General features: G+C 45.8%; 59 protein-coding genes, 1 pseudogene and 2 riboswitches (1 of these 62 cut by a window edge). Of the genes and pseudogenes, 27 read left to right on the forward strand and 33 right to left on the reverse strand.

Annotated elements, in window-relative coordinates; all coding sequences use genetic code 11:
• Positions 1-302 precede the first annotated feature (302 nt).
• Together BGM27_RS15385 and BGM27_RS15390 are read right to left on the reverse strand one after the other, a co-directional pair.
• Positions 303-1,721: a sugar porter family MFS transporter gene (locus BGM27_RS15385; protein ID WP_007409290.1), complete on the reverse strand. Its 1,419-nt coding sequence runs from the start codon at positions 1,719-1,721 to the stop codon at positions 303-305.
• A 428-nt stretch (positions 1,722-2,149) separates the two neighbouring features.
• Positions 2,150-3,151, reverse strand: a complete 1,002-nt coding sequence (locus BGM27_RS15390; protein ID WP_007409291.1) for an NADPH:quinone oxidoreductase family protein — start codon at positions 3,149-3,151, stop codon at positions 2,150-2,152.
• Between the two features lie 127 nt (positions 3,152-3,278).
• Here BGM27_RS15390 and BGM27_RS15395 point away from each other — a divergent pair, with 127 nt between their 5' ends.
• From BGM27_RS15395 to BGM27_RS15420, 6 genes are all read left to right on the forward strand, one after another.
• Positions 3,279-3,743 carry an SRPBCC family protein gene (locus BGM27_RS15395; protein WP_003156017.1) on the forward strand — a complete coding sequence of 155 codons (465 nt, stop codon included), beginning with the start codon at positions 3,279-3,281 and terminating at the stop codon, positions 3,741-3,743.
• A 111-nt stretch (positions 3,744-3,854) separates the two neighbouring features.
• Positions 3,855-4,709: a manganese catalase family protein gene (locus BGM27_RS15400; RefSeq protein WP_007409292.1), complete on the forward strand. Its 855-nt coding sequence runs from the start codon at positions 3,855-3,857 to the stop codon at positions 4,707-4,709.
• Positions 4,710-4,945: 236 nt separating this feature from the next.
• Positions 4,946-6,508, forward strand: coding sequence for an APC family permease (locus BGM27_RS15405; protein ID WP_007409293.1), 1,563 nt, complete (start codon positions 4,946-4,948; stop codon positions 6,506-6,508).
• A gap of 116 nt (positions 6,509-6,624) precedes the next feature.
• On the forward strand, positions 6,625-7,206 hold the full coding sequence (locus tag BGM27_RS15410; protein ID WP_007409294.1) for a TetR/AcrR family transcriptional regulator: 582 nt from the start codon (positions 6,625-6,627) through the stop codon (positions 7,204-7,206).
• Positions 7,207-7,278: 72 nt separating this feature from the next.
• Positions 7,279-7,608, forward strand: coding sequence for a DMT family transporter (locus BGM27_RS15415; protein WP_003156023.1), 330 nt, complete (start codon positions 7,279-7,281; stop codon positions 7,606-7,608).
• On the forward strand, positions 7,608-7,922 hold the full coding sequence (locus tag BGM27_RS15420; RefSeq protein ID WP_007409295.1) for a DMT family transporter: 315 nt from the start codon (positions 7,608-7,610) through the stop codon (positions 7,920-7,922). The genes BGM27_RS15415 and BGM27_RS15420 overlap by 1 nt, the downstream gene beginning before the upstream one ends.
• 59 nt (positions 7,923-7,981) lie before the next feature.
• On the opposite strand, the gene BGM27_RS15425 is transcribed toward BGM27_RS15420, so the two are convergent.
• The 3 genes from BGM27_RS15425 to BGM27_RS15435 form a co-directional block, all read right to left on the reverse strand.
• Positions 7,982-9,196 (reverse strand): CynX/NimT family MFS transporter, encoded by a 1,215-nt coding sequence (locus BGM27_RS15425; protein WP_007409296.1) that lies wholly within the window; start codon positions 9,194-9,196, stop codon positions 7,982-7,984.
• The gene (locus tag BGM27_RS15430; RefSeq protein WP_007609773.1) at positions 9,186-9,872 is read right to left on the reverse strand and encodes a FadR/GntR family transcriptional regulator; all 687 of its coding nucleotides are present in this window, start codon (positions 9,870-9,872) and stop codon (positions 9,186-9,188) included. The genes BGM27_RS15425 and BGM27_RS15430 overlap by 11 nt, the downstream gene beginning before the upstream one ends.
• A 121-nt stretch (positions 9,873-9,993) precedes the next feature.
• Positions 9,994-10,710, reverse strand: coding sequence for a GntR family transcriptional regulator (locus BGM27_RS15435; protein ID WP_007409298.1), 717 nt, complete (start codon positions 10,708-10,710; stop codon positions 9,994-9,996).
• Between the two features lie 177 nt (positions 10,711-10,887).
• A riboswitch (purine riboswitch) is annotated at positions 10,888-10,987 on the forward strand.
• Between the two features lie 54 nt (positions 10,988-11,041).
• Between BGM27_RS15435 and BGM27_RS15440 the strand changes: the two genes are divergently transcribed.
• The gene (locus BGM27_RS15440; protein ID WP_007409299.1) at positions 11,042-12,202 is read left to right on the forward strand and encodes an MFS transporter; all 1,161 of its coding nucleotides are present in this window, start codon (positions 11,042-11,044) and stop codon (positions 12,200-12,202) included.
• Positions 12,203-12,253: 51 nt separating this feature from the next.
• Here BGM27_RS15440 and BGM27_RS15445 read toward each other — a convergent pair whose 3' ends face one another.
• Entirely contained in the window at positions 12,254-12,820 is a 567-nt protein-coding gene (locus tag BGM27_RS15445; RefSeq protein ID WP_007409300.1) for a YdhK family protein, read from the reverse strand.
• A 196-nt stretch (positions 12,821-13,016) separates the two neighbouring features.
• Between BGM27_RS15445 and BGM27_RS15450 the strand changes: the two genes are divergently transcribed.
• Positions 13,017-13,190, forward strand: a complete 174-nt coding sequence (locus tag BGM27_RS15450; RefSeq protein WP_007409301.1) for a hypothetical protein — start codon at positions 13,017-13,019, stop codon at positions 13,188-13,190.
• Positions 13,191-13,242: 52 nt separating this feature from the next.
• On the opposite strand, the gene BGM27_RS15455 is transcribed toward BGM27_RS15450, so the two are convergent.
• Both BGM27_RS15455 and BGM27_RS15460 read right to left on the reverse strand, forming a co-directional pair.
• Entirely contained in the window at positions 13,243-14,601 is a 1,359-nt protein-coding gene (locus tag BGM27_RS15455; RefSeq protein ID WP_007409302.1) for a serine hydrolase, read from the reverse strand.
• Between the two features lie 135 nt (positions 14,602-14,736).
• Positions 14,737-15,006, reverse strand: a complete 270-nt coding sequence (locus BGM27_RS15460) for a hypothetical protein (RefSeq protein ID WP_007409303.1) — start codon at positions 15,004-15,006, stop codon at positions 14,737-14,739.
• A gap of 229 nt (positions 15,007-15,235) precedes the next feature.
• Here BGM27_RS15460 and BGM27_RS15465 point away from each other — a divergent pair, with 229 nt between their 5' ends.
• Positions 15,236-15,490 carry a hypothetical protein gene (locus BGM27_RS15465; protein ID WP_007409304.1) on the forward strand — a complete coding sequence of 85 codons (255 nt, stop codon included), beginning with the start codon at positions 15,236-15,238 and terminating at the stop codon, positions 15,488-15,490.
• A gap of 57 nt (positions 15,491-15,547) precedes the next feature.
• Here BGM27_RS15465 and BGM27_RS15470 read toward each other — a convergent pair whose 3' ends face one another.
• Both BGM27_RS15470 and BGM27_RS15475 read right to left on the reverse strand, forming a co-directional pair.
• The gene (locus BGM27_RS15470) at positions 15,548-16,741 is read right to left on the reverse strand and encodes a macrolide family glycosyltransferase (protein WP_007409305.1); all 1,194 of its coding nucleotides are present in this window, start codon (positions 16,739-16,741) and stop codon (positions 15,548-15,550) included.
• Positions 16,742-16,882: 141 nt separating this feature from the next.
• Complete coding sequence (locus BGM27_RS15475; RefSeq protein ID WP_007409306.1) at positions 16,883-17,569, reverse strand: GntR family transcriptional regulator; 687 nt, start codon at positions 17,567-17,569, stop codon at positions 16,883-16,885.
• Between the two features lie 182 nt (positions 17,570-17,751).
• Between BGM27_RS15475 and BGM27_RS15480 the strand changes: the two genes are divergently transcribed.
• Complete coding sequence (locus BGM27_RS15480; RefSeq protein ID WP_007409307.1) at positions 17,752-18,810, forward strand: tartrate dehydrogenase; 1,059 nt, start codon at positions 17,752-17,754, stop codon at positions 18,808-18,810.
• A 48-nt stretch (positions 18,811-18,858) separates the two neighbouring features.
• Here the strand turns inward: BGM27_RS15480 and BGM27_RS15485 are convergent, their stop codons facing one another.
• From BGM27_RS15485 to BGM27_RS15500, 4 genes are all read right to left on the reverse strand, one after another.
• Positions 18,859-19,641, reverse strand: coding sequence for a class I SAM-dependent methyltransferase (locus BGM27_RS15485; protein ID WP_007409308.1), 783 nt, complete (start codon positions 19,639-19,641; stop codon positions 18,859-18,861).
• A gap of 35 nt (positions 19,642-19,676) precedes the next feature.
• Positions 19,677-20,294, reverse strand: a complete 618-nt coding sequence (locus BGM27_RS15490; protein ID WP_007409309.1) for an NUDIX hydrolase — start codon at positions 20,292-20,294, stop codon at positions 19,677-19,679.
• A gap of 174 nt (positions 20,295-20,468) precedes the next feature.
• Entirely contained in the window at positions 20,469-21,341 is an 873-nt protein-coding gene (locus BGM27_RS15495) for a DMT family transporter (RefSeq protein WP_020953909.1), read from the reverse strand.
• Between the two features lie 215 nt (positions 21,342-21,556).
• Positions 21,557-22,378: a MerR family transcriptional regulator gene (locus tag BGM27_RS15500; RefSeq protein ID WP_015239273.1), complete on the reverse strand. Its 822-nt coding sequence runs from the start codon at positions 22,376-22,378 to the stop codon at positions 21,557-21,559.
• A gap of 131 nt (positions 22,379-22,509) precedes the next feature.
• Here BGM27_RS15500 and BGM27_RS15505 point away from each other — a divergent pair, with 131 nt between their 5' ends.
• Together BGM27_RS15505 and BGM27_RS15510 are read left to right on the forward strand one after the other, a co-directional pair.
• Complete coding sequence (locus BGM27_RS15505; protein ID WP_007409312.1) at positions 22,510-22,968, forward strand: spermine/spermidine acetyltransferase; 459 nt, start codon at positions 22,510-22,512, stop codon at positions 22,966-22,968.
• Positions 22,969-23,125: 157 nt separating this feature from the next.
• The gene (locus BGM27_RS15510; RefSeq protein WP_007409313.1) at positions 23,126-23,869 is read left to right on the forward strand and encodes a sulfite exporter TauE/SafE family protein; all 744 of its coding nucleotides are present in this window, start codon (positions 23,126-23,128) and stop codon (positions 23,867-23,869) included.
• A 41-nt stretch (positions 23,870-23,910) separates the two neighbouring features.
• On the opposite strand, the gene BGM27_RS15515 is transcribed toward BGM27_RS15510, so the two are convergent.
• Positions 23,911-24,750, reverse strand: a complete 840-nt coding sequence (locus BGM27_RS15515; RefSeq protein ID WP_007409314.1) for a helix-turn-helix transcriptional regulator — start codon at positions 24,748-24,750, stop codon at positions 23,911-23,913.
• A gap of 108 nt (positions 24,751-24,858) precedes the next feature.
• On the opposite strand from BGM27_RS15515, the gene fabF reads away from it, so the two are divergent.
• The gene (gene fabF, locus BGM27_RS15520) at positions 24,859-26,094 is read left to right on the forward strand and encodes a beta-ketoacyl-ACP synthase II (RefSeq protein ID WP_007409315.1); all 1,236 of its coding nucleotides are present in this window, start codon (positions 24,859-24,861) and stop codon (positions 26,092-26,094) included.
• A 28-nt stretch (positions 26,095-26,122) separates the two neighbouring features.
• On the opposite strand, the gene BGM27_RS15525 is transcribed toward fabF, so the two are convergent.
• Both BGM27_RS15525 and BGM27_RS15530 read right to left on the reverse strand, forming a co-directional pair.
• Positions 26,123-27,334 carry a Bcr/CflA family efflux MFS transporter gene (locus BGM27_RS15525; RefSeq protein WP_007409316.1) on the reverse strand — a complete coding sequence of 404 codons (1,212 nt, stop codon included), beginning with the start codon at positions 27,332-27,334 and terminating at the stop codon, positions 26,123-26,125.
• A gap of 145 nt (positions 27,335-27,479) precedes the next feature.
• Positions 27,480-28,613, reverse strand: coding sequence for a glycerol dehydrogenase (locus tag BGM27_RS15530; protein WP_003156056.1), 1,134 nt, complete (start codon positions 28,611-28,613; stop codon positions 27,480-27,482).
• Positions 28,614-28,895: 282 nt separating this feature from the next.
• Here BGM27_RS15530 and BGM27_RS15535 point away from each other — a divergent pair, with 282 nt between their 5' ends.
• The 4 genes from BGM27_RS15535 to BGM27_RS15550 all read left to right on the forward strand — a co-directional run bounded on the left by BGM27_RS15535 (position 28,896) and on the right by BGM27_RS15550 (position 33,150).
• The gene (locus tag BGM27_RS15535) at positions 28,896-29,753 is read left to right on the forward strand and encodes a YitT family protein (RefSeq protein WP_003156057.1); all 858 of its coding nucleotides are present in this window, start codon (positions 28,896-28,898) and stop codon (positions 29,751-29,753) included.
• Between the two features lie 115 nt (positions 29,754-29,868).
• Entirely contained in the window at positions 29,869-30,396 is a 528-nt protein-coding gene (locus BGM27_RS15540; protein WP_007409317.1) for a GNAT family N-acetyltransferase, read from the forward strand.
• 277 nt (positions 30,397-30,673) lie between these two features.
• Entirely contained in the window at positions 30,674-32,302 is a 1,629-nt protein-coding gene (abc-f, locus tag BGM27_RS15545) for a ribosomal protection-like ABC-F family protein (RefSeq protein WP_007409318.1), read from the forward strand.
• A gap of 125 nt (positions 32,303-32,427) precedes the next feature.
• On the forward strand, positions 32,428-33,150 hold the full coding sequence (locus tag BGM27_RS15550; protein ID WP_007409319.1) for a gamma-glutamyl-gamma-aminobutyrate hydrolase family protein: 723 nt from the start codon (positions 32,428-32,430) through the stop codon (positions 33,148-33,150).
• A 33-nt stretch (positions 33,151-33,183) separates the two neighbouring features.
• Here BGM27_RS15550 and BGM27_RS15555 read toward each other — a convergent pair whose 3' ends face one another.
• From BGM27_RS15555 to BGM27_RS15565, 3 genes are all read right to left on the reverse strand, one after another.
• Positions 33,184-35,337, reverse strand: coding sequence for an MMPL family transporter (locus BGM27_RS15555; protein WP_007409320.1), 2,154 nt, complete (start codon positions 35,335-35,337; stop codon positions 33,184-33,186).
• Positions 35,338-35,435: 98 nt separating this feature from the next.
• On the reverse strand, positions 35,436-36,068 hold the full coding sequence (gene ydfI / locus BGM27_RS15560; RefSeq protein WP_007409321.1) for a two-component system response regulator YdfI: 633 nt from the start codon (positions 36,066-36,068) through the stop codon (positions 35,436-35,438).
• A complete protein-coding gene (locus tag BGM27_RS15565; RefSeq protein WP_050551737.1) occupies positions 36,061-37,221 on the reverse strand; it encodes a sensor histidine kinase in 1,161 nt (386 codons plus the stop codon). Before BGM27_RS15565 ends, ydfI begins: the two co-directional genes overlap by 8 nt.
• 457 nt (positions 37,222-37,678) lie before the next feature.
• Here BGM27_RS15565 and BGM27_RS15570 point away from each other — a divergent pair, with 457 nt between their 5' ends.
• Genes BGM27_RS15570 through BGM27_RS15590 form a run of 5 tightly spaced genes read left to right on the forward strand, consistent with a single transcriptional unit; the run spans position 37,679 to position 39,996 of the window.
• Complete coding sequence (locus BGM27_RS15570) at positions 37,679-37,924, forward strand: hypothetical protein (RefSeq protein ID WP_007409324.1); 246 nt, start codon at positions 37,679-37,681, stop codon at positions 37,922-37,924.
• A 17-nt stretch (positions 37,925-37,941) separates the two neighbouring features.
• Positions 37,942-38,310: a spore coat protein gene (locus tag BGM27_RS15575; RefSeq protein WP_007409325.1), complete on the forward strand. Its 369-nt coding sequence runs from the start codon at positions 37,942-37,944 to the stop codon at positions 38,308-38,310.
• 18 nt (positions 38,311-38,328) lie between these two features.
• Positions 38,329-39,465, forward strand: coding sequence for a zinc-dependent alcohol dehydrogenase (locus BGM27_RS15580; protein ID WP_007409326.1), 1,137 nt, complete (start codon positions 38,329-38,331; stop codon positions 39,463-39,465).
• An 18-nt stretch (positions 39,466-39,483) separates the two neighbouring features.
• Complete coding sequence (locus tag BGM27_RS15585) at positions 39,484-39,681, forward strand: hypothetical protein (RefSeq protein ID WP_007409327.1); 198 nt, start codon at positions 39,484-39,486, stop codon at positions 39,679-39,681.
• 15 nt (positions 39,682-39,696) lie between these two features.
• Positions 39,697-39,996, forward strand: a complete 300-nt coding sequence (locus BGM27_RS15590; protein WP_007409328.1) for a spore coat protein — start codon at positions 39,697-39,699, stop codon at positions 39,994-39,996.
• 65 nt (positions 39,997-40,061) lie between these two features.
• Here BGM27_RS15590 and pdxR (BGM27_RS15595) read toward each other — a convergent pair whose 3' ends face one another.
• Positions 40,062-41,450 carry a MocR-like pyridoxine biosynthesis transcription factor PdxR gene (gene pdxR / locus BGM27_RS15595; RefSeq protein ID WP_020953906.1) on the reverse strand — a complete coding sequence of 463 codons (1,389 nt, stop codon included), beginning with the start codon at positions 41,448-41,450 and terminating at the stop codon, positions 40,062-40,064.
• Positions 41,451-41,576: 126 nt separating this feature from the next.
• Between pdxR (BGM27_RS15595) and BGM27_RS15600 the strand changes: the two genes are divergently transcribed.
• Entirely contained in the window at positions 41,577-42,461 is an 885-nt protein-coding gene (locus tag BGM27_RS15600; protein WP_007409330.1) for a DMT family transporter, read from the forward strand.
• Positions 42,462-42,538: 77 nt separating this feature from the next.
• Here BGM27_RS15600 and BGM27_RS15605 read toward each other — a convergent pair whose 3' ends face one another.
• Positions 42,539-43,117 (reverse strand): TetR/AcrR family transcriptional regulator, encoded by a 579-nt coding sequence (locus BGM27_RS15605; protein WP_007409331.1) that lies wholly within the window; start codon positions 43,115-43,117, stop codon positions 42,539-42,541.
• 259 nt (positions 43,118-43,376) lie between these two features.
• Between BGM27_RS15605 and BGM27_RS15610 the strand changes: the two genes are divergently transcribed.
• Both BGM27_RS15610 and BGM27_RS15615 read left to right on the forward strand, forming a co-directional pair.
• Positions 43,377-44,567, forward strand: coding sequence for an MFS transporter (locus BGM27_RS15610; RefSeq protein ID WP_007409332.1), 1,191 nt, complete (start codon positions 43,377-43,379; stop codon positions 44,565-44,567).
• A gap of 226 nt (positions 44,568-44,793) precedes the next feature.
• The gene (locus BGM27_RS15615) at positions 44,794-45,156 is read left to right on the forward strand and encodes a hypothetical protein (protein WP_007409333.1); all 363 of its coding nucleotides are present in this window, start codon (positions 44,794-44,796) and stop codon (positions 45,154-45,156) included.
• A 47-nt stretch (positions 45,157-45,203) separates the two neighbouring features.
• Here BGM27_RS15615 and BGM27_RS15620 read toward each other — a convergent pair whose 3' ends face one another.
• Positions 45,204-45,824: an FMN-binding negative transcriptional regulator gene (locus tag BGM27_RS15620; protein WP_007409334.1), complete on the reverse strand. Its 621-nt coding sequence runs from the start codon at positions 45,822-45,824 to the stop codon at positions 45,204-45,206.
• A gap of 117 nt (positions 45,825-45,941) precedes the next feature.
• Here BGM27_RS15620 and pdxR (BGM27_RS15625) point away from each other — a divergent pair, with 117 nt between their 5' ends.
• Positions 45,942-47,324, forward strand: coding sequence for a MocR-like pyridoxine biosynthesis transcription factor PdxR (gene pdxR, locus BGM27_RS15625; protein ID WP_007409335.1), 1,383 nt, complete (start codon positions 45,942-45,944; stop codon positions 47,322-47,324).
• A gap of 37 nt (positions 47,325-47,361) precedes the next feature.
• Here pdxR (BGM27_RS15625) and BGM27_RS15630 read toward each other — a convergent pair whose 3' ends face one another.
• Positions 47,362-48,651, reverse strand: coding sequence for a Na+/H+ antiporter NhaC family protein (locus BGM27_RS15630; protein WP_007409336.1), 1,290 nt, complete (start codon positions 48,649-48,651; stop codon positions 47,362-47,364).
• Positions 48,652-48,874: 223 nt separating this feature from the next.
• Positions 48,875-49,279, reverse strand: a complete 405-nt coding sequence (locus tag BGM27_RS15635; protein WP_007409338.1) for a MerR family transcriptional regulator — start codon at positions 49,277-49,279, stop codon at positions 48,875-48,877.
• Positions 49,280-49,438: 159 nt separating this feature from the next.
• Between BGM27_RS15635 and BGM27_RS15640 the strand changes: the two genes are divergently transcribed.
• On the forward strand, positions 49,439-50,488 hold the full coding sequence (locus tag BGM27_RS15640; protein ID WP_007409339.1) for an NAD(P)-dependent alcohol dehydrogenase: 1,050 nt from the start codon (positions 49,439-49,441) through the stop codon (positions 50,486-50,488).
• A 58-nt stretch (positions 50,489-50,546) separates the two neighbouring features.
• On the opposite strand, the gene BGM27_RS15645 is transcribed toward BGM27_RS15640, so the two are convergent.
• From BGM27_RS15645 to BGM27_RS15680, 8 genes and pseudogenes are all read right to left on the reverse strand, one after another.
• Positions 50,547-51,509: an arsenic resistance protein gene (locus BGM27_RS15645; RefSeq protein ID WP_007409340.1), complete on the reverse strand. Its 963-nt coding sequence runs from the start codon at positions 51,507-51,509 to the stop codon at positions 50,547-50,549.
• 188 nt (positions 51,510-51,697) lie between these two features.
• Positions 51,698-52,936, reverse strand: a complete 1,239-nt coding sequence (locus BGM27_RS15650; protein WP_020953905.1) for an HAD-IIA family hydrolase — start codon at positions 52,934-52,936, stop codon at positions 51,698-51,700.
• A gap of 8 nt (positions 52,937-52,944) precedes the next feature.
• The gene (thiD, locus tag BGM27_RS15655) at positions 52,945-53,763 is read right to left on the reverse strand and encodes a bifunctional hydroxymethylpyrimidine kinase/phosphomethylpyrimidine kinase (RefSeq protein ID WP_007409544.1); all 819 of its coding nucleotides are present in this window, start codon (positions 53,761-53,763) and stop codon (positions 52,945-52,947) included.
• Between the two features lie 14 nt (positions 53,764-53,777).
• Positions 53,778-54,536 carry a class I SAM-dependent methyltransferase gene (locus BGM27_RS15660; protein WP_007409545.1) on the reverse strand — a complete coding sequence of 253 codons (759 nt, stop codon included), beginning with the start codon at positions 54,534-54,536 and terminating at the stop codon, positions 53,778-53,780.
• Complete coding sequence (locus BGM27_RS15665) at positions 54,533-55,543, reverse strand: thymidylate synthase (RefSeq protein WP_007409546.1); 1,011 nt, start codon at positions 55,541-55,543, stop codon at positions 54,533-54,535. The genes BGM27_RS15660 and BGM27_RS15665 overlap by 4 nt, the downstream gene beginning before the upstream one ends.
• Positions 55,540-56,004: a TIR domain-containing protein gene (locus BGM27_RS15670; protein ID WP_007409547.1), complete on the reverse strand. Its 465-nt coding sequence runs from the start codon at positions 56,002-56,004 to the stop codon at positions 55,540-55,542. The genes BGM27_RS15665 and BGM27_RS15670 overlap by 4 nt, the downstream gene beginning before the upstream one ends.
• 77 nt (positions 56,005-56,081) lie before the next feature.
• Positions 56,082-56,185, reverse strand: a riboswitch (TPP riboswitch).
• Positions 56,186-56,272: 87 nt separating this feature from the next.
• Positions 56,273-56,654 (reverse strand): annotated as a pseudogene (locus BGM27_RS15675) (hypothetical protein).
• A 109-nt stretch (positions 56,655-56,763) separates the two neighbouring features.
• Positions 56,764-56,950 carry the final stretch of a Cfr family 23S rRNA (adenine(2503)-C(8))-methyltransferase gene (locus tag BGM27_RS15680; protein ID WP_007409549.1) on the reverse strand. 863 nt of this gene lie beyond the right edge of the window, so 187 of the gene's 1,050 nt are visible here — the last part of the coding sequence; the start codon falls outside the window, past its right edge — the gene reads right to left on this strand; its stop codon occupies positions 56,764-56,766.

A 56,950-nucleotide genomic window follows, 5' to 3' on the forward strand; every position in this document is an offset into this window, starting at 1 on the left:
TTATCAGGCGACTTAACTATCATACTACCAATCAGTTATGATGTCAAGTGTTTTTTTATTTCTTTTCGAAGTCTTTTTCTCGACCTCATTTATTATACACGCTTTCGAGAATTTGTAAAGTCTTTTTTCAAAAGATCATTTTCTCATTTGTCGTTATCGCTTTGTTCATCAGCGACGTTTAATAATATACCATGCACTTTAAATTAGGTCAACACTTTTACGAAACTTTTTTCTCACTTGTTATTCCCTTCTATATAATAAATAAAAAAGCAGGATTCCTAGGAACCCCGCGTCTATTCAGATTACCCGCTCACCTTGGCTTCCGCGCTATTACGATCTGTTTTTTCATAAGCACGGAAGTTTTGTTCAAGCTGTTCGAGCGACAGACCTTTCGTTTCCGGAAGGAACCTTTTCACAAATATAACGGACGCTATCCCTAACAAGACAAAAATGAAGAAGGTTGCAGACAATCCGATGTTTGCGAGCAGGACCGGAAAAGTGAAACCCACAAGGAAGTTCACGATCCAGAGGCAGAAGACAGTGACCCCCATACCAAGTCCCCGCAATCGAAGCGGGAATATCTCCGACAGCATCAGCCAGGTCACCGGAGAGACAGCCCCCTGCTGAAACGCAAGGAAAGTGACTGTTAATGAAAGAACCACATAAGGAAGAGCGGGCGATCCTTTCAGCACAACAGACAGAACTCCGATCAAAAGCAGCACCGCAGTCGTTCCGATCAGCCCCGTCATCAGCATCGGGCGGCGGCCGACTTTGCCGAGAAGCCATATTCCCACAAAAGTCGCGAGCACCGAAATTACACCGTTAGCGATATTGCCGATTAATGCGGCTTTTGTCTCGAAACCGGCATCTTTTAAAATTTGAGTTCCATAATACATAATTGAATTCACGCCGGTGAGCTGCTGCACTACCGCAATTCCGATCCCGACAAACACAATGCGGCGCACCCACGGAACGGCAAGATCCTTAAAGGCGGCCTGCTCCATCTCAGCTTCCTTATGAAAGGCAGATTCAATCTCAGCGAGCTCAGACTTCGCTTTCTCTTCATTCCTTATTCGCCGGAGAACGTGCAGAGCATCTTCTTTTCTTCCTTTAGAAACCAGCCAGCGCGGACTTTCAGGAACTTTCAGCATACCGAAAAACAAGAATACCGCAGGAAGAGCCGCGATAACGAGCATATAACGCCAGGCGTGAGAGGTATCACCAAGCACATTGCCGATAATAGCATTACACGTAAAGGCAAGCAGCTGGCCCGTTACAATCATCAATTCATTTTGGGTAACCATTCTCCCTCGGCTTTCCGCCGGCGACATTTCAGCCAAATACGCCGGAACGGTTACGGATGCTCCCCCGACGGCAAGCCCCAGAAGAAAACGGGAGATGATCATAACAGATACGTTAGGCGCCAGTGTACATCCAAGCGTCGCTGCAAAGAACAAAACGGCAAGGATAAGGATATTTTTACGTCTGCCGTTATAGTCCGACAATCTCCCTCCGAAAACTGCGCCGATCGCAGCCCCCAAGAGCAAGGAGCTCGCCACCACCCCTTCAGTCAAAGCGGTAAGATTAAGCTGGTCAGCTTCCGCCATAAACGGCAGCGCCCCATTAATTACACCGGTATCGTAGCCGAAAAGAAGTCCCCCGAATGTCGATACTAAAATGATGGTTCTCAAAAATGAATGCTGGCTGCTATTTTTATTCATCTTCAAATCCTCCTAGTTTTTACACAGAGATAATTACGGAATATTCAGTTATCAATATTTACACCTATAACGTCTGCATACAAGTTCTGACCGTCCAAAACAGTTATATAAGAAGAAAATAATCTGAAAGCGTTATCATTTATAGTGATTATCCGCTCTCCCCTCTCGTCAAATTGTTATTTTATAGTTACTTTATAGTGAAGTTATAATGATATTATTGGCACTTATGTTATTATCATAATTTTAAAAGCGCTTTCAGTCAATGAATATTTCAGAAAATTTTATAACTTACCTTTATATTACCTATATGTAATCAATTTATGTTTTTAATCAACTAATTTTCACTATATGATCAATAGTTAATCTCTTTTTGATAAATAATTGATTATATAGTGAAAACCCCCAATCAGCAGTTGGGGGTTTTTGATTTATTCTTCGTTTATTGTAACGATCGTTCTTCCTCTCGCTTCTCCTTTTAAAAGAGCAGGAAGCGTATCCGGCAGCTCTTCAAGTGTAATTTCCTTTTGAATAAAGGCCTCCAGATCTGCAGGCTTGAAGTCATCAGCTAAACGCTGCCATGTTTTCTTTCTTGTCTCCATCGGACAGAATACGGAATCGATTCCCAAGAGACTGACGCCGCGCAATATAAACGGAAAGACTGTAGCCGGGAGTTTCGTTCCCGCTGTCAGTCCGCTCACAGCAACTGATCCGCCGTACTGAATCTGGCTGAGAACTGAAGCAAGCGGCTCACCTCCGACCGGATCGACGGCCGCTGCCCATTTTTGTTTTTGCATTGGTTTTAACGTGCCGTTATACACTTCGTCACGGTGAATGACCGTCTTTGCTCCGAGGCTCTTCAAATAGCCGCTTTCGTCTTCTTTTCCCGTACTGGCCTCGACCTCGTAACCTAAAGTTGAAAGAATGGAGACGGCAAAGCTTCCGACGCCGCCTGTCGCTCCTGTCACCAGCACCTTCCCTTTTTCAGGAGCGGCATGGTTTTCTTCAAGACGCTGGACGGACAATGCGGCAGTGAAGCCGGCGGTTCCGATCGTCATGGCTTCTTTAAGTGTCAGACCTTCAGGCAGCGGCACGATCCAATCTGCCGGAATGCGGGCCATCCCGCTATAACCGCCAAAGCGGGAAACACCTATGCCGTAGCTTGTCGCAATGACTTTATCCCCCTCTTTGAAACGGGCGTCATCTGAGGAAACGACGATTCCTGCTAAATCAATTCCCGGCACGAAAGGGTACGACGTTACGATCTTGCCGTCAGGAATGGCAGCCAAGCTGTCTTTATAATTCACCCCTGAGTAGCAAACCTTAATCAGCACTTCACCCTCGGGAAGGTCCTGAACCGCCAGCTCCCGTACGCTGACTGAAAACCGGTCTTCACGTTGATCGACTACTAACGCTTTAAATTGATCTGTCATCACTACGTCTCCTTAAAATGAATTGAATGGCTTTGGAAAAGCATAAAATAAGTTTGATTTGTTTTCAAATGTCCTGCCCCGTGTAGTATGATCAAAAGTAAAAACAGCGAAAGAGTGGTTACGCATCATGTCTGATAAACAAAACAAAGATAACAAAAACAACAACAGCAATCAGCCATTACCGGACATTATTCATACCGCCGTTTTCAAGGCGCCGATACAAGTTGTCTGGGATACGGTCTCCACTGCGGACGGCCTGTCTCTCTGGTTTATGCCGAATGATTTCACACCTCAAGAAGACAGTGAGTTTCAGCTGGAATCTCCGTTCGGTCCGTCTCCGTGCAAGCTGCTGGATATTGAAGCGCCGTACCGCCTTTCTTTTTCGTGGGATACGGAAGGCTGGATCGTTTCTTTTGTCTTAAAGGAAACGGAAAGCGGAGATACGGAATTCACTCTCATTCACGGCGGATGGAAAGAGCCGGAAGCCGTCATCAATAAAGTCAATCGGAAAAGCTCCGAGATTCACAGTACGATGGATCAAGGATGGAACGGGCTTGTCAACACGAAACTTCGCGGGGCGGTTGAGGCTTAACACAAAAGGACGGACACGCTTCCCGTCCTTTTTTTGATGCCGATACATAAAAACTGACTTTGCAAAGACACTAACAGAAGAACCGAAAACTTCTTTCAGGGGGCGCTGTTTATGTATTATTACAAAGAAGAGCTGATCAATATCATTAAACCGGACAAGCCGGACCCGGCCGCGGCCAAGGTGCTTCAGGAAATTTTAGGCGGGCACTACGGAGAAATGCGGACGATGATGCAATACTTTTTCCAAAGCTCTAATTTCAGAGGAAAAGAAAAACAGTTCCGTGACCTGCTTCGCGGTGTATTTTTAGAAGAGATCGCACACGTTGAGCTTGTCCAGCATACGATTAATGCGCTGCTCGACGAAAGCGGCGCTGAGGGCCCCGGAAATCAGGCGGCAGATCAGGCGCCGCTTGACGAAGCAGTTAAACACGCCAATCCGCACCATTTTATCATCGGAGCGCAAAGTTCTCTTCCTGTAGACGCCGGCGGCAATCCATGGAACGGGTCTTGGGTATACAACCACGGGAATCTGATTTCCGATTTATTGGACAATGTCGTGCTGGAATCAACCGGCGTGCTGCAAAAGACACGCATTTATGAAATGAGTTCAAATCAGACGTTCAGAGAAACACTCGGTTTTCTGATCGTCCGTGACAACGCCCATCAAAATGCATTTACAAAAGCGTTGGAAACACTGGGTGTCGAATGGGGCAAATTATTTCCCGTGCCGAATTATGATATTGAAAAATACCCGGAATGCCGGAAATTCGTTGAGATGGGTTATCATAATACCCAATTTAATTTCAGACTGGATCCGACACGGATCGGAGAAATTCTGCAGGGAACGACGCCGAGCCGAAACGGCGGCGAATTAAGTGTGTCCGAGCCTCCTAAAGGTTTCCCCGTGCCGGAACTTCCTGAACTTCCGAATGAGCACAGCCCCGGACTGAAAGATATGAACTTGTAACAAAAAACGCCTGTTTCGGGCGTTTTTTGTTTTTCTGAATATGAGGTTTGAATGTGTTTAAAACGGGGAATATAAGCCGGGAGATCTTGCCATACGGCCGTTATTATAATGTGAGCACATTGCTGTACATACTTCGTTTCGAAAGTTGTCCTAATTTTCCAGCCGGCCGCTGGGTATGTTTGAATGATAATGGGAATTATGTAAAGAGAACAATGTCTTTTCTAAGGAGGCAGCGAATGTCTAAGCAAGGAAACTTCCAGAAAACTATGTCACTTTTTGATCTTATTTTAATCGGCATGGGAGCCATATTCGGTTCGGCATGGCTGTTTGCCGTCAGTAACGTCGCCTCTAAAGCGGGCCCATCAGGCGTTTTTTCCTGGCTGATCGGCGGGGGAATCATCTTATTGATCGGCTTGGTTTATGCGGAACTGGGCGCCGCGCTGCCGCGGACCGGGGGAATTATCCGGTATCCCGTATATTCACACGGACACCTCGTCGGATATTTAATTTCCTTTGTCACCATTGTGGCATACACGAGCCTTATTTCTATAGAAGTCACGGCAGTCCGCCAATACGTGGCGTATTGGTTTCCCGGTTTGACCGTAAAAGGCTCCGATTCTCCGACAATTGCCGGGTGGATATTGCAATTTGCGCTGCTCTGCCTGTTCTTCCTCCTCAATTACTGGAGTGTCAAAACCTTTGCGAAAGCAAACTTCATTATTTCGATTTTTAAATATGTCGTACCGATTACGGTAATTGTGGTACTGATTTTTCATTTTCACCCGGGCAATATGACCGTTCACGGATTCGCGCCTTTTGGCTTCACCGGAATTCAGGCCGCGATTTCCACAGGCGGCGTCATGTTTGCATATCTTGGGCTGCATCCGATTGTAGCTGTCGCGAGTGAAGTGCAGAACCCCAAGCGGAACATTCCGATCGCATTGATTGTCTGTATTATCGTGTCTACTATTATTTACACCGTGCTGCAGCTCACTTTTATAGGGGCGATCCCGGCGGATACCCTGAAGCACGGATGGCCGGCTATCGGGACTGAATTCTCCCTTCCGTTCAAAGATATCGCCGTTTTGCTAGGTTTGGGGTGGCTGGCGACATTGGTCATTTTAGATGCGATTTTATCACCGGGCGGTAACGGAAATATCTTTATGAATACGACTTCACGTCTCGTCTATGCCTGGGCCAGAAACGGAACATTATTCAGCATTTTTTCTAAAGTCAATAAAGAAACCGGGACACCGCGCGCCTCCCTTTGGCTTTCGTTCGGTCTGGCTGTTTTTTGGACGCTTCCGTTCCCTTCTTGGAACGCTCTTGTCAACGTATGCTCCGTCGCATTGATTCTGTCTTATGCGATTGCGCCGATTTCTTCTGCGGCGCTGAGAGTCAACGCGAAGAATATTAACAGACCGTTTTATTTAAAAGGGATGAGCATCATCGGGCCGCTGTCGTTTATTTTTACCTCTTATATTGTATATTGGTCCGGATGGCGCACCGTATCCTGGCTTCTCGGTTCTCAAATTGTCATGTTTCTGATCTATCTCTGTTTCAGTAAATATGCTCCCAAAGATGATGTCAGCATACGGCAGCAGCTGAAATCAGCATGGTGGATCGTCGGCTTTTATGTCATGATGCTGATTTTCTCCTATCTCGGCTCGTTCGGCCACGGATTGGGCATTATCAGCAATCCGCTTGACCTGATTCTGATCGCCATCGGTTCGCTCGGTATTTATTACTGGGCAAAATATACGGGTCTGCCGAAGGCTATGATCGACAGTGATAAATGACGAATACCGGAAAGAAGTATGGTCTTCTTTCCGGTATTTTTATTTTAAGGGATGACAAAAAAGCGAACATGCGATAAAATGAATGACAGTCATTCATAAAAGGAGGAACCCCTCTATTGGCAAAACAAAGCTCGGGAAAATACGAAAAGATCCTGCAAGCCGCGATTGAAGTCATTTCTGAAAAAGGATTAGACAAAGCATCCATTTCAGAAATCGTCAAAAAAGCCGGAACGGCCCAAGGGACGTTTTACTTATATTTTTCTTCTAAAAACGCACTGATATCCGCGATTGCAGAAAACCTGCTCGACACTACGCTGGACAGAATAAAAGGGAAAACGGACGGTTCTGAAGATTTTTGGACGTTGCTGGACATTTTGGTAGATGAGACATTTCACATCACCCGGCTTCATAAAGATATTATCGTTCTCTGTTATTCCGGTCTTGCCATCGATCATTCGATGGAGAAATGGGAAGCCATTTATCAGCCTTATTATTCCTGGCTGGAAGGCGTGATCAATACGGCCATTGAACAGGGTGAGGTCCACAGCGGCATTCATGTCAGATGGACGGCCAGAACGATTATCAACGTTGTCGAGAACGCGGCTGAACGGTTTTATATCGGCTGTGAACAGGATGTCGATCTCGAAGTATATAAAAAAGAAATATTCAGCTTTCTCAAAAGAAGCTTGCAGAAATGATTGGCGGAGACCGATCATTTTTGACCGCCGTAAAAATGACTGACATTCATTCATAACTGAGGTGACTGTATCATGTATTGGCTGCTTGTATTGATAGCCGGACTGTTAGAAGTAGTTTGGGCGTCCGCCCTGAAGCATGCGGATTCGCTCTTTGATTGGATTGGTATTTTCCTTCTGATTGCCGTCAGCTTTCTGATGCTGATCCGCTCTTATAAAAAAATTCCGATGGCTGCCGCATATACCGTTTTTGTCGGAATAGGCACCGTCGGCACATATGTAACGGGCGTCATTTTAGGCGAATCGTTTTCAATCGGGCAAATATTCTTTTTGGCTTTGCTGTTGTCCGGCATTTTAGGAATGAAGGTATTTACGAAAGAAACTGAAACAAGGGGTGAACATTAATGGCATGGCTGCTGTTATTTATTGCCGGAGCGGAGGAAGTTGTAGCAGCCGTTGCCATGAAACATATTGACGGTTTTAAAAAAAAGTGGCCGCTGATTGTCATGGTAACAGGCTTTATGCTTTCATTCTTTTGCCTTTCCGGAGCGATGCAGGTTCTTCCCACAGGTGTCGCGTATGCCGCTTGGACCGGCATGGGAAGCATCGGCGTTTCGGCCGTGGGCATACTTTGGTTTAAAGAAAAATTCAACCTGTCACAATTGGTGTCTCTGGGGCTTATCCTCATCGGTGTCATCGGCTTAAAACTGACAACGTAACGGCCTGAGACAGCTTTTTAAATAAAAAACAAAGGACCCTAAGCGGGCCCTTTGTTTTTTTATGCTGTTTTGATCTGTTCCGCTTTTCCCGCTCCGACTCCGAAAATGAAGATCAGAACGGAGACTGCGATCAGCATGAATAACGGAACCGTCCAGCCGTGCGTGATGTCATGCAGCAAACCGAATACGAGCGGCCCGAACGCGGCAAGCAGGTATCCGAATGACTGGGCCATGCCGGAAAGCGCCGCGGCTTCATGGACATGCCGGGTCCGCAGGCTGAAGAACATCATCGCCAAGCTGAACGCACAGCCTCCCGCAATTCCGATTAAAATGACCCATAGCGGAGTGAGAGCCGGGCTTCCGAAAAGAACGCCGGCAATGCCGATAAGGAAAAATAAAGCCGTCAGTCCGGCGAGTGCGCGCTGATTTTTCATTTTAGCGGCAGCGATCGGCACGATAAAAGTAATCGGCAGGACTGAGAATTGCATTAATGAAAGCATCCATCCCGCCTTACTTGAGCTGAGTCCATTCTGCTGAAGAATTTCCGGCAGCCAAGCGATGACGGTGTAAAAAATAAGGGATTGCAGCCCCATGAACATCGTCACCTTCCAAGCCAGCGGAGACCGCAGCAGACTGCTTTTCTTCTCTCCGTTTGTCCCAGTCGTGCGGACGGGCAGTTCGCGTCCTCGCATTTGCGGAATCCACATGACAAACGCAATGAAAGAAAGGATAGCCCAGCAGCCGAGCGCGCCTTTCCAGCCTAACCCCGCTGAAGAGGCGATCGGCACGCTGATGCCGGATGCAATCGCGCCGCACAGATTCATAGAAACCGAGTAGACGCCGGTCATGATGCCTAAATTTCCGGGAAACTTATGTTTAATGAGACTCGGCAGCAGGACGTTGCATACGGCGATCGACAATCCCAACAGAATCGTTCCGAAAAAGAGAGTGCCGATTCCGGCGATGGAGCGCAGCAGAGTTCCGGCTGTCAGGACAATTAATGATGACAGTAACACAATCTCGGTCCCGAAGCGCCGGGACAATAAAGGAACAAACGGCGACAGACATGCAAAGGCCAAAAGCGGCACTGTCGTAATGGTGCCGGCAGCCGCATTGGTCATGCCGAGGCTGTCCCGAATTGAGGAAACGAGCGGCCCGACCGATGTCAGAGGCGCTCTGAGGTTGGCTCCTATCAATATGACTCCGATGACCAGCAATATCAGTTTTTTACGCTGATTTGCTTGCAGAATTTGATGTTCGTCTTTAATTTTCATGTTCATCCTCCATGTGTATTGTATCTTTAAATACTGTGATGTATTGGTTGACGGCCTCCATGGCCTGATCCGGTTTCTGTCCGATAATCGCGGCGGCAAGCTGGGTGTGGATCCGTATAGCAGGGGTGATTTCCAACAGGTTATGGACTGACGCACAAAGCGCCTCCGTCATATGCTCGTAAAGATCAGAAAGCATGTTGTTATGGGCCGCCTGTACAATGGTTTTGTGCAGTTTAATGTCAGCCTCGGCATACCGTTTTCGATCTTCATTTTGCAAGGCCGCTTCACATTCATCCAAGCATGCCTTCAGTGCTTTCAGGTCTTCGTCATTACGCCTTTCCGCCGCCAATCGCGCAGCTTCTCTTTCGAGTGCGTATCTGACTTCTAATGTTTCAAGCAAATTTGATTTTTTAATATGGCGGTAAAATGCCGCGCCGAGAACACTGGATGAGCTGACATACGTACCGCTCCCCTGCCTTGTCTGAAGCAGGCCGGCATGTACGAGCGCCCGAATGGCCTCACGCAATGTGTTTCGGCTCACATCAAATTGCTTCATTAAATCCAGCTCAGGGGGAATGCGCGTCCCGACCGGCCATTTATCCGATTGAATTAACGATTCAATTTGCGTCACCACTTGTTCTACGAGCGACAGTCTGCTTGTTTTGGATATCTCCATCAAAACACCTCTGAAATTTGTAGGATGATTCTATCATTGGGTAATATAACATAAAAGAAGCGAAGATGTAAATCAGCGGCAACAAAAAAAGAGTGAGTTTTTCTCTCACTCTTCGGCGCTTTTATGAACGTTTTATATTGACTGAGGTCACGACAAACTTGTCATGACGGTGGCGGGAAAATGAATATTCAAAGGGAGTGCCGTTGTCCAAAAAGCCTACATGCTCGACTTCAAGTATCGGGTCATCCGGCCGGCAGCCGAGATATTGCTGATCCATATCATCCGACTTGCACGCTCTGATTTTTCTGTGTGAGCCTGCGATTTTGAGCTGGAGTTCCCGCGTAATATGATCGTAGATGGAATGGTTGAGCACCTCGTCATTAATGCCGGGTATAAGGCTCGCCGGCATGTACGTTTTTTCAAGAACGTACGGTTCGCCTTCAACAATTCTGAGCCTCACTACATAATAGACGGGAGTCTTTTCATCGATGGCCAAATGTGCGGCGACATCTTGAGACGGAAACTGCACTTCAAACCGGATGACCTTGCTCTTGATATTTTTTCCTTTTAACAAATTGCTCAGGCCGAGAATTTCGTTGCTGACTACGTGAACGTGCTCATCCTGCATGGCTGATTGAATGATAAACGTGCCGTGCCCTCTTTTTCTGAAAAGCATTCCTTCAGCCGCAAGTGTATCAAGCGCCCGCTTCATCGTCATCCGGCTGCACCCGAACTCCGCAGCGAGCGTCTTTTCATCCGGGATCGGCTGATCTATGTCATATACACTGCTTTTAATCCTCTTTCTCATTTCGTTGGCGATTTTTTCGTACTTATTCATCGGTTTCCTCCGGCTGTATAATGTTTGATCTGTATAGACTCCTTACGGTTATCATAAATTTTTTTCCCTGCTTCATCAATGACGTTACAGCCGCCGATATTGAAATTGAAAGGATTTCCTCAAATTTTCTATGGAATCTCGCTCACTATTATGGTAGAATTTTTTGCAGAAAAGGACACAACCGAATAATGCATACATTGTATAACCTCAATGATATGGTTTGAGGGTGTCTACCAGGAACCGTAAAATCCTGATTACAAAAATTGTCCCGTACACTTTTTGTAATCAGGATTTTTTATTTTCTAAAAAATAAAAAAAGGAGTATCTGTACATGAATTTCAAAGTATTTCTGCTTGCAGCATCTACCATCGCAGTCGGATTAGTTGAATTAATTGTGGGCGGTATTCTTCCGCAAATCGCTTCCGACTTAGATATATCCATCGTCAGCGCGGGGCAGCTGATCAGCGTGTTTGCGCTCGGTTACGCGGTATCCGGCCCGCTGCTTTTGGCAGTGACGGCAAAGGCTGAACGAAAGCGGCTTTATTTAATCGCACTGTTTATTTTCTTCCTAAGTAATCTGGTGGCTTATTTCAGTCCCAATTTCGCCGTACTTATGGTGTCACGGGTGCTCGCTTCCATGAGCACAGGGCTGATTGTCGTCCTTTCTTTAACGATTGCTCCTAAAATCGTGGCGCCTGAATACAGAGCGCGGGCGATCGGCATCATTTTCATGGGGTTCAGCTCCGCAATCGCTTTAGGCGTGCCTGTCGGCATTATCATCAGCAATGCCTTCGGATGGCGCGTTCTGTTCTTGGGAATCGGCGTATTATCTCTCGTTTCCATGCTGATTATCAGCGTCTTTTTCGAAAAAATACCTGCTGAAAAAATGATTCCGTTTCGTGAGCAGATCAAGACGATCGGGACCGCCAAAATTGCCAGCGCACATCTTGTCACCTTGTTTACACTGGCGGGGCATTACACACTCTATGCCTACTTTGCGCCTTTTTTGGAAAGAACGCTTCATTTGAGTTCCGTTTGGGTCAGTGTATGCTACTTTTTGTTCGGTCTGTCAGCGGTATGCGGCGGCCCGTTCGGAGGCTGGCTGTATGACCGTTTAGGAGCATTTAAAAGCATCATGCTTGTGACCGTTTCTTTCGCTCTGATTCTGTTTATTCTTCCGCTGACAACGGTTTCTTTAATCATTTTCCTGCCTGCGATGGTGATCTGGGGATTGCTCAGCTGGAGCCTTGCGCCGGCGCAGCAAAGCTATTTAATCAAAATTGCGCCTGAGTCTTCCGATATTCAGCAAAGCTTCAACACGTCCGCTTTGCAGATCGGCATCGCGCTCGGGTCAGCCATCGGCGGCGGCGTGATCGGACAAACCGGTTCTGTCACAGCAACAGCCTGGTGCGGCGGTTTGATTGTCATTATCGCTGTCGCGTTAGCTGTATTCTCTTTAACGAGACCTGCCTTGAAAAGAAAATCCGCATAAATGTGAGACCGCAAAAAAGCCAAAGGAATTCCTTCGGCTTTTGCGGTCTTTTTATTTTGCGGCAGCAAGCTCGTCTTCTGTCACCCATTTATGATTGGTTACTTTTTGGCCGCCGTCAGTCGGTGTATAGTCGACCATATAGACGGTTGTCTTTTTGGCTGAATCAATAACGGCTTCGGCGCCCTTCATGCCTTTCATATGGGATGCCTCGATCACGGCCTTATCACCCGGTTTTAACGTTTTATCACCGGCGCCCTTCAGCTCTTCCTGAATGACCCATTTATGATCTTCGACGCGCTTTCCTCCCGTTTCCGGAGTGTAAGATACACTGTAAACCGTTGTATCATAAGCACCTTTTACGGTTCCTTGCGCATTTTTCATGCCTTTCATATGAGAAGCTAAAATCATGACGTCACTGCCGACCTTATAAGTCGGATTTTCTGCCTTCTTTAAACCTTTCGGCACCTCGGATGAACCTGAGTGATTCATGTCTTCGTGAGAGTGCGTTTCTTTGTCTTTCGCTTTTTCGCTTCCTCCTGAAGATTGGCTGTTGCATCCGGCAAGCGCCAGAACGGGGATCAGGAGAAACATGCTGAATAAAAATAGTCTCGCTTTCATTTCAAGAACTCCTTTGCCTTTTTGATTTTTCACTTTCCCTTTCGTTTTTTCAGTAAAACAAAAAGATGGCCTGTCATTTCTCCTAATTCTTCAACTCTCTCTTTATTGCCTTTCATCAGGTGAAATTGTTCACAAAATGTACACATTAATGGAGATGCAGTATAATTCAATTATCAGATAATAGGGGGAACTCATCATGAAAACGAAGGTTTTTGCGGTGGTATTGGGCGCTGTTTTAATGATTGCGGGGTTGGTTTTGGCAGAGGTTTCGCTTTATATGGAATACATCACAATGCTCGGAGCTATGATTTTTTCTTCTATATTTATGTCAGAGCCGAAAAGAAAATTTCGCGTCATCAAAGGGGTTTGACTTTTCTATTACCGCCGTCTTCTCAGGACGGCGGTTTTGTTTTGCATGTCACTCAGTCTATCCGCACAGCCGTTTCTTCTGTGCCGTCCTGATATAAAACAAAATGTGGGGCTGTTTGTGCTTTATCACCTGCAAATTCAATTTCAAGCGGCAGCGCCCTGACAAAATAACGGGTTTCCGTCATTGGGAATAATTCGAATGGAGTCTGCCCGTCTATTGTAAGATACAATCGGTTTTCTTTTACCGCCACCGATGCATGTGTGTCATCCTGAAATGAGTAATTGCCGGTAAATCTGCTGTAAATCGCAGGATCGATATCTGCTTTTTTCTGATCTGCCGGACGTTTCGGAATCACGTATGGCTGATCAAATAAGATGTTTACAGCCGCGGCAATTACAGCTTGTTCAAATTGATACGATTGTTCCATATTGCTGAGATAAATCAATGTTTTATTCTGGTCAATATACCGGATCATCAGAGTTGAATAGCCCGGCCAGCCTCCGTCGTGACTGATAACCTTCCCTTTTTGGGGGCTGTTTTGAATCATCCAGCCAAATCCGTATCCGAATTGCTCTTCTTCATTCCAATAGCCCGGTGTAAACGCTTGATCTTTAGACTCTTTGCCGATGATTTCTTCCGTATAAAGAGCCTGATCAAACAGATATAAATCTCTAATAGCGGAGTTAACGGTTCCGTCACCTTGAATTCCGTCAAGAAAGACGACATAATCAGTTTCCTCAAGTTCATCCGGCAGCACATATTCTCCGGAATGAACATCATACACATAGCCATATGCATAGTTCGGAATGTTTTCTTTACTCAGCCTTCTGTTATAAATGCGCGTATCGTGCATACGAAGCGGATGAAATACGGCTTGTTTCATAAATTCAGCAAAACTCATGCCTGATACAATTTCTATAATAACCGCTAACACCACATACCCCGTATTACTGTAAAGCCACTCCTTGCCCGGCGGGAAATAAGCATCCGGCTTATGCTGCTTGAGCATATTGATCACATCTTGATTAACGGCAATTCTGTCCCGGTCCCAATGTGTTAAGAACAACTCCATATAGTCCGGCAATCCTGACGTATGATGGAGTAAATGCCGAATGGTAATGCCCGGATAAGGAAAATCAGGAAGCCACCGCTCTATCATATCGTCATAACGCAGCTTCCCTTGCTGCTCTAAAATGATAACGCCTAAAGCTGTAAACGGCTTCGATACTGAGGCCAATTCAAAGACCGATTGGTCATTCAGCATCCTCTTTGTTTTCAGTTCTGCAGCGCCGAATGAACCCTGGTATAAGATGCGGCCGTTTTCCGCTGCCAATACAGCGCCGTTTATTTCATGTCTTTCGTCTAAAGTGCTGAAAAGCTGTTCAAACGCTTGTTTTTTCTTTTCGTTCATTTCACGAACCTCCATATACAAGCTGATTTACTCTTTTATACGAACGGCCGCTTTAGAAGTTTCAATATTTTCCCTTCTCGAAACACAGTCAGTATACTGCCGTTCAGGCAGCCGCGGAGGTTTGATGAATGTCTTTTATTCACACAATACTGTGCAGGCTTCAAATTCAACATGCTTCTCGTCTTTATTTGCACCGGCAATTTCCATAGTCGAAAACATCGCGCAGACGACGGCTTTGTATTCGTTCATGACGGTTTGAATTTCAATCAGGAACCGTTCGGATGAAGCCGCGTATTCCGTTACGTACTCTTTCATTTTGCCGATAATATCATCTGCCTGACGGCTGAAGCCGGCCGCCTCCAAGTCACTCTCAAACTGGTTTTTGTTGATCATATGAATATGCATTTTTCAAGGCCCCTTCAGCAGCATTTTGTGGTTATATCTACTGTAAAGGACAGACTTGGATAAACTTTTAATAAAATATGAACAAAATATGAATTGGCTCATCGGCCTGACCGGCGGGCTTTCGGCTGTGCTCCGTTTCATTTGGACTACATGAAATAATGACTTCTTTACTCTGTTAAAAACAGCTCATATATGATCTAATACCAGTAAAATGTTTAGGAGGCGGCCTATGTCAGCAGCAGGAAATCGGCAAAAATTTTGGGTCATGGCGATGCTTATAGCGGTCTTCACCGTGTTCGTTTTCTCTTTTTCTGAGAATCATTCACAAAAGAACTGGCACACGGCGGTTGACCAGGCGTCAGTGAATGTCTTCGGCCAGCAGATCTTTGAAAAAGACCGTCTGGCAAAAACACTCGACGCACGTGAGGCAGAATCTCTTTTGACTCTTGTGAAACTTGCAAATGCAGAACATCACATCATCTAAAAGCCATTATAAAAAGCCTGTTTCCCTTTGACAGAGGAAACAGGCTTTTTCCATGTATTATTGAGCATGTTTTTGTTCAATAAACCGGTCGATCCGGGCGAGAACATCCTTCATGTCCGTACATTCTTTAAAGCTTTCATTAATGGCTTGAATGCCTTGTTTGTATTTTCCGTTATGCAGCACTTCTTCCGCGGCAAGCTTTACCTTTTCAGCGCTTACTTCATCTTTTTGCACTGTATAGCCTGCATCCAATTCAGTCAGGCGGCGCGCAACCATCGGCTGGTCTTTATCGTGCGGGATGACGACCAGCGGCACTTGATAATGAATGCCTTCATTTACACTGTTCATTCCGCCATGCGTGACAAACACGTCGGCCTGCTCCAGCACTTCAAGCTGCGGCACGTACGGGGCGATGATAAAGTTTTCCGGCGCCTGTTTGATTTTCGACAGATCGGCTTTTTCCCCGGCGGCAATGACTACTTTTCCTTCAAAATCTGAGAACGCGTCTATGCACAGATTGAAAAACGCTTCCGTGTCCCCGAGCACCGTTCCCATTGAGATATAAATGACTTTTTCATTCTTTAATGCGTCAATCGGGAAGTCGACGCGCCCTTTTCTCTTCGGAAAACTCGGACCGATAAATAAATACTCATCTCCGAATGTCTCACTTTCGGGCTGAAAATATCTGCTTGTATAGACGACGTTCAATTCACCTGTGTTGTTCATAAATTGAACCATGCTGTCAGGGGCGACACCGTATTTGTCTTTCATCTCGGCCAACAGCTCTTCACATTCCCTGTCCGGCTGAAACGGCACGCCCGATTCCGGGTGGAGCGGCAGTATTTTCAGACGGTCTTCATTGAACAGGAAGGATGCTGAAGAAGAGATGCCGGGAATGTTGAGATAGTCCCGCACCAGCTCTCCCGCACCGAATTTATCATAATAGACGGCGTCGAATTGAATGTCCTCTGCAAGCCGCTGCACAATATGTAAAATCTCCAGTGACGTTTTGATATGAACCTTTAAAAATGCAAGTATGCCGGACGGACTGCCGGGATCAATGGGTGTCATTCTGAGCAGATCGCTGTGAAGATGAACTTTCGCCCCTACTCCTTCCAGTCTGCTTTTGTATTTTTCCGTTGAGATATAATGAACGTGATCGCCCCGTTCGCTGAAGGCCTTTGTCATACCCAAAGTCGGGTTTACGTGTCCTTCTGCAGGAAAATTGATCATCAGAATATGTTTCGCCATTTTTCAATCTCCTTTGCCTTTTTTGCGTCTCTTCCATATCCATCATAAATGACGCGGAAAAAATCATGCAAGGAACATCCGTCAGGTCTTTATGACGGTTCGATGACATCGGCAAAAAAAAGACAAGGCATTTCGCCTTGTCTATCGTGATGATTCGTCTGTTTCTTCCGCTCTCAGCACGCCTTTCAGATGTTCTTCATCATGCTTGAGATGCTCCGTCATATATTGCACGGCTTTTGTTTTGTCGCCCTTTTTTATTTCTTCAAAGACTTTCCGGTGCTCATGCAGAATAACTTCCGCACGGTCATCTCCTTTAAAATTAAGAACTCTGCAAAAATGAATCAGCACATTGACATGCTCAAGCAGCATGGCCAGCCGGCTGTTGCGGCTGAAATCCACAAGGAGCCGATGAAACGACTCGTTTAAGGAAATAATCTCAGTCTCTTTGACGCCTTTATTGATGGCTTCTTCCGTCTCCCGCAGCTGTTTTTCAATGAGGTCAATTTCACTCTCAGCCGCTTCATCAATAACCAGTTCGACCGCCAGTGATTCAAGTGACATTCTGATTTTATAAATCTCTTCAACATCCTTAACGGACAACGAATAAATGACAAAGCCGTTTCGATCGTCTGCCGTCAGAAGCCCGTCCTTTTCAAGGAGCCGCATGGCTTCTCTGACCGGCGACCGGCTGACTCCGAAATCCTTGGCCAGCTGAGTCTCATTCAGCCGTTCACCCGGTTTAAAAATCCCGTCAAATATCATTTTTTTCAATTGGGAATAAAATTGCAGATAATACGGGATTGGCTTATCTAATTTAAAATTATCCATCTTTCCTACCTCTTCATACAATTTAGGCCTTATTGTTACCAAGATCATATAACAGTTTATCTATGGAAGCAACATTCCCGAGCTTGTCAGCATATCGGAGGTGGCGTAATATGGAATTATGATGAACGACGGTCGACGGTCTGCCGTAAACCGAAAACAATTCATTCAGAGGTGACGGAAACATGAAAACATACAAGATTGCCAGCATACCGGGGGACGGTGTGGGGAAAGAAACAGTCCCTCAAGCGGAGCGGGTGTTGAACGCGATCGCCGAATTACATGGAGGCATTGTCTTTGATTTCACTTCTTTTCCGTGGAGCTGCGAGTATTATTTGGAGCACGGGACTATGATGCCGGATGATGGATTAGAAAGGTTACAGCACTTTGATGCTTTGTTTTTGGGAGCGGTGGGGAATCAAAAACTCGTCCCCGATCATGTTTCGCTGTGGGGGCTGCTCATCAAGATACGCCGGGAATTTGAACAGGTGATTAATGTGCGGCCGGCGAAGCTCCTGCCGGGAATCACTTCCCCCCTCGTTAACCCGAAAGATTTTGATCTGATAGTCGTCCGCGAAAACAGTGAGGGCGAGTACAGCTCTGTCGGCGGCAGAATCTATCAGGGTGAGGACGAAATCGCCATACAAAACGCGGTCTTTTCCCGCCGGGGTACGGAAAGAGTGATGCGGTATGCTTTCGAACTGGCGGCAAGTCGGCGGAAACACGTCACAAGCGCGACGAAATCAAACGGTATTGTTCACTCGATGCCGTTCTGGGATGACATCTTTAAAGAGGTCAGCCGGGAGTACGCCGGGATTGAGACGGATTCCCAGCACATCGATGCACTGGCGGCCTTCTTCGTCACGCAGCCGGAACGCTTTGATGTCATTGTCGCTTCGAATCTGTTCGGAGATGTGCTGACAGATATCGGCGCGGCGATTATGGGAAGCATCGGAATCGCTCCCGCAGCCAACATCAATGTAAACGGCAAATATCCTTCCATGTTTGAGCCTGTTCACGGCTCCGCCCCGGATATTGTCGGGAAAGGAATTGCCAATCCTATAGGCCAAATATGGACGGCGAAATTAATGCTCGATTCATTCGGAGAAGAGGAACTTGGTCATCTCCTCTTACAATCTATTGAAACGGTCACAAACAGCGGCATTCTGACTCCTGATGTCGGCGGAAAACATTCAACGGAAGATGTCACTTCCGCTATTATTTCTCAAATCAAGAACAGATAATACGAAAAAAACCGCGGGCAGGAAAACTGCACAGCGGTTTTTTTCGTCTCAGACGGGACGGATCACGCAGAAACAGGCCGATTCACCTGTGAAGCCCGCAATACGGCCTGATTGATCCTTTTCTACAGAAAAAAACCGCTGTATATCACGAGGAGCATCCAGCATCTGTTTTTCCAGTAATGCGGCTTTCTCTTCAGTCAGGCCTGCCCGTTCACACCAGACGGTAAATTGAAATGGTTTCAAAAAGCAGACAGCGGATTCAATCCGGAAGCCGGCTGTCTCCAGAAAACGGAGCCATTCTGTTTTTTTCCACGCCCGAAAGTGGCTCTGATCCCGTTTCTTTTCAATGTCATTATAAAAATGGTCATATTCATCCTTTTCAGGTGCGGTATTGTCAATGAGAAGCAGTCTGCCGCCCGGTTTGACAACCCGAAACGCTTCATGAACAAAGGCTCTGACATCGGGAAAATGATGCGCTGCGATTCTGCATGTGACGATATCGAAAGCAGCATCGGAAAACGGCATCTTTTCAGCATCGCCTTTTTCGAATGACACGTTCGTCCATCCGTTTCCGGTTATAAATGCTTCAGCGGCTGCTAACATTTCTTCCGTGAGGTCATAGGCGATAACAGAGCGTACGAGAGGAGCGAGAGCGTTAGCCGTATGTCCGCCTCCCGTCGCGATATCCAGCACGTCCATATGCTTTTCGGCACCGGAGGCTGAAACGAGATACGCCAAATCCTCTCCTGCGGCGTGTCCTGGACTAGTCACATATTTCGCGGCGTTTTTGGCAAATTGCCGCTGCGCCTGCTGTTTAATTGAATCCTCCATTATACTCGGGCCCCCTTTTCTTTCTGATTGCTGCCTTAATCAAAATAAACGGGTTCGTCCGGATGTTTGAGATACGCAAACATCTTTTCAATCTGACTTTCTGTATTGCGGGCTTCAGATAGCGGCGGCAGTTCCGTTTCCGCAAAAAAACCGGCGGCGCTTGTTTCTGTTCCCTCCCTGATCCGGCCGCCGATGATCTCGCATTTGATAAACACTTTGTAAACGTGGGCGGCGGACGGCGGATGGGAATGGCATTTCTTATCCATTACAGCTAACAGTTTAACGGGCTTTACTTCGATTCCCGATTCCTCTTTTACTTCTTTGACAGCGGTCTCGCCCGGAGAAATCCCGATATCAGCCCATCCGCCCGGCAGCGCCCATCTGCCGTCGCTTTTCTCTCTTACCATTAATATGCTCTGATCTTTAAAAACTGCCGCTCTGATATCAACTTTCGGAGTGGGATAGCCCGTGTCACCGGCGAATACGTCTTTGATAATCCTTTTGTCGGTGCCGGTATGATGCGCCATGATATCCACGCTTATTTTTCTTATTTCTTCAAATCTCTCAATATCATATATGTCTTTGGAATAAGCCAGCCCCGCTTGCGCCGCGGATTGAAGCTGTTTTGCCCATTCAAGCCATTTTGGCTCCATTTTTTCACCGCCCGTTATGTTAATTGACGAAACCCCAAGAGTCAGGATATTGCACCTTGAGAGTACCGGTGCCCATGATCCGTTTCTGCTCCTTGTTTTCTGTGTATGGAGGAGCGAATCCTGCCGGAAATCAGAAAAAAGCCATTCATTTGCTGAATGGCTTTTTTTCATTTTCTATTTTTCTATCATGACGAGAACGACGCCTGAAACAATAAGAGCCGCCCCGATCCAGAAGGTTCCTCCGATCGTCTCTCCCAGCAGCAGCCAGCCGAGCAAAGTCCCGGAAAGCGGCTGAAAGAAGAAAAACAGACCGCCGCTTGCCGCATTCAGTAATTGCAATCCGCGATTCCAAAGCATGAACGCGCAGGCGGTTGAGATCACACCCAGATATAAAAGTCCGCCCCATATCTCAGGCCGGGCAAGCTGAGACAAAGGAATCTCCCGAAGCGGGCCCGCTGTAAACGGGGTCAGGATGACAAATGCGACGCAAATGGAATACGTTGTGACGACAAGCGGTGAGTAATGGCCGGGAACCCGTTTCATCAGCACGGACATCAAAGCCCATGTCAGCGCCGCAGCCAGAAGCGAGAGACCGCCGAGCTGGCTCGACATATTGAGATCTCCGTTCCCCACAATGAGCAATACTCCGATCGTCGCCAGCCCTGTCGATATTCCTTTTTTCAGCGTTAACCGTTCTTTCAACATCAGCCGGGCAAATACAACCATAAATGCGGGAGTGGATGCCGTAATAATCGCACCCATCTGCGCGGTTGATAATTTCGTGCCGATTTCCTGCGTGACGATCGAAACCGTGTTGCCGATCAATCCGATCGCAGCGATCAGTAATAAATCACGTTTATGAACTTTCCAGGATTGGCGTGTAAATAAACTGAGAATCAAAAGCGAAAGAAGCGCCACCGCATATCTCAGCCATACCAGTTCAAGCGGCGGAATGACCGCTACCACAACTTTTACAACGACATACATACCGCCCCAGATACTGGCGGCCAATGCCAAATAAATCGAACCGAACAATGTATTTTTCAATTTGATGCACCCTCCGTTATCATATTAGGTCACGTCATATGCCCTAACGGAGAGAAGCGCAGTCACCTTCCTCCATTAAGGGCGGAGAAGTGCTGCCGGTACATCATGTTCAAATAAGGGCGCTAGAAACATATCGTTTTTCACCTCAATTGCAATCTGATTTTTCTCATTATACAAGGTTTGTTAAAAGACGTAAATGAACGGCGGCATCGGCTTTATGGATTGCGGACTTGCAGCTGGATTCTTGTGATCTGATTGTCAAACCCGTCCGCCACAACCTCATCAAGCATATATTCTTCATATGCATAATCGCCCATTTCCAGCCCATACTCTTCAGTAAACTGCATGATGCTGCGGTAAGCCGCTTCCGCTTCATCCCCTATTTGGTACCCGACGGCATAAAGCCCTTTCGGCTTGATATGGAGGTCTCTATTCTCTATGCCTTCTTCTGTCTTCATATAAAAATGGGTGTAGTTGTAGAATTCTTTTTTCAGAATCTGCTCCCGCGCAAACAGTCCGCCGACCGGATGCCCCTGATCGAGTTCATGTACCCGCATATAGCGGATCAATTCGGAAATGGCGGCAGTATATTGCCGTTCTGGCAAATGGAGTACGGGCCGTCCTATCATAAGTGTCTCTTCATCTAATCGCTGCAATGAGACGGAGGAAAAGTCTGTCTCCAAGGCTTGTTCGGTCAGCTTCACCTTCGTCCGAATCATCCTTTGCAGGTGCTCCAGCTTTTTGATTTTGCTTTCGATTTCTGAAGATTTCTCTTTTAAAAGCGCGATGATACCCTCAGGGGTTTTGTCTGTTAAGAGCGGTTTGATCTGCTTCAAGGGCACGCCGACCTCCTTAAACAGACCGATGACCTGGAACAGTTCGAATTGATGATAGGAATAGTATCTGTATCCGTTCGCTTTTTTGATTTCCGGAGAAAGCAGGCCGATCTCGTCATAATGGAACAGGGTTTGTTTTTTTACGTGGCACAGTTTTGCAAATTCACCCGTTGTGAAGTATTTTCTGACGTCTTCGCTCATAATGCCTCCTTGACTATACGGTAACCATATCCTTTATGATGATCATTGTATCCGAGAGAAGGCTGATTCACAAATGGCTTACGCAATGAAAGCTTTACCGTCTCAAAAAAAGCGGAAGAGGAGTATCAAGTATGACGATTGAAATCAGAACAGTCACGGAAGAAAACCGTGCCGATATACTGGCGCTTCATGTAAGTGAAAGCCAGACTTCATTTATTGAAACCGCGGAAGAGTGCTTACAAGATGCTGAGGATTGCCGGCATTATCAGCCGGCCGGTCTTTATGTTAACGGGGAATTGGTCGGCTTTGCCATGTACGGATGGTTTCCGGAATATGATGAGGAAAATGAAAACGGCAGAGTGTGGCTTGACCGTTTTTTTATTGATGAACGCTATCAGGGACGGGGATTGGGCAAGCTGTTGCTTGATGCCCTTATCCGCCATCTCGTTCGAATATATGATTGCAGACGGATTTATTTAAGCCTGTTTGAAGATAACGTGCACGCATTGCGGCTTTATCAAAAATTCGGCTTCTTATTCAATGGAGAGCTGGACTTCAATGGTGAAAAAGTGATGGTGAAAGAGCTGTAAACCCTCTGTATAAAAGCAATTCGGCTTCTTGCCAATACCTTAAATTTGAGGTAACATAAAGATATTAGACGACGGTCGACGGACTACGGTCGATTATTAAAACCTGATACAGCGGAGCGGAACATGGTGATCAGGCATCTAAATGGAGGAGAAGATTGTGCTTATTATACTCGTTATGTTTCTTCTCGGGATTATTCTCGGGTTTATCGGCGCCGGGGGAGCCGGTTTTGTCATTGCACTTTTAACTATACTGTTTCACGTACCGATTCATACGGCTTTAGGCACCTCCCTTGCCGGAATGGCTTTCACAAGTTTATCGGGGGCATTCAGCCACTACCGTGAAGGCAATATTCAGATGAAAATCGGCCTCATCGTCGGCGTTTTTGCGGCATTCGGTTCGTTTTTCGGGGCAAGGCTTACTTCCCTTATCCCCGCAGATTTGCTGCATTACTTGACGGCGGGCATGCTGTTTTTATCTGCTCTGCTTATTTTAGTCCGGTTATTTATTGTAAAAGAAACACAAGAAGATTCCGGACGGCAAAGCAATTTGAATATATGGGTGAAAGCCGTTGTACTCGGTGTCATCGCAGGAATCTTGTCCGGAACGTTCGGGATCGGCTCTGCCCCTTTCATCCAAATCGGCTTAATGATTCTTTTGCGCTTATCCATCCGCCAGTCGGTCGGCACCACCATGCTTGTCATTATCCCGCTTGCGGTCGGCGGAGGACTCGGTTATGTGACGGAAGGATTTGTCGATTATATGCTGTTGGTCAAAGTGCTGATCGGAACGATGTGCGGCGCATATGTCGGAGCGAAATTCACCAACCTCGTGCCGAAAGTCATTCTGAAATCAGCCATCTTTTTAACCCCGGCCATCGCCGGTCTCATGCTTTTATTTTAAACTGAAACGGGAGGCGGCCGCCTCCCGTTTTGTTCTGTTCTTCATCTGTTTTCGAAGAGCTTTTTCAGCTTTGCTTCCGTTTCGGTATGATCTACCGGTGTATACACACTGCAGCGCAGATCACTGTTGCCCTGAACCTGAAATGAAGTCAGGTTAAAGACCATTTTTCCCGCCTTCGCGTGGCGGAACTCAATTAATACTTCGGGTGCCGAGCTGACTTCGCTCTCATTCCACAGCGTATGAAATTCCGAATACGTTTTCTCCATTTCTTCTATAAACTGAGAATACCACGTATCAGCTACATACTGGCCGTAATACGTTCTGAAAATGGCGATGAATCCTTTCACAAAGTGCTCCCAGTTCACGGCTAAACTTCTTAATTCTTTTCTGGAAAACAATAGCTCTATGAGATTCCGCTTTTCAGGAGGAATTTGTTCAAAATCTAAAAACACGTGCGCCGCAGCCTGGTTCCACCCTACGATATGACACCGCCTGTCCGAGATAATGGTGGGACAATAACGGAGCTCCTGCAGGATTTTTGAAAGCGACGGGCTGATAACCGCTTCTTCCTCCGCAGCAAACGGCTGCTTCACGCCCTCCTCAATGGCAAGCGCGTATAAATAATTTCTCTCATCTTTGTTCAGCTGCAGCGCATCGGAAACGGCGTCCAATACGGCTGCGGACACTTTAATGTCTCTGCCCTGCTCCAGCCACGTATACCACGTGGTGCTTACGCCGGCTAATTGCGCGACCTCTTCTCTTCGGAGTCCGGGCGTTCTTCTCCGTGTGCCCATCGGCAGCCCGGCCATCTGCGGAGAAATTTTGGCCCGCTGCGTTTTTAAAAACTCTGAGAGCGCCTGCAATCTTCCTTCTGGTATCATACCGAATCTCTCCTCTCTTACCCTGGTATTTATTATACTAGGATAATCAACAACTTGTAATAGGATAATTGCGAGTTACAATAAATACATACCGAAGGAGGAATGACCATGAAAAGAGTTGTGATCACCGGAATGGGAGTGATTTCACCTCTCGGCAATGATGTGCATACATTTTGGAAACACCTGACGGAAGGAAAATCGGGAATCTCTTTCATCGATTCGTTTGATGTCTCCGGCTCCAAGACAAAAATAGCCGGTACCGTCCGTGATTTTGACGCAGAAGAAAGATGGGACAGAAAAGAAGCGAGACGGCTTGACCGTTTCAGCCAGTTTGCTTTAGCGGCAGCGGAACAGGCGCTTGAAAGCTCCGGGATTCAGCTCGATCAGATTGACCGTGAACGCCTCGGTGTGTACGTCGGCTCGGGAATCGGCGGCATCACGACTTTGATTGATAACGTTCATACTTTAAATGAACGGGGAGCGCGAAAAGTGAGCCCAAGCCTTGTCCCCATGATGATCTCAAATGCGGCCGCCGCTCAAATCAGCATCAGATTAGGCGCGCTCGGCCCCTCACTTTCTCCCGTCACCGCGTGTTCCATCGGCAATACGTCGATCGGGGAAGCATTCAACGCCATTCGGAATGATGACGCAGATATCATGTTTGCCGGGGGAGCGGAAGCGGCGATTACGAATTTGTCATTAGCCAGCTTCGGCAATGCCCACGCGCTGTCAGCGAGAAACGAAGACCCCGCCGCGGCAAGCCGGCCGTTTGACGCGGATCGCGATGGATTTGTCATGAGTGAAGGCGCGGGCATCTTAGTATTGGAATCATTGGATAGCGCAATCGGCAGAAATGCCCCGATCCTTTGTGAGGTGCTCGGCTACGGTGCGAGCTCTGACGCCTATCATATGGTGGCCTCCCATCCGGAAGGAACGGGCGCATACCTGGCGATGAAAAACGCTTTGAAAAAGGCGAACGTTTCAGCGGAAGACATTGATGTCGTAAGCGCTCATGCGACAAGCACAAAAGCCGGAGATCTTTCTGAAACATTGGCCATCAAGACATTATTCGGGGAGCTTGCGTATGATATTCCGGTTACGGCCAACAAATCAATGCTCGGCCACATGCTTGGCGCGGCAGGCGGAGTTGAAGCCATCGCTTTGACAGAGAGCTTGAGACACGGCATCATCCCGCCGACAATCAATCTGCAAAACCCTGATTCGGCGTGTGATTTGGACTATGTAGCAGACGGGCCCCGCCAGCAATCGTTAACGATCGGCCTTTCCAACTCATTCGGCTTTGGCGGGCATAATTCGGCGATCGTGCTGAAGAAATATGAATAACGGGCATCAAAAAAAGGAGTGAATCATTTCACTCCTTTTTTGCTTTCTCCGGTTTTGTTGTTAAGGCGAAAAAAGCGATGGAACCGATAACGGATGTCGTGAACATAATTGCCCCCATCGGGACGGCCGTCGCTTCATTCATCCCCACAAGCGGCGACACGATGGAACCGAGAAGAAGCGGAAGCATGCCGAGCAGTGCGCTTGCGCTTCCCGCGCGGTGTCCCTGCTTTTCCATCGCCAATGTAAAGGTGCTTGTCAGCGTCATGCCGATCGTAATCATATAAATAAAAATTGAAATCACCAGTGCCGCCAGCGGCCCGTGAATGATCGTCATGACGAGCAGAACGGCAGTCGCCGTCATCGCTGTAATCACGCCGATTCTCAACAGGCTTTTTTCGTGAATGATCCCGCCGAAACGCCCGATGATAAAGCTTCCGGTAATGATCGCCAGACCGTTTATGCCGAATAAAACACTGAATACCTGAGGCGAGACTCCGTAAATATCCTGATACACGAAAGGCGTTCCGGAGACATACGCAAAGCTCCCGCCGTGAATAAAACCGACCGTCAGCGCATAGCCGATAAATGACCGATCCTTCAGCAGGCTTCCCATTGTCCGCACGGAATTTCCGATGGAGCTCGGAGTCCGCTTTTCCGGCGGCAGGGTTTCTGTCAGCTTGAGCGCAATGATGAGAACAAGCAAAAACCCGATAAAGGTTAAAAAGAGAAAAATCGTATGCCATGATGCAAACGGAAGCAGTAAAATCGCGCCTCCCGTCATCGGCGCCACCATCGGCGCGACGGCGGTAATGACCATCAGCAGCGAGAAAAATTTAGAAAGCTCTCTTCCCGAAAACACATCTCTGACGATTGCACGGGATAAAACGAGTCCTGCCGAAGCGGTGAATCCTTGAAGAAAACGGGCAATCACTAATGTAGTAATGTTCGGTGCAAGTGCGCAAAACAGAGAAAACAACGCAAATAAAAAAATACATAGTAATAACGGTTTTCTTCTTCCCTTCGCGTCACTTAACGGGCCGACAACAACCTGTCCGATTGTCAGTCCGATCAGACATGCGGTTAAACTGAGCTGGACAAGCGATGCGCGGGCGCTTAAATCTTCAGCGATTTCAGGGAAACTCGGCAGATACATATCTATATTGAGCGGCCCCAGTATCGCAAGCATTCCGAGAAGAAAAGCCAGCGCAAGCCGCTCCTTACCGGTCGGATTATGCAACATATCGTTCCCACCTTTCCTTTGTCAATCTCTCAAAACATTTGTATATTGTATCATAATTTTTTCTTTATTTTTAAAAGTTTTCAAAGGGCATAAAAAAACCAAGGGCTGTAACAGCCCTTGGGTCCGGGTCACGCGGTAAAAGGTTTTACGCGTGTTTTTCTTTAAATGCTTTTGCATATTGATCAGCCGCTATAATGGCATCCGCCACGTCGTCAGCCGTCACGTCAAAAGCGGCATGAATTGTTTCTTCTTCAATCGTCGCGGCTTCTGCCACTTTCATAATGTCCTCTTTAGATGCGTCTTTCAATTTGATGTCTTCAAGTGTGACAGGCAGCCCCAAGCTGATATAAAACGCGATATACCGCTCAATTTCCTCAAGCGAACGTTTTTCCAGCGCCAATTGAACGAGCGTGCCGAATGCCACTTTTTCACCGTGGGTCAAGTGATGGATTTCACCTTCAAGCGCGGTGAAGCCGTTGTGAATGGCATGTGCCGCAGCTAAGCCGCCGCTTTCAAATCCCAGTCCGCTCAGAAGTGTATTGGCTTCAACCACCGCTTCCAATGCGGGCGTAACGGCTTTCGCTTTCACAGACTCATAAGCGAGATGGCCGTATTTGAATAATACCGCTTCACATTTTTCCGCGATAGCCTCTCCGGCGATTGTCGGAATTCCGCCTGCCATCGTTTTACCGCCATTGGCGATGACACTGCGCGCCTCTATCCACGTCGCCATTGCATCGGCAATCCCTGATGCTAAAAAGCGCGGCGGAGCTTCCGCGACGATTTTCGTATCGACCAGAACCAGGTCAGGATTCTTATGATAGAAACGATAGTTTTCGAACGCGCCTTGTTCAGAATACACGACAGACAGCCCGCTTGTCGGAGCATCCGTTGAAGCGGCCGTCGGCACGATAACGGTATAGCCGTTTATTTCATCTGATACGGCTTTGGCCGTATCAAGCGTTTTACCGCCGCCGACTCCGATGACAATAGTCGCGCCTGCTTTTTCTGCGATGCCGGCAATTCTTTTCATTTCTTCCTGGGAGGCTTCGCCGTTGAAAACCGCCTCTTCAGAAGAGATATTGCTTTTCTTTAATTCAGCCGTCACCTTGTGGCCCGCGATATCCCATACGGTTTTGTCCGCGATGACGACGGCTTTTTCACCAACGCCCTCCAGATGTCCGCCGATCGTTTCAATGGCGTTTTTTCCCTGCACGTATTTGGCCGGACTGATAAAAATTCGTTCCAATGTCATCATCCCTTCTTCGTTGTCTCTCATTACATTTCTCTTATTGATAGAGCAGAAATGAAAACTCTTCTGATATCATTCCTCGTTTTAAATTGATTTAAACCTCATATACACTGCAGAAAAATCAATTTTCACGGCATTGACAAGATGTGAAGGTGTCTATATAATCTTCGATATTGAAGCTGATCATTCTTTACTGAATGAACAAACGAGATTGTGAATGATTCGTCTTAAAAATTATTTAGTTCTGCTGGATAATTTTTGAGGCGTTTTTGTTTTTTATATATTTTTGACTGCAGAGGAGGTTTGCACATGAAGAACATTTGCAAGGATATACTGATGATTATGGCCGGAGCCTTTCTTATTGCGGCGTCCGTGGAATTTTTCGTCATCCCGAATCATTTAGGGGACGGCAGCACCGTGGGAATCGCTCTCGTGTTATATTATCTTTTCCATATACCTGCAAGTATTACGACTCTGGTTGTAAATTTGATTTTTATCGGGCTGGCTTATAAATTTTTAACGAAAAAAACGATTTTATACACGATACTCGGTACGGGAATGACTTCTGTTTTTCTCAGCATCGTCAGCTTTATTCCGTTCGGCGTGCACGATATGGTGCTCGGGATTGTATTCGGCGCTCTGCTGATGGGAGCGGGGCTGGCATTGATCTTTATCGCTGACGGATCTACCGGCGGGACCACGCTGTTGGCGTATTTATTAAATTACACAAAGGGCTTTAACATCTCGAAAAGCATGTTTTATATGGATTGTGTCATCATTTTCGCATCCGTTTTAGCGATCGGCATCAATCATATGCTGTATACGTTTATATTCGTATATCTGTGCGCCAAAATCGTCGATATTGTCATTGAGGGTTTCCATAATAAAAAAGCTCTCACCATTATGTCTGACCAATACGAAGAAATCGCCAAAGCCATCACCTCCGAGTACGGCAACGCGGCGACGATTTTTTACGGATACGGCTATTACGGCAGCAAAGACAAGCGCATTATCTATGTTGTCATTAAAAAGAACGAATTGCTGAAAATCAAAAAACATGTTCAAAAAATTGATCCGAAATCATTTATCGTTATTCATGAAGTAAAAGAAGCTGTCGGAGGGCAATTCGGGTTTACAAACCTGCCCGCCGCCGCAAATGAAAAATAACCGCCTGCAGTGTATAGCTGCAGGCTTTTTTTATTCGGCTCTTCCCCGCTCAAAGGTTTTTACATTTTTCAATCGAAGTAGTAGATGAAATCTTTTTGATGGAGGAACATAAAAAATGAATATCAAAACTGACAGGCTCATAATTCGGACATTTGAACCGGAAGATTGGCAGGATGTCTATGCGTACACCTCAAATCCAAATGTCATGAAATATATACCAGAGGGTGTCTTTACTGAAGAAGATGTTAGGAAATTCGTTACTGAAAACAGCGGCGAACATGCCGGGAAGTTTCCCGTTTTATTGAAGGATGAGAAAACGGTCATTGGCCACATTGCTTTTTTTCAGTATTTTGGCGATCATACGTATGAAATCGGCTGGGTGTTTCACCCGGAATACCAGGGCAAAGGATATGCTTCAGAGGCGGCGCGCGCCGTGCTGGCATTCGGGTTTAACAAGATGAAATTACACCGGATCATTGCGACATGTCAGCCGGAAAACATGGCTTCGCACCGGGTGATGGAAAAGATCGGGATGAGACGGGAAGGCTTTTTCAAAAAATGCATCCCCCATGATAATGAATGGTGGGACGAATATTATTATGCCGTTTTAGAAGAAGAATGGGAAGTCTCCAATCTGGAATAAAAAGGCTTATACCCTTTGCTTTTACAGATAAGTGTGTGCTACACTGTTTGTAACAAATACGAAGGGATGATGGGTGGACAATGATTAACTAATCTTATTTTGACCGTTTGAAATCAAATATTTCAAATCAGAAAAAATAGGATTAGTCTGCCCATTTTCTATACGATACGAAAGCTATGTAAAAATAGCTTATTTGATCATGCACAGGTACGGCTAATCCTTCCAAATCAATTGGGAGGATTTTTTTGGTCCTCCCTTTAAAGCGAGGGATTGACATATGAAAGAAATGTTAAAAATAAGCGGCATCAGTTATGAAATCAACAGTGTTCCCCTTTTTGAACAGATCAGCGCGAGCGTTCAGCAAGGTGACATCATCGGCGTTATCGGTAAAAACGGCGCCGGCAAATCGTTATTGCTGCAATTGATCTGCAATCAAAAAGCGCCGTCACAAGGACAGATCCAGATGATGCAAGATGTGAACATATATATGGTGGAACAAGAAACGGAAGCTTATGATTCCGGCCATCCGGAGCCTGCGGAGGCAGCCTTGTTGGAAAAGTGGAACGTGCCCGCACGCGCCTTTTCGCAATTAAGCGGCGGAGAAAAATTGAAAGCCCGTCTTGCCAAAGGTTTCTCCTCCTCAAGCAGCCTTTTGTTATTAGATGAGCCGACGAACCACCTCGATCAGCACAGTTTAGAAATACTGCTAAATCAGATCAAGAATTACAAAGGCACCATTATTTTTGTTTCGCATGATCGTGCTTTTATAGATGCAGCGGCGACAAAAATCTGGGCCATCGAAGGAAAGAAACTCATTGAACATAAAGGGAATTATTCAAGCTATATGGAGGTCCGAAAACAGAGAAGGCTGACACAGCAGCGGGAATATGAGAATCAGCAGCATATGATCAGACGGATTGAAGCTCAAATGAACGAGCTGAGCGCCTGGTCAAAAAAAGCCCACGCCCAATCAACGAAAATAGAAGGCTTTAAAGAATACCATCGCGTCAAAGCAAAACGCACGGACGCCCAGATTAAATCAAAGCAGAAGCGTCTTGAAAAAGAGCTTGAAAAAGCGAAAGCAGAACCGGTTGAAGCGGAGTATGAAGTCCGTTTTTCCATTGAGCACCGCAAAAAAGCGGGAAAGCGTTTTTTAGAAGTAAGGGATGCCGCAAAGTCATATGACGGACGAACGCTTTTTAAAAACGTGAATTTCACTGTGATGCACGGTGAAAAGATCGCGATTACAGGCCCGAACGGCAGCGGGAAAACAACATTATTGAAGGTCATCCTCGGGCAGGAAAAAGCGCAGGGCAGCATATGGATTTCTCCGTCTGCAAACGTCGGATATTTAACCCAGGAAGTATTCGACCTTCCGCTTGATAAAACCCCCGAACAGCTTTTTTACAAAGAAACGTTCGAAGCAAGGGGAAATGTTCAATCCCTCATGAAGCATTTAGGATTTACCGCAGCGCAATGGACGGAACCCATCGGCAAGATGAGCATGGGAGAGCGGGTCAAATGCAAACTGATGGCGTTTATTCTGGAGGAGAAAGATGTGCTGATTCTGGATGAGCCGACAAACCACCTTGATCTGCCGTCACGCGAGCAGCTTGAAGACACTTTGGCCCGATACGACGGAACGCTCATCATCGTATCTCATGATCGTTACTTTGTCGAAAAGACGACGGACATCCGGCTTGATATCTCAAACGGCAGCGTCCGAAAACAATGGAAAGAATCTCCCTCCGTCAGGGACGATGCTGAAGAACTGCGATTAAAGCTTGAGACCGAACGGCAGGAAGTCCTCGGAAAACTCAGCTTCATGACTCCGGCTGATAAACAATATCGTGAGCTTGATCAAAAATTCAAAGAGCTGACGGAAGAAATCAAGAAATTGAAATGAATGAAAAACCCGTGACTGTCACGGGTTTTGTTTTGGAAAGCTCACGTATCATGAAGAATAATTTCAAACTGATTTGTACAACCTACGTTCAGATTAATTATGAGCATGGTTCAGGGGGGCGAAGAATGGCCAAACGCATTGGAATTACGGGAAACATTATGGCTGATCAATCCGGCCCTTTCCCGGGTTATAATCGGGCATATGTCAATAATGATTATATTCAGTCTGTTTCTGAGGCCGGCGGTGTGCCGTTTATATTGCCGGTGATTCAAGAGACGGCGCTTTTAAAGGAACAGGTCTCTCATGTTGACGGGATCATTCTGTCCGGCGGTCAGGATATAGACCCGCTGTTTTACGGCGAAGAACCTTTACAGGCTTTAAGAAAGACCTTTCCTGATCGGGACGCCTACGAGAAGGAGCTGATTCTCACGGCGGTTGCTTTAGAAAAGCCGATTCTGGCCATCTGCCGGGGGATGCATATGTTAAACGTCACTTACGGGGGAACTTTATATCAAGACCTGACACACGCTTCGTTTGCTGACATTAAGCATGATCAAGAAAAAGATCCGCCGCTAAAAACCCATCATGTTTCTTTTGAAAAAGGGACACGTCTCCATACCTTGTTTGGCGATTCAGCGCGGGTGAATTCATTCCATCACCAGATCATAAAAGAGACGGCGCCTTCGTTTAAAGTGGCGGCTTATGCGAAAGACGGGGCCATTGAAGCGATTGAACGGACGGGTGAATTATTTGTCGTCGGCGTGCAATGGCATCCCGAAATGCTGACAAAAAAACATGAAGACATGAAAAAGCTTTTTTCTCTTTTCATGGATGCGGTCAGCACATAAAAAAAGCAGATCATAACGATCTGCTTTTTCATTTTATTCTTCCGGTTTCTCCGGTGTTTTGCCTTGTGTCAGCTTATGGCCTTCGATATCCACGTTCGGAATGATTTTATCCAGCCACTTCGGCAAGTACCAGGCCGCATGTCCCATCAGCTTCATGACACTCGGAATAATGGTCATTCTTACAATGAACGCATCAAAAAGAACACCGAAGGTCATTGCCAAGCCCATGGATTTGATCGTAGCTTCTCCCGCAAAGATGAATCCCGCAAAGACGAAAATCATGATCAGTCCCGCCGCTGTTACGACAGGTCCGCTATGTTTCAATCCGGCATGAATGGCTTGTACCGGATTTTTTGTTTTGACATATTCTTCTCTCATTCTGCTGACAAGGAATACTTGATAATCCATCGCCAGCCCGAAAAGAATACCGATTGCTAAAATAGGCAGGAAGGCAAGAATCGGGCCTTTTTCCGGAATGCTCAGCAAGCCGGTGAAATGTCCATCCTGCAGGACGAATACCGATAACCCGAGTGTTGCGGTCATTGTCAGCAAAAAGCCAAGAACGGCCGCAAGCGGCACGAGAAGAGAACGGAAAACGACGGTCAGCAATACAAATGCAAACCCGACAATAAGAATGGCGAATTCCGGAATGGCATCGTTTAACCGATCTGAAATATCAATGTTCACCGCGGTTGACCCGGTGACGAGCAGACGGATGCCGTTTTTGTCTGATCGTTTCCGTATATCCTGCACTAACTCTTTCGTTGCCTTATCATTCGGCCCGGTTTCAGGCACTGCCGTAATGATGGCATAGTCCCCTTTTTCGTTCGGCATGGCCGGTGTGACGCTCGCCACATTGTGCAAGTCCTTCACTTTTTTCACGGCGTCTTGAAATGCTTCACTTTTGTTCCCCTTGACCCCTTTTGCATCGGCAACAATTGTCAGCTTGCCGTTAAAGCCTTCTCCGAATCCTTTAGACAACAGATCATAGGCGCGGCGATCCGGGCTGTCTTTCGCTTTCATTCCCGCATCAGGCAGCCCCAGCTCTAAATGCATGGCCGGCAGACTGATGACGGCTAAAAGAATGATGCTGAAAATGCTTAACAGAATGGGCTTCTTTGTAACGAAGCGCCCCCAGGCATTCGTGCCGGTGCTTTTCTTTTCTTTCTTCTTGTATGATTTCGGAATCATCCGTTTTCCTGCGATTGACAACACCGCAGGCACCAGCGTTACTGATGCCAATACAGCCATCAGCACACTGAGTGCCGCAGTCAATCCCATGGCAGACATGAACGGAATGCCGACAACGGTCAATCCGCAAAGCGCGACGATCACGGTCAGTCCCGCAAAAACGACGGCGCTGCCTGCCGTTCCCGCGGCTTTCGCGATCGATTCATTTTTTTGTACACCTTCGCCCAAAAACTGACGATGCTTCGTAAAGATAAACAGCGCATAATCAATTCCGACGGCCAGTCCGATCATTCCGGATAATGAGAGACTGACCGAGGCTATCGTAAAGAACTGTGTCCCAATTAACGTCAGCGCGACGCTTACACCTAACCCGATCAGGGCCGTGACAATCGGCAGCCCCGCGATGACTAATGAACCAAACGTAATGGCCAGAACGACGAATGCCAGCACAACGCCGACAATTTCAGATACACCGCCGATCTCAACACCGGCCCCCGGCACATCGCCGCTGAGCTCCGTCTGCAGACCCTTGTCTCCTGCGGCGGACAGACTGTGTTTAATATGTGAAACAGACGCATCCGTAATGTCATCCGCCGCTTTTTTGTACGTAATATCGGCATATGCCACTGATCCGTCTTTAGAAATGGTTCCTGTCTCAAAAGGACTTGCAATCGAAGCGACTGAATGATCTGTTTTGATCTTCTTTAATGTCTCTTCAATCGCTTGTTTTTCCGGTTTTGACGTCAATTTCTTCCCGTCATCAGCTCCGAAAATAACCCGTATGCTTCCTTTATCGGGACCCTTTGAAAATTCTTTTTGAATGATATCCATCGCCTTTTCAGAAGGTGTGTCGGGAATTGACATATCCTCAGAAAAAGCAGGTTTTAACGAGATGGCGATCACAATCGAAGCGATCAGTATCACGAGCCACGCACTGATCATTTTTAATCGGTTGCGGGCAGACCATCCCCCTAATTTATATAAAAAACCAGACATCGAATACTCCTCTCCAATCATTACTTTCTGCCTAATTGTAGTTCACATTCACATAAAAAAAACGTACATAGGGGCATGTACGTTTGGGCAGTTTTTCATTATATATTCAGTTTCAGAATGCCTTTTTGCATGGCAATGGTGACGGCTTCCGTCCGCGAATCAGCGCCTAATTTGTTATAAATCGATGTTAATCTCGCTTTTACCGTCCGCTCTGAGATTCCTAAATCGAAGGCGATCGCTTTGCTTTTATGTCCTTGCGCAACGGCTTGCAGAACTATGATTTCCTTGTCCGTCAGCTGTGTTTCATTGGCATTTGCCCGTTCCATTTTCATTTCCCGGAAACGCCGCAAGATATCCGGCTGCAGAAGCACTTCTCCCCTGACCGCCGCATCCATCGTATGAAATAAGGTTTCTGAGCTTGTGTCTTTCAGCAGATAACCGTTCGCGCATTCAATGCCTTCTATCATCAGATGATCTTCATTATAGGTCGTCAAAATAATGATCGGCACATCAGATTGCTCTTTTATCTGTTTAATGGCTTCCAGCCCGCTCATTTCCGGCATGTACAGATCCATGAGAATGACATCGGGCTTTAGTTCCTCTGCGAGGCGGACGGCGGTTTTCCCGTTTTCCGCCTCTCCCGTTATGGTGTAATGGTCATTTGTTTCTATCAAAAGCTTCAGACCTTCTCTGACGACAAGATGGTCATCTGCTATTAACACTTTATACATGTTCCGCCTCTCCTTGAATTGGTATGATGATCTCGATTTGAGTTCCCGCTGATCTGGCGCTTGTTATACGGAAAGTGCCGTTCATCATATTGACGCGTTCTTGTATCCCAAGCAGCCCGTAATGTCCGCTTTTTCTCATTTCTGTCCCGGCATCAAAGCCTTTCCCGTCATCTTTGACGGTTATGCGGATCTGTCCCTCTTCTTCTTGAACGGATACCCAGACATTCTTTGCTTCTGCATGCTTGGCGGCGTTTGTCAGGCCTTCTCCGATCATGTAATGGCAATTCTCCGCCGTATGAACGTCAAGCACATGATGCACGCTGTAATCTAAAAAACAAGACAGCCCGGAGGCTTCTGTAAAATGGTTGATTTGTTCAGTGATGCTTTCTTTTAAGAACCCGATCTTTTCTGATGTGCTGCGAAGGTTGTCAATGGCCGAGCGCGCATCAGCCAATGTGCCTTTCACTCTGTCCATTGACTGGCTGATGATGTCTTTCGCTCTGTCAGTGTTACCCTTTGAAAGATGAACATGCACCGCTTCAAGCTGCATATGCAAGCTGACCAATCCTTGAGCAAGCGTATCGTGCAAGTCTCTCGCCATCCGCTGTCTTTCATTCTGAAGCGTCAGCTGTTTCACTTGCCGGTGAGCGAGCTCTAATTTTTCAAGCGTCATCTGTGTTTTTATTTTTTCATCAACTTGCGCGAAAAATGTGGCCGCATACGTGATAATCACGATCATGATGGGAGCGGCGATAACGATGAAACGTAGCAGATGATGCGGATGCTCCTGGTGCAAGGCTGTTATGGACATTAAAATGAAAAGATAGAGTATGAGCAGCGTTTTTCCCTTATCCGCCATTCCGATAATCTGCCCGATTAAAAAGGCATAGAGACCGACGACAACCGCGATATAGCCGCCGGTCATCAAGTTAGCCGATGTATATATGATAAATCCCTGTATGATGAAATAAAGAAACGTCTTTTTCTTCACCCAGCGATGGGAATGCCAGTGCAGCACGGTAAAAATGACGATCAATATCGTGAATAACAGCAGCAAAAAAACCGTCCAGCTTTCATAAATGTACTGCAAAGAGACTGATGCGGCATATACCATAAAAATAAACGCCAGACCGGGCACCCGAAGCGCAAGCATATGCAATGAGCGTCTGTCACGGGAGACATAGTCTTCTTGATGTTTTGTACCAAACAATCTCTGTCCACTTCCTTTTAGCCGACCGGCCTCACGAGGTTTTATTCTATTTGTCATCATACCATAAGTGCCTTCTTCTCACCTTCCCCTTCTGTTCCTGCATGACGGGTGAAAGAAAAAACAGCCTGCGGGATTGTTCGCAAGCTGCTTTTTTGTTCATATCTTTTTTATGACCTTTCCCGGGTTTCAGCGGTCTCGTCTCCCGCGCGGCAAAACCGCCCGCGCATCAGAAAAACGTTCATGACACCAACAGCCATTCCATGTGAACAAGAGGAAGCGATTGTGCTTCCTCTTTTTTTTGACTCTCCGCTTTTTCTGATAAACAAAATTTGTAAGACTAGACCTCTTTTCTCAGGGGAAATTAATTACGTAATTGAGAAGAGGAGGTTTAAAGATAATTATGGAAAAGCGTGAATTAGCGGCTCACGAGTCGCTTGACTTACATGAAATCATTAACTTCAAGACGCTTTGTGTAGCGAAATCCAAGCTCATGCAAGGGCTTGTGTTTGATCAGGATCTGAAAACGTTAATGGAAAAAGACGTTCAGCAAGCCTCTCAAGACCTGGCTGATCTGCAGGCGGTTTATGAACGGGCAACGTTTCAGGCTCCCGTTCCTCAAAACCGGCCGACTTCGATCATCAATTGAAAGGAAGGTAAGCATCATTGAATCATGACCATTTAGATCCGATCAATTCATTACATGTCCCTGAACTTGCGGACATGACATTCGCAATGGATTTTCTCATACGCGCCAAAGAAGGCATCAGAAATACCGCCGTCGCTTTAACAGAAACCGCTTCACCTGATGTAAGAGCTTTGCTGCGCAAACAGCTCATGCAGGGAATCGCGATGCATCAGGAGATAACAGACTTGATGGTCAGCAAAAAGTGGTTTCACCCGCATGATCTGAGCGAACAGTATAAATTGGATCAGCTCTCTGCGAAAAATACCCTCATGGTCGGAAATATGAACCTGTTTCCCGTTGAAACAAACAGAAAAGGGATGTTTGACCGCACACCTGATGAACACTAACACTGGAGGTATTACAGCATGAAGGCCGTAACGTATCAAGGAGTGAAAAACGTCGTTGTCAAAGACGTGCCTGATCCGAAGATTGAAAAACACGATGACATGATTATAAAAGTCACAAGTACGGCAATTTGCGGATCAGATTTACATTTAATCCACGGACTCATCCCGAACTTGCAGGAAGACTACATCATCGGCCATGAACCGATGGGCATCGTGGAAGAAACCGGTCCCGGCGTGACGAAAGTCAAAAAAGGGGACCGCGTCATTATTCCTTTTAATATCGCCTGCGGAGAATGCGTTTATTGTAAAAATCACCTGGAAAGCCAATGTGATCAATCAAATGAGAACGGCGATATAGGCGCTTATTTCGGCTATTCAGGAAATGCCGGCGGCTATCCGGGAGGACAGGCGGAGTATTTACGCGTGCCATTTGCGAACTTTACTCACTTTAAAGTTCCCGAAACATGCGAAGAACCGGATGAGAAACTGAGTGTTATTTCCGATGCGATGACAACCGGCTTTTGGAGCGTTGACAATGCCGGCGTAAAAGAAGGCGATACAGTTATCGTTCTCGGCTGCGGGCCTGTGGGTCTGTTCGCTCAAAAATTCTGCTGGTTAAAGGGAGCGAAACGCGTAATAGCCGTAGACTATGTCAACTACCGTCTCCAGCATGCGAAACGGACGAATAAAGTGGAACTCGTGAACTTCGAAGACCACGAAAATACGGGCAGCTACCTGAAGGAAATCACCAAAGGCGGCGCCGACGTTGTCATTGACGCCGTCGGCATGGACGGGAAAATGACAGACCTTGAGTTCCTCGCCAGCGGATTAAAACTTCAGGGCGGGGCGATGAGCGCATTGGTCATCGCGTCCCAAGCGGTGCGAAAAGGCGGAACGATCCAGATTACGGGCGTGTACGGCGGCAGATATAACGGTTTTCCTCTTGGCGATATCATGCAGCGAAACGTCAATATCCGATCAGGACAAGCTCCGGTTATCCATTATATGCCGTATATGTTTGAACTGGTGTCAACCGGCAAAATTGATCCGGGCGATGTTGTAAGCCATGTCATTCCGCTTAGTGAAGCGAAGCACGGCTATGAGATGTTTGACACGAAAACAGATGATTGCATAAAAGTTGTACTCAAACCTTAGAGAACGGAGGCTACAGAAATGGCCAGCGCCTTACATGAATTACTCGAAATTCAGGAGATGGCTTCTTTTAAGTCACTTTGTCTGACGAAGTCCAAAACCATGAAAGCGCTCGTATCCGATCCGCAGCTGAAAGAAATCATGCAGCAGGATGCGGATACATCAACAAGGCAATTGCAGGAATTTGCCTCAATTTTATCTGATGCACAGCATGAATGAGGAGATGAATGACGAATGAATCCGATTATGGAATACTTGACGGGAATGAATGCACTGACAGACCAAATTGTCGCAATGGATTTATTGAATTCGGCAAAAAGCGGTGTCAGAAACTATGCGATGGCGGCGACGGAAGCCGGAACGCCTGAAGTGAAAGCGATCCTCACCCGGCACTTAGAAGAAGCCCTTGACATGCACGAGCAAATCTCACGCTATATGATGGAAAAAGGCTGGTATCACCCGTGGAACACAAATGAACAAGTCCGACTCAATTTGCAAAATATTGATACTGCGCTCCGCCTGCCCGTCCTATAAATCGTTTTGCTGCTGAGACTGCACCCCTGACTCAAGCTTCAGTATTTCAAACTGTGAGCTGCCTTTTACAGCGCCCAGGCGGCTCTCAGTTTTTTTATGCCTTCTTGTATATCGGTTTCAGAAACCCCCGCGAAACCGAGAGAAACTGTTTTTTCAGGGACCTGTTTTTGATAGGTAAGAGACACGGGATAGATTTTGACGCCTTGTTCCTCCGCCTTTTCAATCAGCTCTTTTTCGCTGAAAGGCAGATGAACGTCAAGTAAAATCCGCAGCCCGGAATTTTCTCCGCGAATCCTGACGTATTGTCCCAGCTCGCGCCGCACGGCCTCTAATAATACCGCTCTTTTTTTCCGGTACAGCTTTCTCATTCTGTTAATATGTTTCTGCCACTCTCCGCTTTTGATAAATTGAGCCAGCGTCAGCTGACTGTGGCAGGAGACGGTCTGTTTATATAAAGAAGCGATTTCCCTGCCTTTTTCGATAAGCGGCAAAGGAAGAATCATATAGCTGATGCGCAGCGAAGGAAGCAGAGATTGGGAAAACGTTCCCATATAAATGACACGGTGATGCTGATCAAGCCCCTGCAATGATGGGATCGGCTGGCCGTTGTATCGGAATTCACCGTCATAATCATCTTCTATAATGAACGATTGATTTTCCTCCGCCCATTTCAGCAGCTGAATCCTTCTGTTTACCGGCATAATCGTTCCTAACGTAAATTGATGAGAAGGCGTGACATATACAAGACGCGGCCGCTCTTCATTCAGCTTCCGGATACAGACTCCTTCATCATCGACGGGTATCGGAATGATCTTCATGTGATTGGCTTTAAAAATCTCCCTCGCTCTCGGATAACCCGGATCTTCATATCCGATGGATAGATTTGCTTCAAATATTTTGCACAGCATTTGCAAAAGAGCAGGGTTCCCGGCGCCGACTATCACTTGTTCAGGACGACAATTCACCCCGCGCGACTGATATAAGTACTCCGAAATGAGCGTTCTCAATTCAAGCTCGCCCAAATCATCCCCGGGCCGATACAGCTCATGCCCGTATTGATCTAAGCTTGTAACCATACTTTTGCGCCATGCCGAAAACGGAAAATGAGCGGCATCCACAGTGCCGTAGTGAAAATCAATCCATTGGCGGTCTTCCTTCGCCTTTGTTTGAACAGGCGAAGCGCCCGGCTTTTTCACATAGACGGCGTCCGAGTCATAATCGGCAAACCATCCGCTTCTCGGCTTACTGACAATATAGCCTTCGGCGGCAAGCTGTTCATAGGCCCGCTCCACAGTCGTCTGACTGATGGAAAGCTGACTTGACAAAAGCCTTTTTGAAGGAAGCTTCAGTCCTTTAGGAAGACGGCCCTGATGCATATTTTCCTTAAAATGCCGATAAAGCTGCTGATAAAGCGGAATATCCAGATCTCTATTTAAAAATGGCGTGATATCCATTTTTGCTCCCTCCAAACTGGCATTCTTCTTTTTATAAAAACTGGCCATTTGTATAAGGTCAATTTCAGTTTATAGTCATTATAAACTTTGAAAATGGGTTTAGAAATATATATTGGAGTGATTGGAATGAAGAAAGCCGCAAACGGCTGGATTAACGGATTTATCGGCGTGCTCATTTTCAGCGGCTCGCTTCCTGCGACCCGCTTGGCTGTAGCGGACTTTGACCCGGTATTTCTCACCGTATGCCGCGCCGCGATAGCCGGTATATTGGCAGGCGCTCTGCTCCTCATTTTTCAGGAGAAACGCCCTGCCAAAAGCGACATCATTTCACTAATAACAGTAGCGCTCGGCGTCGTGATCGGTTTCCCGCTGCTTACAGCCTTAGCGCTTCAGCATGTCACATCCGCTCATGCCATTGTCTACATCGGGCTTCTCCCGCTTGCGACGGCGATCTTCGGCGTACTGCGAGGAGGCGAACGGCCCAGGCCGGTCTTTTGGATTTTCTCGGCTGCCGGCAGCATCCTCGTAGCCGGATATGCTCTGCTGCAAGGAGGAGAATCCTCTCCGCTCGGTGATACGTACATGATCGCTTCGATTATCGTGTGCGGTCTCGGTTATGCCGAAGGCGCCCGCCTCTCCCGGCGGCTTGGCAACTGGCAGGTGATCTCTTGGGCACTCGTTTTATCGCTTCCCCTTATGTTCATCCTGTCTTTCTGCTTCATGCCGGACTCATGGTCAAACATCGGCGCGCCCGCACTGCTCAGTCTTGCATATGTCTCAATATTCAGCATGCTGATCGGCTTCGTATTCTGGTATCGCGGACTCGCCCAGGGAGGCATCGCCGCGGTCGGGCAGCTGCAGCTTCTGCAGCCTTTCTTCGGACTGTTACTGGCCGCCATGATTCTCCATGAAAAAGCAGGATGGGAACTTGCGGCGGTGAATGCCGGCGTTATCGCTTGCGTGGCGGCCGCCCGGCAGTTCGCAAATCAATCAGAAAAGGCCGAACAATGAACTTGTTCGGCCTTTTCATTATATTCCGCCCGTAGGCAGCAGAAGTCTGTATCTCTTTCACATGATCCGGCTATTTTTCAGGCAGGCTGAACTCCCTTAAACGCACTCATCACCAGATCATGCACATAGGAATCATTCACCTCATCACCTGTAATAAGCAGACGATAGAAAATCGGTCCGTAAATGAGATCGATGCTTACGTCAATATCAAGATTCTCTCTTAATTCACCTTTTTGAATTCCCTTTTCCAGAAGGCCTTTCGCTTGGAGGCGGCGGGGCTTGAAAAATCTCGTGCGATATTCTTCCGCCAATTTTGCATCCAGCTGCCCCGCACCGATTAATTCCTTAATAACGGTTCCTTCCCGGCTCGTCAAAAACCTTGCTAAATTCGTGGCGTGGGTCAATATATCTTGCACTGTTGATCCTGTATCGGGCACAGGCAGTCTGTCCGTAGCGGTCGAAAGAAAGCTGTCCATGATAACGGCAGCCTTGTTTGACCACCATTTATAAATCGTTGCCTTACTTACTTTGGCACGCTCAGCAATTTTATCGACTGTCACCGCGTCAAAGCCATTTTCCAACAATAGATCATAGGCTGCAGAAAGAATCGCCTTATGTGTTCCTTCATCGCGCGGCCGTCCTCGTTTACTCTGCACATGAATCATTCCTTCCCGAATTATAAACGATACGTTCAGTATACTTAACCTGTATAAAAAAAGAAAACAGAAACCTATTTACAAAACTGAACGTTTAGTATATCATTTGCTTATAATGAAACTAAACGTTCAGTTTATAAAATAACTTGAGGGAAATCTTGATGAAACATAGACTCCCAAAGCCTCTGCGTAAAGGAGATGAATCAGCAAATCATTTATCAAAGCATCATAAAAACCACTTAAAAAGGAGTTCATTCATATGGCTAAAGAAAACAAACAAACAGCAGATCAGGGAATTTCACCTGGTTTAACCCTTCTTCTCGCAACGGCATGCGGTATCATTGTCGCTAATCTTTATTATGCACAGCCCTTGGCAGGATTCATTAGTGCGGCAATCGGGCTTTCTCCAAGCAGCGCAGGATTGATTGTCACACTGACTCAAATCGGATACGTTGCCGGCTTACTGTTTCTCGTCCCTTTGGGAGACATTATCGAAAACAAAAAACTTGTCGTTGTATCGCTCCTTCTAAGCGCAGCCGCTTTGACACTGACAGCATTTGCGAAGCATGGAACACTGTTTTTAGCCGCTGCGTTTTTCATCGGACTGGGATCCATCGCAGCCCAAGTGCTAGTTCCGTTCGCATCATACCTTGCACCGGACGCCGCACGTGGCCGGGTTGTCGGCAATGTGATGAGCGGCCTGCTGCTCGGTATTATGCTTTCCCGTCCGATATCCAGTCTGGTCGCTGATATATGGGGGTGGAATGCCATATTTGCTTTATCCGCCGCGTTAAGTGTTGTCCTGGCAATCGTCTTATCAAAAGTGCTTCCTGCCAGAAAACCAACAGCAAACACAAGCTACACCGTCTTACTCGGTTCAATGTGGAAGCTGCTGCGCACGACTCCGGTCTTACGCCGCCGTGCCATTTATCATGCGTTTGTATTTGGAGCTTTCAGCTTGTTCTGGACGACTGTACCTTTATTATTGTCCGGTCCTGCTTTTCATTTTTCTCAAAAGGCAATCGCGCTGTATGCATTAGCGGGCATTGCAGGTGCAGCGGCTGCACCGATAGGCGGCCGTCTGGCTGATCGCGGCCTGACCCGGCTTGCCACCGGAATCGCTCTCGGTGCTGTCATCGTTTCTTTATTACTCCCGCTCATGATTCAAAGCAGCTCCCACGTCGGCATAGCAGTTCTGGTGGCCGCAGCTATCCTGTTGGATATGGGGGTATCTGCCAATCTCGTACTCAGTCAGCGTGCCATTTTTTCGTTGGCACCTGAATTTCGCAGCCGATTAAACGGATTATTTATGGCCATCTTCTTTCTGGGCGGTGCTATAGGATCATCAATCGGAGGATGGGCATACGCCTCAGGCGGGTGGAGTATCACATTATGGATTGGAATCGCTTTTCCGGTCATAGCATTGCTTTATTTCACCACGGAGAAATAAGCCTTTCACCAAAAAAAAGCCGTCAGGACCAAGCTGACAGCTTTTTTTGGGGTGTATTCTTCTTTACATCCATCCGAACAAAAAATCCCGATTCATGAAAAGATGATATTGATTCTTTACGCCCCGCTCATATAGACGGGCGCGTGCCCGCTGCCGATTCTTTCAGCAGCGGTAAAACCATGTCATAATATGTTAAGAAATAATTGCGCCATAGGCAGGTGAACACATGAAGAAGTATTTATATAAACACCTTTTGTTAGCTCTCGTTTCGTCCGTTTGCTTTTTATTGGTCTTTTATGTGGGTTTAAAAATGACACAGGAAGACACACCGCCGTTGTCTTCTTACCCGTTTTACCTTTTTATTTATCTTTACATCGCAGCCGGATATTTGACGGTCGGCCTTGTTTTAGCTTGTATGACTGATATCTTGAAGAACCGCTGGACATTCAATAAACCGTCTACCATTCTATTGAAACTTATCGTTTACTTATTCATACCGTATGCTATTTTTCATTCTTTCTTCATTTTAATGGCGCCGTTGATTTATGTGCTGTTTGAGTCGTTATTCATCCTGAGAAAAGCTTCATAACCTGCAAAAACATACCGCATGCTGCCGGTATGTTTTTAACATGCTTGTCAGTTGTTCGCAGTGATCCGTTTGATGTTTTCTTCCATCAAGCCGGAAATGAGCTGTTCGTTTGTATGAGGAATCTGTTTGAGCTGTTGTACGACCAGCCCTTGTCTTGCAGCTGAATGATTTTGACTCAGCTTTGCTTTCCCCTCTATTTTGCTGATTTTGATTTTAAAGCCTTTTACCCCTTTGTTCATGCCTGCCAGCACTTTCGCATCGACATCCTCTAATTTGTACGGGCTGTCGGGGCTTTCGTATTTCAATACGAGATCACTCATCGACTGCACGGTTTCTTCCTCATCCAAAAGCTCCGTCTCTCCGTAAACATGAACCGCCACATAATTCCATGTGGGAACAGCCTGATTCGTCTCATACCATTTAGGCGAGATATAACAATGAGGCCCTTGAAATACGGCTAACACGTTTTGGCCATCAATCTCTTTCCATTGGGGGTTCGGCAATGCAAAATGACCGTATAAGCATTCGTTATCCTTACTCATCATCAATGGCAGGTGGGTTGCATACGGCATGCCTCCCGCCGTTGAAAACAATGCTGCGAAACCATACTCTTTGATGACATCGCACGCTTCAGCTTCACTCAGCTGAAATGGAGCCGGAATATACATACAAAACTCTCCTCTCGAACATGGATTGATAAAGCGCTTTCCGCTATAATAAGATATCAACTGACATTTAAAAAGGTACAGTTTCAAATAAATACACATGTCAGAGGAGAACATCTGATGAAAAATATGATTTTCGCTTTCGAAAGCGACACCCCGAAATACAAACAAATTTACGAGCAATTTAAAACATTGATTGAGCAGGGAAATATTCAGGCAGATGAGCGGCTGCCTTCGATTCGGGAGCTGGCAGATTCCCTGCGGGTAAGCCGTAATACAACGCTGATGGCTTATGATCTTCTTTTAGCGGAGGGATACATTCGCGGAGAAACACGCAAAGGTTATTTTGCAAATGAAGTAGAACCTTCTTTATTTCAAAAAGAAAACGATGTTGTCCACGCTGAGAAAACCGAATCAACTCAGCCGGCCCTGATTGATTTTCGCGCCGGAGCCGTCGATCAAAAGCATTTTCCTCTGAAAACATGGAGAAAATTATACAATCAAGTTTTGACATCAGAGAAAAGCTTCCTGTACGGCGAACCGTTCGGCGAGAGAGACCTGCGTGAACAAATTGCCGCTTATCTCTTGGAATCCCGCGGAGTGAAAACAGATGCGGATTCCATTATCATCGGCAGCAGCACGCAGCAGATGCTGATATATCTCAGCCGGATTCTGAAAGAGGATTTTTCGGGAATGATCGTTGAAGACCCGGGATTTGACGGTGCCAGAGCGGCTTTTCAATTTCACGGGCTTTCTCTGAAGACGATGCCTGTCTATGAAAACGGAGCTGATTTTTCTCAATTACATGCAATGAAAGAAAAATTAATCTATGTGACCCCATCCCATCACAGCCCTTACGGCGTAAGCATGTCCATTCAGCAGCGCCAAACTCTGATCAATTGGGTGAATCATAGAGAGGGTTATATTCTTGAGGATGATTATGACAGTGAATTCCGTTATACACAGCAGCCGTTTCCCGCTCTTGCTTCCATTCAATCAGACCGGGTGATTTATTTAGGGAATTTCTCAAAATCCTTTCTTCCGGGCATCCGCATAAGCTATATGGTTTTGCCGCAGCGCCTTTTGCACCGGTATAAAGAACGGTTTATTCATTTCGAAAGCACCGCTTCTTCGCTTAACCAGCTGACCATGGCTGAATTGATGAAGGCCGGTGAATGGACCCGCCATATTAAGCGCATGCGCATTGTTTACAGGCGAAAAATGCAGCACTTGATTTCACATGTAAAGCAGCAGTTCGGCGGTCATGTGACGATCATCGGCGACCAGTCGGGTTTGTATATATTGATGAGAGTTCACCTGAACTATACAGAAGAAACATTAATCGAACGCGCTTTTCAGTACGGAGTGAAGGTATACCCTACCGCCGTTTATTTCGTTGCCGAAAAACCCGAACCGCCGATCATAAAGCTGGGTTTCGCCCATCTCGATACGGATCAGATCACACAGGGCGTACAGCTTTTGAGAAATGCTTGGCTGTCATGAAAGAAAAAAGGCGCCGAACGGCGCCTTTTGTTATCTTTTATTTCGTATTTCTTGTGAATTTCGGCAGTCCAAATATAATGGCGGCGATGCCGCAGATTCCGATTAAAACGGGATAGAAAGAGTATGGCAGGATGCTGACGGGTGAAATATTCCCGAATTTCCCGGCTGATAACAGCTGCGCGCCGTAAGGAATCAATCCTTGTATCATACACGAAAAGATATCCAGAATACTTGCCGATTTTCTGTTGTCGATGTTGAATTTATCAGCGATATTCTTTGCAATCGGCCCGGCTGCGATAATGGAGATCGTATTATTGGCAGCAGCCAGATTCGTCACGCTGACCAGTCCGGCAATGCCGGCTTCGGCGCCTTTTTTCGAACGGATTCGTTTCGTGATGAACTCCAGTAAAAAGTCGATCCCGCCGTTTTGTTTCATCACGCCGACCATCCCGCCAATCAGCATGGACAGGATGATCAGATCGCTCATTCCGGCAATTCCATCCGTAATCGCCTTAAAATAAGAGTCAAGCGTCAGGCTGCCGCCCGCTAATCCGATGATTCCCGTCAAAACCAATCCGCCGAATATGACAGCCATCACATTAATACCGATTAACGCAAAAACCAACACGGCGACATAAGGAAGCACCTTAATCCAGCTGTAAGATTCAGCACCCGTATGGCCGGCGTGGCCTGCCGGAATAAAAAATAAGATAATAACAGTCACAATGGCAGCAGGCAAAACAATCAGAAAGTTCGTTTTGAATTTATCCATCATTTGTGTTTTTTGCGTCCGGACTGACGCGATGGTCGTATCGGAAATAAAAGAAAGATTATCTCCAAACATAGCTCCGCCGACCACAGCCGCCATCGTAATCGCGCCGGAGATTCCAAGCTCTCCGCTCAGACCCGCGCTGATCGGCGCAACCGCCGCAATCGTGCCCATTGATGTTCCCATCGATATAGAAATAAAACAAGCAATGATAAACAGCCCCGGCAGCAAAAACTGCTGCGGAATAACGCTCAAAGCAAGATTGACAGTTGAATGCACCGCTCCCATCGCTTCAGCCGCCGAAGCAAAGGCACCTGCCAATATAAAAATCATTACCATAATGATAATATCAGGATGTCCCGCACCGGAAGCGAACCATTCTATTTTTTGATTGAGCGATTTCTTCCGGTTAAATAACAGCGCAAAAGCTGACGCAATGATCGCGGCAATCAAGATCGGCAATTTATAAAAATCTCCGGTCACCAGACCAGAGCCGACAAAAAGCCCTACGAATAAGACTAAAGGCAATAACGCCCAAGGGTTCTTTTTATTGTTCATCTGGGTAAACCACCTCTTTTCAGCATTAAAGTCGCTAATCACAGTCTAAGCAACATTTCACACTTTAAAAGTCTGCAGTAAAAAAGTCAAGCTGAAAAAAGGATAAGTAATGATTGATAAGATAGAAAAAGCTGTTTTGTTTCCACTCTTTAGAAAATAAAAAAACCAAGGCTCGTTTCCCTTGGTACATTTCATGCGGCCCCGCGTCCGGGACACCTTCTCTTCATTCAGAAATACATTCAGCTTTCAATCTGTTTTTAAGTTTCGCTTCATTTTCAAGGATATCTTCGTAATCCTCAATCTTCCTGTTTAATCGTTTTATGGTTTCATCAATTTCCCTCTGTTTCTCCGTCAGCCTTTTCCTTTCATTTATAAGGATGTTTTTTCGGGGTTCGATCGTATGATCGGCTCCTTCAATAAATAAAGCGGTATATTCAATCAGCGCCTCAATCGACAGCCCGGCACTTCTCATGCATTTTATAAATTGAATCCAATTCACATCATCTTCGTCATAATCGCGGATGCCGCTTTCATCGCGTTTTACCGGAGGAATCAGTCCTATACTTTCATAATACCTAAGCGTTGCGGCTGATAACTCAACCTGCTTTGCAGCCTGCGCAATCTTCATATTTTTACCACCCGTCCTTCATACCTTTCATAAGCGTGCCATTATAGAATATCATTTCATAAAAAAATAAACCAAACTCCTTGACTTAAAGTCCGCTTTAACATTTAAAGTAAAATCGAACAGAGGATTCATCACTTTATCTTGGAAAGGAAGATAACCATGTGCAATAATCATCCGACTCGTGTATTAAGCGCTCCGCATGCAAAAGCTAAATTTGAGCGGACAACGATTGAGAGAAGAGCATTACGGCCGCACGATATCCTGATTGATATTAAGTACAGCGGGATTTGTCACTCAGACATCCACAGTGCATTCGATGAATGGGGCGGCGGAATCTTTCCGATGGTTCCCGGACACGAAATTGCCGGAGTTGTGGAAGCCGTGGGTGAAGAAGTCACCACATTTGCCATCGGCGACCGTGTGGGTGTCGGCTGTTTTGTAGACTCCTGCGGGGAATGTGAATACTGTCTGAACGGAGACGAACAATATTGCACAAAAGGCGTTGTTCAGACTTATAATAACCTGGACTACGACGGAAACCCTACGTACGGCGGCTACAGCCAAAAAATAGTTGTCACTGACAGATTCGTTGTCCGGATTCCGGATCAGCTGGATTTGGATGCTGCCAGCCCGCTATTGTGCGCGGGCATTACCACCTATTCTCCGCTGAAACACTGGAATGCCGGCCCCGGCAAAAAAGTGGCGATTGTCGGAATGGGCGGGCTCGGACATTTAGCCGTTCAATTCGCGCACGCTTTAGGCGCAGAGGTCACCGTCCTCAGCCGCTCAATGAACAAAAAAGACGAAGCGCTTGAATTTGGAGCCGATCATTACTTTGCAACAAGCGATCCGGATACATTTACTGAGCTGGCCGGACGATTTGATCTTATTTTAAATACAGTATCCGCGAACCTTGACGTAGATGCCTACTTATCCCTGCTTCGCATTGACGGTACATTGGTAAATGTGGGAGCGCCCGCTAAGCCGGACTCATACAGTGTGTTCTCCTTAATCACGGGCCGCCGCAGCATTGCGGGTTCACTCGTCGGCGGTATTCCGCAGACTCAGGAGATGCTTGATTTCGCCGCCGAGCACGGCATTGCTCCTAAAATTGAGGTGATACCGGCCAATCAAGTTGACGAAGCGTACGAACGGGTTCTCCAAAGCGATGTCCGCTACCGTTTCGTCATTGATATTTCAACTTTATAATCGACATAAAAAACATACCAATATTTGTTGGTATGTTTTTTTCAGTTCAAATTATTTTTTATTTCAGCAGCCATCCGGGCACCGCTTTTATATAAATCAATTCGCCTATCAGTTCAACGATCGTCTGTGTGACGATTACAGCGGCGGCTAATGAGGCCCAAGCATCCGGCAAAGCCAGCGCTAACGGAAGGACTGCGAGAGAATTTCTTGTGCCCGTGCTGAAGATCAATGCTCTTCCTTCACCTGTATCCAGACGGGACGCGTATGCGATAAACCGGGAGACAAACGGCATAATGAGCAGGAATAACAGATAGATCGGAATCACACGTATAATGATGTCAGCATCACTGATGACCTTGCCGATTTGTGTGGCGACGACCGCCAATAAGACCAGAGCCATAAAAGGAACAGGCAGCCACGCCGTCCATTCCAACACCTTTTCTCCCGCCGGCTTCTTATCAGCCCATAATTGAGTCATCACCGCCGCCAGCAGCGGCACTGCTATTAACAATAAGAATGCTTCCAGAAACGGTCCCGCATGAACAGCCCCTATCACTTCTTTCCCGATAAACAGCCACAGGTATAACGGAAGCAATACCATCTGAACGGCGAACAAAACCGGCGTGGAAGCCAGTATTAATCTCTCATTTCCTTTGCCGAGCTGAGTAAAGACGATGACGTAATCAATACAAGGTGTAAGCAATACCAAACAAACCCCTGATAATATAGGAGGAGATTGAGGAAAAATGGCGGTTAACACCCATACAACGACAGGTACAGCTAAGAAATTACCGATCAGTAAAGCCGCCATAAACTTGAGGTTTGACATGGCTTCCCTCAGCTTCAAGAATGGGATTTGGGCAAACATGGCATACATGAGAACAGCGATAAGCGGTGATATCGTCCATCCCCAGCGAAGTCCTGAATCTTTCCCGGCGATCCCCGCTATTCCGCCGATTACAAGAGTCACACCATATATCCAAATTTGCTGTTTTTCTAATGTCTCTCTGGTTATTTTCATTGGCTGACACCTCTTCTCCACCCATTATACCTTCTTTTCTGCCGCTCTTGCATTATGGTTCTGCCGGAATTAAAAAACACCAAGGGTCTGTGACACTTGGTGTTTTTGGAACGCGGCCGAGAAAAACGGGTTGAAAACCGTTAATCCTTGTAAATAACCCCCAAAAAGTATTTTTGACATACTGTTCCTTATCGAATAAAAGCATTCTCTTTCATTTCCAAAGCATCATCCAGCCATCTCGGGTGCATCGGCAAGAGATGTTCAGGTAATTCATGGATATCAAAATATCTGATTTCCATAGCTTCCTCTGTGGACTTTTTCAAAGTGCCGCCGATGACGTCACATTGAAAACAATTGGTAATAAAATGGCTGACTCTGCCGTCAGGGTATATAAAGGTTTGTGAACTCGGATCAGAATAAACGCCTATCATTTTAGAGACTTTCACCACTAATCCAGTTTCCTCTTCTATTTCTCTTATAATTGCTTGTTCAACTGTTTCACCAGGTTCCACATGTCCTGAAGGAATGCCCCATAAACCATTATCAGCACGCTTCATTAATAAAACGGAACTTGATTCTTTAATTATAATTCCAGCGACTCCGGCTTTCACTTGTTCTGTCCATTGGAAATCCGGTTTTTTCCGTACTTCTGCCTTTATTTCATTATCGAACAAGTCTTTCAGATCGCGGATCACAACATCCGGATTTCTAAAATCATGTTTTGCAGGAAATAAAGTATTTTGTTCAGAAACTAATACGGAAGTTATGCCTATTTGGTTTGCTCCGACAATATCTGTTTCAGGCGTATCCCCAATCATAACGCATCTCTCTTTATCTTCAAAAGACTCGAGTACTTTTTCAAATATTGAAGACGCCGGTTTTCCAATTATAATCGGCTCTTTAGCAGCTGCTGTTTTAACAGCCGCGACTATAGCGCCTGTCGCGGGAGCTGGTCCGTTAGCGGCAGGAAATGTTTTATCCCCGTTTGCAGCGATAAATGAAGCCCCGCAGCGGATGAGGTTTACTGCCTTATGCACATCCTGAAATGTAATATTTTGATCCCATCCAATGACAACAGCCTCCGCCTGATCTTCCGTAAGATCAATACCGGCCTTTTGAATTTCACTTTTAAGTTGGTCATTTCCCAATATATATGCCTTCTTTATTCCTTCACTGACAAGGTAATCAGCTGTTGCCCACCCCGCAGTAAACACTTCATCAATACTTGCTGAAATCCCCAGTTTATGAAGGCGTTTCACAATCGTTTCTCTTGTAACACAAGGATCATTCGTTAAAAAGCGAATGGCTTTCTTTTCTTCACGGAGTCGTTTTAAAGAGGCCACAGCTCCTGGTAAAGCTTTATCTCCTATATATATCACTCCGTCTAAATCAAATAAAAATACATCATAATTCTTGGAGATCATCATAACACTCCTTAAGCGGTTGTCTCTTGGTTAATAGTTGAGCGATACGCAAAATGATTTGTAGGGCCTTGTCCTTTCCCGATTCCTAAGGGATGTTTAATGGCTGCTGAAATGAATTCCTTTCCAGTTGCCACTGATTCCGGTATGCTGTGCTGCTTTGCCAGCTCTGCAGTTATCACAGCTGAAAACGTACAGCCTGTTCCATGAGTATGCTTTGTATCAAAGCGGGGAGAAACAAATTCCTCGAAGTCCTCGTCAAAGTACAAAATATCACGGGCTTCTCCGTTCAGGTGCCCCCCTTTTACGACAGCACTTTTTGCCCCGTATACCTCCACTATTTCTTTCGCCGCATCACGCATCTGCTGTACAGTCTCGATTGATTTTCCGATGATTACTTCCGCTTCCGGAATGTTCGGTGTAATAACAGTTGTTTGGGGTATTAATAATTTCTTCAAATAATCAATGGCGTCCTTATGGAGCAGATGATGTCCGCTTTTAGCAATCATAACCGGATCCATCACATACGATTGAATATTTGCGTCTTTTAACTTTTCTGCCAGCAATTCAATAATTCCTATACTTGCAAGCATACCGGTTTTGACAGCATCCGGTTTTATATCATCCATGACACAGTCTATTTGCTGAGATATATTCTGAAGAGACATCTCCTCAAAACTTTTCACACCAAGTGTATTTTGTGCAACAACTGATGTAATAACTGCCATTCCATATACCTTTTGTTCCTGAAATGTTTTTAAATCCGCGTGAATTCCCGCCCCTCCGGAAGGATCAGTCCCAGCAATCGAAAGCGCTTTATAAATATCCGTCAACTTACACTCCTCCTTCAGGCAGGTTTCACTGCTTTAAAAATGACAAAAGGCGGATATTCCTTTTCACATTTCCAATTATTAAATTGAAACTCTTTCTCTATGGCTTTTACATGCTCTTGGTCAATATCGTTTAACGTTGGTTCTGATAAAGTTACATTTTCAAAACCTGCATGAGTTAATAGTTTATAATACATTGACTTCGGCCAATGAAAATCATTTAAAATTAAATCTGCTTGTCCGGGAACATGGAGCCATTCATTTCTTTCTTCTCCGTAAGAATATTCTTTCCCCGGTATTCCATTGCGGAAGGTTGAAAATTCAATTCCGGTTGAATCAGGATTCGTATCGAGTATGACAAATGAAGCTCCTGGTTTTAACACACGAAAAATTTCATCTATGATACCTTTGATACGCTGGTCACTATCCGTATTAATAAAAACATAACAGGCCATTGCAGCATCAACTGAGTGATCTGGTAAGAAGGAAAGATTATCGTGTTCAATTAAATGATAGTCCACATGAGGATGTTGTCTTTTTGCCTTTGCTATATCTAACATCTTCCTTGATTCATCGACTGCGATCACATTGCAGCCTATTCTGTCAGCCAGCCTATAAGCTACCTTTCCTGGACCGCATCCGAAATCGAGCACCTTTTTAATCTCCGCTTTATCAAAAGTACGAAAAACAAACTCAAAACCTAACGTTTGTTCTAAAACGTCATTATAAGCATCGAATTTACCAGCAACACTGTCTTCTTTCCATGAAGTTTTCATTGAATTTCCTCCTTTTGCTCAGTTGAGAAATAATGAAACCACTTATTCCTGACGAAAAATTGATATATAGGAAGTAAACTTTGAAATAGAGAATGATCCATATCCCGTTTATATGCAATATGCTGGTATATACTGAAAAGGAAAAGAATCTGTTTCCAGTAATCAGGTAAATCAAGCATTTCAATATCGTTTTTAGTCATAGAAATTTGATCTTTCCTAAGTAATTTTTCGTACTTTAAGACTGTTTCAATGGACGGCCAGTTATTTCCCTCAGGCATTTTCGGAAATTCAAATTCCGGAATATCATGGTGATTTTCAGCTTCTTCAAGCACCGTTTTCGCCCATTCATGATCTGAATCATAAATATGGATTGATCCCGCATTATGAAAATATTCTCCGACTTCTACACGCAGTTCTCTGGCCATTAATTCCTGCATGAAGGTAAATGAGAAAAGATCACTGATCATCCCGCGAAAAGCATCATTTGCACGCATGACAGAAGACATGTATAATTCGCCTTCCCTCACAAAAAACTGCAAACCGATTGTGCAGGAAACATCTATATTTTCTAAAACGAAGAGTTCCGAAGCATCGAATATTTGAATAAATGCCCTTTTTGAATCAATATCTTCTTGTGTCAAAAGATTTTTTATTCTATTCCATTGATTTAGTTTTGCATTTCCGAATTCAAATATTTTAGGCCCGTACGCAGTGCCTGTTAATGTTTTTTTATTCATTGAGTATGAAGGCATTTTTTTATTGTAATAACTGATAAAATCTAAGTCGTTACTCCCCGATAAATACCATAGCACTTCAGCAAAATTAAACACGATATTGGTTTTTCTTGAGGATAAATAAGTGACACGTTCTATTGGATTTTCCAGAGTCAGATGGTAGTTCAATTGTTCTCTGCTTTTTTGTCCGCGCGGTGAATTGAAAAATTCAGGGTTGTGATAGATGTCATACAGCGTTTCCGTATATGCTTCATGAAAAGTTCTCTTTCTCATTGAGATTCCGCCTTATATGCTGCAAAGGTATTTTTAATGTTCTCTAATAAATCATCTGTATCTTTATAGCTGATGTACTCAACATCCGCCACTGCATTTAACCCTTGAATTAAGAAAGCATAATCCTTGTCCTTTTCTAGAAATAGCACGATCTTTTTTTTCAAGGCGGAAGCCCATCCAATTTCTATATGTGTTCCAGGAGAAGCGGGTGATCCGGGAAATGCTGCAAAAAGGTCGCAAGTACTTATTTCATCAAAATCAATTTTAGTGCATTGAAGGGGTGTCATGAAATCTTTCCCCCACCCTTCCCGCTTGTGAGCATTATGAACCAGCCATCCTTCATTCTCAAAAAAGGAAATTAATGATTCCAGCTTTCCCCTCTCATACGTACTCATCAATCCAGTTTTCTCATCTACTAAACTTTTAAAAGGCCCTGCCAGAAAAACTTTTTTAGTCGCCACTTCATATCACCCTTTCAAAATAAATAAAGCCACTTTCCTCTATGGAAAGTGGCTTAAATATAGATAAGATAAAGAATCTCTCTAATTTTTCACTTCCCTACGCTGGTATTAACCAAATCAGGTTCAAAGGGTCAGGACGTATTGTCTCTTCTCAGCTATTAAAGCTCCCCTAGTGACTTTTTATAAATATTTACTTTAATTCTATGCTATTCCATATAAATAGTCAAACAATGACTTTCCCTTCAATATTGCAGCTTACCCACTAGTTTTAAAACCTTCCGGCCTCTTTTTTCCTGCCAACGAATAAGGTAACCACAAAAACTGGCTAAACTGACCAAAGTCCCCAGTACGGCAGCAAGAATTGTCAAAAAGCCATTGGGGATCAGAAATCCAATCGGAATGAGCCCCGCAAACGTGAGGACGATAAAACATTGATAGACTCCGGATATGATTCTCACAACCAAACTGCCAAAAAAGGACATGACGAATGGAGGAATGAACAAACATAAGATGATTCCGAGTGAGATCAATAAAATCATAGGCTCGTCAAAAGAAATGACACGATCGCCGGGAGACTCTTCAGCAGCCGCGAATACAGCAAATATAGACATTATCAGCGTAAGAAAAACAAGAAAAAACCTTTTCAGCAACGTTATGACTCCTTTTTTTATAAAAACGGGTATCTTTTTTTCAATCACAATAACCATTTTATGTTATCAAATGAAATAATATGAAGTCAAACCGAGTTCTGCACCTGATTTATTGGTTCTTATTTTTTTGATAATTTCCATATAATTGTCCGCAAGCAGCATCTATATCAATGCCAAATTGACTTCTGACGGTCACGTTAATTCCTGCTGACTTTAATTTTTTATAGAAGTTTACAACTTGTTTCTCATTTACTTCTTCAAATCTCATAGGTGAACTAACAGTCGGGTTATATCTA

Origin of the sequence: Bacillus sp. FJAT-27001 (genome assembly GCF_019039175.1) — a bacterium.
Classification (GTDB): Bacteria; Bacillota; Bacilli; order Bacillales; family Bacillaceae; genus Bacillus; species Bacillus velezensis.

Coding starts and splice junctions, on each gene's coding strand:
- BGM27_RS15385 (WP_007409290.1), bottom strand. CDS start 1,721: ATGAATAAAAATAGCAGCCAGCATTCATTTTTGAGAACCATCATTTTA.
- BGM27_RS15390 (WP_007409291.1), bottom strand. CDS start 3,151: ATGACAGATCAATTTAAAGCGTTAGTAGTCGATCAACGTGAAGACCGG.
- BGM27_RS15395 (WP_003156017.1), top strand. CDS start 3,279: ATGTCTGATAAACAAAACAAAGATAACAAAAACAACAACAGCAATCAG.
- BGM27_RS15400 (WP_007409292.1), top strand. CDS start 3,855: ATGTATTATTACAAAGAAGAGCTGATCAATATCATTAAACCGGACAAG.
- BGM27_RS15405 (WP_007409293.1), top strand. CDS start 4,946: ATGTCTAAGCAAGGAAACTTCCAGAAAACTATGTCACTTTTTGATCTT.
- BGM27_RS15415 (WP_003156023.1), top strand. CDS start 7,279: ATGTATTGGCTGCTTGTATTGATAGCCGGACTGTTAGAAGTAGTTTGG.
- BGM27_RS15420 (WP_007409295.1), top strand. CDS start 7,608: ATGGCATGGCTGCTGTTATTTATTGCCGGAGCGGAGGAAGTTGTAGCA.
- BGM27_RS15425 (WP_007409296.1), bottom strand. CDS start 9,196: ATGAAAATTAAAGACGAACATCAAATTCTGCAAGCAAATCAGCGTAAA.
- BGM27_RS15430 (WP_007609773.1), bottom strand. CDS start 9,872: ATGGAGATATCCAAAACAAGCAGACTGTCGCTCGTAGAACAAGTGGTG.
- BGM27_RS15435 (WP_007409298.1), bottom strand. CDS start 10,710: ATGAATAAGTACGAAAAAATCGCCAACGAAATGAGAAAGAGGATTAAA.
- BGM27_RS15440 (WP_007409299.1), top strand. CDS start 11,042: ATGAATTTCAAAGTATTTCTGCTTGCAGCATCTACCATCGCAGTCGGA.
- BGM27_RS15445 (WP_007409300.1), bottom strand. CDS start 12,820: ATGAAAGCGAGACTATTTTTATTCAGCATGTTTCTCCTGATCCCCGTT.
- BGM27_RS15450 (WP_007409301.1), top strand. CDS start 13,017: ATGAAAACGAAGGTTTTTGCGGTGGTATTGGGCGCTGTTTTAATGATT.
- BGM27_RS15455 (WP_007409302.1), bottom strand. CDS start 14,601: ATGAACGAAAAGAAAAAACAAGCGTTTGAACAGCTTTTCAGCACTTTA.
- BGM27_RS15460 (WP_007409303.1), bottom strand. CDS start 15,006: ATGCATATTCATATGATCAACAAAAACCAGTTTGAGAGTGACTTGGAG.
- BGM27_RS15465 (WP_007409304.1), top strand. CDS start 15,236: ATGTCAGCAGCAGGAAATCGGCAAAAATTTTGGGTCATGGCGATGCTT.
- BGM27_RS15470 (WP_007409305.1), bottom strand. CDS start 16,741: ATGGCGAAACATATTCTGATGATCAATTTTCCTGCAGAAGGACACGTA.
- BGM27_RS15475 (WP_007409306.1), bottom strand. CDS start 17,569: ATGGATAATTTTAAATTAGATAAGCCAATCCCGTATTATCTGCAATTT.
- BGM27_RS15480 (WP_007409307.1), top strand. CDS start 17,752: ATGAAAACATACAAGATTGCCAGCATACCGGGGGACGGTGTGGGGAAA.
- BGM27_RS15485 (WP_007409308.1), bottom strand. CDS start 19,641: ATGGAGGATTCAATTAAACAGCAGGCGCAGCGGCAATTTGCCAAAAAC.
- BGM27_RS15490 (WP_007409309.1), bottom strand. CDS start 20,294: ATGGAGCCAAAATGGCTTGAATGGGCAAAACAGCTTCAATCCGCGGCG.
- BGM27_RS15500 (WP_015239273.1), bottom strand. CDS start 22,378: ATGAGCGAAGACGTCAGAAAATACTTCACAACGGGTGAATTTGCAAAA.
- BGM27_RS15505 (WP_007409312.1), top strand. CDS start 22,510: ATGACGATTGAAATCAGAACAGTCACGGAAGAAAACCGTGCCGATATA.
- BGM27_RS15515 (WP_007409314.1), bottom strand. CDS start 24,750: ATGATACCAGAAGGAAGATTGCAGGCGCTCTCAGAGTTTTTAAAAACG.
- fabF (WP_007409315.1), top strand. CDS start 24,859: ATGAAAAGAGTTGTGATCACCGGAATGGGAGTGATTTCACCTCTCGGC.
- BGM27_RS15525 (WP_007409316.1), bottom strand. CDS start 27,334: ATGTTGCATAATCCGACCGGTAAGGAGCGGCTTGCGCTGGCTTTTCTT.
- BGM27_RS15530 (WP_003156056.1), bottom strand. CDS start 28,613: ATGAGAGACAACGAAGAAGGGATGATGACATTGGAACGAATTTTTATC.
- BGM27_RS15535 (WP_003156057.1), top strand. CDS start 28,896: ATGAAGAACATTTGCAAGGATATACTGATGATTATGGCCGGAGCCTTT.
- BGM27_RS15540 (WP_007409317.1), top strand. CDS start 29,869: ATGAATATCAAAACTGACAGGCTCATAATTCGGACATTTGAACCGGAA.
- abc-f (WP_007409318.1), top strand. CDS start 30,674: ATGAAAGAAATGTTAAAAATAAGCGGCATCAGTTATGAAATCAACAGT.
- BGM27_RS15550 (WP_007409319.1), top strand. CDS start 32,428: ATGGCCAAACGCATTGGAATTACGGGAAACATTATGGCTGATCAATCC.
- BGM27_RS15555 (WP_007409320.1), bottom strand. CDS start 35,337: ATGTCTGGTTTTTTATATAAATTAGGGGGATGGTCTGCCCGCAACCGA.
- ydfI (WP_007409321.1), bottom strand. CDS start 36,068: ATGTATAAAGTGTTAATAGCAGATGACCATCTTGTCGTCAGAGAAGGT.
- BGM27_RS15565 (WP_050551737.1), bottom strand. CDS start 37,221: ATGCTTGCGCTTCGGGTGCCCGGTCTGGCGTTTATTTTTATGGTATAT.
- BGM27_RS15570 (WP_007409324.1), top strand. CDS start 37,679: ATGGAAAAGCGTGAATTAGCGGCTCACGAGTCGCTTGACTTACATGAA.
- BGM27_RS15580 (WP_007409326.1), top strand. CDS start 38,329: ATGAAGGCCGTAACGTATCAAGGAGTGAAAAACGTCGTTGTCAAAGAC.
- BGM27_RS15585 (WP_007409327.1), top strand. CDS start 39,484: ATGGCCAGCGCCTTACATGAATTACTCGAAATTCAGGAGATGGCTTCT.
- BGM27_RS15590 (WP_007409328.1), top strand. CDS start 39,697: ATGAATCCGATTATGGAATACTTGACGGGAATGAATGCACTGACAGAC.
- pdxR (WP_020953906.1), bottom strand. CDS start 41,450: ATGGATATCACGCCATTTTTAAATAGAGATCTGGATATTCCGCTTTAT.
- BGM27_RS15600 (WP_007409330.1), top strand. CDS start 41,577: ATGAAGAAAGCCGCAAACGGCTGGATTAACGGATTTATCGGCGTGCTC.
- BGM27_RS15610 (WP_007409332.1), top strand. CDS start 43,377: ATGGCTAAAGAAAACAAACAAACAGCAGATCAGGGAATTTCACCTGGT.
- BGM27_RS15615 (WP_007409333.1), top strand. CDS start 44,794: ATGAAGAAGTATTTATATAAACACCTTTTGTTAGCTCTCGTTTCGTCC.
- BGM27_RS15620 (WP_007409334.1), bottom strand. CDS start 45,824: ATGTATATTCCGGCTCCATTTCAGCTGAGTGAAGCTGAAGCGTGCGAT.
- pdxR (WP_007409335.1), top strand. CDS start 45,942: ATGAAAAATATGATTTTCGCTTTCGAAAGCGACACCCCGAAATACAAA.
- BGM27_RS15630 (WP_007409336.1), bottom strand. CDS start 48,651: ATGAACAATAAAAAGAACCCTTGGGCGTTATTGCCTTTAGTCTTATTC.
- BGM27_RS15635 (WP_007409338.1), bottom strand. CDS start 49,279: ATGAAGATTGCGCAGGCTGCAAAGCAGGTTGAGTTATCAGCCGCAACG.
- BGM27_RS15640 (WP_007409339.1), top strand. CDS start 49,439: ATGTGCAATAATCATCCGACTCGTGTATTAAGCGCTCCGCATGCAAAA.
- BGM27_RS15645 (WP_007409340.1), bottom strand. CDS start 51,509: ATGAAAATAACCAGAGAGACATTAGAAAAACAGCAAATTTGGATATAT.
- BGM27_RS15650 (WP_020953905.1), bottom strand. CDS start 52,936: ATGATGATCTCCAAGAATTATGATGTATTTTTATTTGATTTAGACGGA.
- BGM27_RS15660 (WP_007409545.1), bottom strand. CDS start 54,536: ATGAAAACTTCATGGAAAGAAGACAGTGTTGCTGGTAAATTCGATGCT.
- BGM27_RS15665 (WP_007409546.1), bottom strand. CDS start 55,543: ATGAGAAAGAGAACTTTTCATGAAGCATATACGGAAACGCTGTATGAC.